The sequence below is a fragment of the Pannus brasiliensis CCIBt3594 genome, from assembly GCF_036688125.1.
GTDB classification, from domain to species: Bacteria; Cyanobacteriota; Cyanobacteriia; order Cyanobacteriales; family Microcystaceae; genus Pannus; species Pannus brasiliensis.
In genome coordinates this window covers 57,152-110,658 of sequence record NZ_JBAFSM010000014.1, presented here as the reverse complement: position 1 = coordinate 110,658, position 53,507 = coordinate 57,152, and the positions used below count along the sequence as shown (strand labels likewise).

50 protein-coding genes, 1 tRNA gene and 1 pseudogene (1 of these 52 cut by a window edge) are annotated in these 53,507 nt (G+C 52.6%); 30 read left to right on the top strand and 22 right to left on the bottom strand.

The window, feature by feature from the left end; translation table 11 throughout:
• The 4 genes from V0288_RS09425 to ispF all read right to left on the bottom strand — a co-directional run.
• Positions 1-1,317: NACHT domain-containing protein (locus V0288_RS09425; protein WP_332864830.1), on the bottom strand; the 1,317-nt coding region annotated here is incomplete at its 3' end.
• A gap of 7 nt (positions 1,318-1,324) precedes the next feature.
• A complete protein-coding gene (locus V0288_RS09420; RefSeq protein WP_332864829.1) occupies positions 1,325-1,768 on the bottom strand; it encodes a hypothetical protein in 444 nt (147 codons plus the stop codon).
• 82 nt (positions 1,769-1,850) lie between these two features.
• On the bottom strand, positions 1,851-2,189 hold the full coding sequence (locus V0288_RS09415; protein ID WP_332864828.1) for a hypothetical protein: 339 nt from the start codon (positions 2,187-2,189) through the stop codon (positions 1,851-1,853).
• Between the two features lie 29 nt (positions 2,190-2,218).
• Positions 2,219-2,698, bottom strand: a complete 480-nt coding sequence (gene ispF, locus V0288_RS09410) for a 2-C-methyl-D-erythritol 2,4-cyclodiphosphate synthase (RefSeq protein WP_332864827.1) — start codon at positions 2,696-2,698, stop codon at positions 2,219-2,221.
• A gap of 43 nt (positions 2,699-2,741) precedes the next feature.
• On the opposite strand from ispF, the gene V0288_RS09405 reads away from it, so the two are divergent.
• Genes V0288_RS09405 through V0288_RS09395 form a run of 3 tightly spaced genes read left to right on the top strand, consistent with a single transcriptional unit; the run spans position 2,742 to position 8,544 of the window.
• The gene (locus V0288_RS09405) at positions 2,742-3,176 is read left to right on the top strand and encodes a cytidine deaminase (RefSeq protein WP_332864826.1); all 435 of its coding nucleotides are present in this window, start codon (positions 2,742-2,744) and stop codon (positions 3,174-3,176) included.
• Between the two features lie 55 nt (positions 3,177-3,231).
• On the top strand, positions 3,232-3,651 hold the full coding sequence (locus tag V0288_RS09400; protein ID WP_332864825.1) for a hypothetical protein: 420 nt from the start codon (positions 3,232-3,234) through the stop codon (positions 3,649-3,651).
• 30 nt (positions 3,652-3,681) lie between these two features.
• On the top strand, positions 3,682-8,544 hold the full coding sequence (locus V0288_RS09395; protein WP_332864824.1) for a DUF5724 domain-containing protein: 4,863 nt from the start codon (positions 3,682-3,684) through the stop codon (positions 8,542-8,544).
• Positions 8,545-8,590: 46 nt separating this feature from the next.
• Here the strand turns inward: V0288_RS09395 and V0288_RS09390 are convergent, their stop codons facing one another.
• Together V0288_RS09390 and V0288_RS09385 are read right to left on the bottom strand one after the other, a co-directional pair.
• Positions 8,591-8,815, bottom strand: coding sequence for a hypothetical protein (locus V0288_RS09390; protein WP_332864823.1), 225 nt, complete (start codon positions 8,813-8,815; stop codon positions 8,591-8,593).
• A complete protein-coding gene (locus tag V0288_RS09385) occupies positions 8,764-9,942 on the bottom strand; it encodes a ribonuclease HI family protein (RefSeq protein ID WP_332864822.1) in 1,179 nt (392 codons plus the stop codon). Before V0288_RS09385 ends, V0288_RS09390 begins: the two co-directional genes overlap by 52 nt.
• A gap of 29 nt (positions 9,943-9,971) precedes the next feature.
• Between V0288_RS09385 and V0288_RS09380 the strand changes: the two genes are divergently transcribed.
• From V0288_RS09380 to V0288_RS09360, 5 genes are all read left to right on the top strand, one after another.
• The gene (locus tag V0288_RS09380; protein WP_332864821.1) at positions 9,972-10,631 is read left to right on the top strand and encodes a class I SAM-dependent methyltransferase; all 660 of its coding nucleotides are present in this window, start codon (positions 9,972-9,974) and stop codon (positions 10,629-10,631) included.
• Positions 10,632-10,644: 13 nt separating this feature from the next.
• Positions 10,645-10,779, top strand: coding sequence for a hypothetical protein (locus V0288_RS09375; RefSeq protein WP_332864820.1), 135 nt, complete (start codon positions 10,645-10,647; stop codon positions 10,777-10,779).
• A 175-nt stretch (positions 10,780-10,954) separates the two neighbouring features.
• Positions 10,955-11,929, top strand: a complete 975-nt coding sequence (gene arsM, locus V0288_RS09370; protein ID WP_422661943.1) for an arsenosugar biosynthesis arsenite methyltransferase ArsM — start codon at positions 10,955-10,957, stop codon at positions 11,927-11,929.
• A gap of 52 nt (positions 11,930-11,981) precedes the next feature.
• Entirely contained in the window at positions 11,982-12,797 is an 816-nt protein-coding gene (locus tag V0288_RS09365; protein WP_332864818.1) for a TVP38/TMEM64 family protein, read from the top strand.
• A 69-nt stretch (positions 12,798-12,866) separates the two neighbouring features.
• Entirely contained in the window at positions 12,867-14,405 is a 1,539-nt protein-coding gene (locus V0288_RS09360; RefSeq protein WP_332864817.1) for a mercuric reductase, read from the top strand.
• Between the two features lie 75 nt (positions 14,406-14,480).
• On the opposite strand, the pseudogene V0288_RS25105 reads toward V0288_RS09360, so the two are convergent.
• From V0288_RS25105 to V0288_RS09350, 3 genes and pseudogenes are all read right to left on the bottom strand, one after another.
• A pseudogene (locus V0288_RS25105) lies at positions 14,481-14,663 on the bottom strand (Uma2 family endonuclease); the annotation flags it as partial.
• A 233-nt stretch (positions 14,664-14,896) separates the two neighbouring features.
• Complete coding sequence (locus V0288_RS09355) at positions 14,897-15,580, bottom strand: choice-of-anchor E domain-containing protein (RefSeq protein ID WP_332864816.1); 684 nt, start codon at positions 15,578-15,580, stop codon at positions 14,897-14,899.
• A 692-nt stretch (positions 15,581-16,272) separates the two neighbouring features.
• Entirely contained in the window at positions 16,273-16,941 is a 669-nt protein-coding gene (locus V0288_RS09350) for a choice-of-anchor E domain-containing protein (RefSeq protein ID WP_332864815.1), read from the bottom strand.
• Positions 16,942-17,464: 523 nt separating this feature from the next.
• On the opposite strand from V0288_RS09350, the gene V0288_RS09345 reads away from it, so the two are divergent.
• The 5 genes from V0288_RS09345 (at position 17,465) to V0288_RS09325 (ending at position 27,050) form a co-directional block, all read left to right on the top strand.
• On the top strand, positions 17,465-18,331 hold the full coding sequence (locus V0288_RS09345; protein ID WP_332864814.1) for a reverse transcriptase-like protein: 867 nt from the start codon (positions 17,465-17,467) through the stop codon (positions 18,329-18,331).
• A 350-nt stretch (positions 18,332-18,681) separates the two neighbouring features.
• Positions 18,682-19,983 (top strand): glutamate-1-semialdehyde 2,1-aminomutase, encoded by a 1,302-nt coding sequence (gene hemL, locus V0288_RS09340; protein ID WP_332864813.1) that lies wholly within the window; start codon positions 18,682-18,684, stop codon positions 19,981-19,983.
• 568 nt (positions 19,984-20,551) lie between these two features.
• On the top strand, positions 20,552-21,757 hold the full coding sequence (locus V0288_RS09335; protein ID WP_332864812.1) for a CemA protein: 1,206 nt from the start codon (positions 20,552-20,554) through the stop codon (positions 21,755-21,757).
• 4 nt (positions 21,758-21,761) lie between these two features.
• Positions 21,762-25,073 (top strand): efflux RND transporter permease subunit, encoded by a 3,312-nt coding sequence (locus tag V0288_RS09330; RefSeq protein ID WP_332864811.1) that lies wholly within the window; start codon positions 21,762-21,764, stop codon positions 25,071-25,073.
• Positions 25,074-25,484: 411 nt separating this feature from the next.
• Complete coding sequence (locus tag V0288_RS09325) at positions 25,485-27,050, top strand: cation:proton antiporter (protein ID WP_332864810.1); 1,566 nt, start codon at positions 25,485-25,487, stop codon at positions 27,048-27,050.
• Here the strand turns inward: V0288_RS09325 and V0288_RS09320 are convergent, their stop codons facing one another.
• The gene (locus V0288_RS09320) at positions 27,051-27,332 is read right to left on the bottom strand and encodes a DUF2188 domain-containing protein (RefSeq protein ID WP_332864809.1); all 282 of its coding nucleotides are present in this window, start codon (positions 27,330-27,332) and stop codon (positions 27,051-27,053) included.
• Between the two features lie 30 nt (positions 27,333-27,362).
• Entirely contained in the window at positions 27,363-27,629 is a 267-nt protein-coding gene (locus tag V0288_RS09315) for a beta/gamma crystallin-related protein (protein WP_332864808.1), read from the bottom strand.
• A gap of 201 nt (positions 27,630-27,830) precedes the next feature.
• Between V0288_RS09315 and V0288_RS09310 the strand changes: the two genes are divergently transcribed.
• The 3 genes from V0288_RS09310 (at position 27,831) to V0288_RS09300 (ending at position 30,442) form a co-directional block, all read left to right on the top strand.
• Positions 27,831-28,205, top strand: a complete 375-nt coding sequence (locus V0288_RS09310) for a transposase (RefSeq protein WP_332864807.1) — start codon at positions 27,831-27,833, stop codon at positions 28,203-28,205.
• A gap of 1,181 nt (positions 28,206-29,386) precedes the next feature.
• On the top strand, positions 29,387-29,851 hold the full coding sequence (locus V0288_RS09305; RefSeq protein WP_332864806.1) for a hypothetical protein: 465 nt from the start codon (positions 29,387-29,389) through the stop codon (positions 29,849-29,851).
• A gap of 117 nt (positions 29,852-29,968) precedes the next feature.
• A complete protein-coding gene (locus V0288_RS09300; protein ID WP_332864805.1) occupies positions 29,969-30,442 on the top strand; it encodes a cupin domain-containing protein in 474 nt (157 codons plus the stop codon).
• Here the strand turns inward: V0288_RS09300 and V0288_RS09295 are convergent.
• Positions 30,428-30,895, bottom strand: coding sequence for a protein tyrosine phosphatase family protein (locus V0288_RS09295; RefSeq protein ID WP_332864804.1), 468 nt, complete (start codon positions 30,893-30,895; stop codon positions 30,428-30,430). The genes V0288_RS09300 and V0288_RS09295 overlap by 15 nt on opposite strands.
• Positions 30,896-30,965: 70 nt before the next feature.
• Between V0288_RS09295 and V0288_RS09290 the strand changes: the two genes are divergently transcribed.
• A complete protein-coding gene (locus V0288_RS09290; RefSeq protein ID WP_332864803.1) occupies positions 30,966-31,682 on the top strand; it encodes a hypothetical protein in 717 nt (238 codons plus the stop codon).
• A 104-nt stretch (positions 31,683-31,786) separates the two neighbouring features.
• On the opposite strand, the gene V0288_RS09285 is transcribed toward V0288_RS09290, so the two are convergent.
• Complete coding sequence (locus tag V0288_RS09285; RefSeq protein WP_422661942.1) at positions 31,787-32,407, bottom strand: 4Fe-4S single cluster domain-containing protein; 621 nt, start codon at positions 32,405-32,407, stop codon at positions 31,787-31,789.
• A gap of 422 nt (positions 32,408-32,829) precedes the next feature.
• Between V0288_RS09285 and V0288_RS09280 the strand changes: the two genes are divergently transcribed.
• The 4 genes from V0288_RS09280 (at position 32,830) to ctpA (ending at position 38,215) form a co-directional block, all read left to right on the top strand.
• Positions 32,830-33,000: a hypothetical protein gene (locus tag V0288_RS09280; protein WP_332864801.1), complete on the top strand. Its 171-nt coding sequence runs from the start codon at positions 32,830-32,832 to the stop codon at positions 32,998-33,000.
• Positions 33,001-33,216: 216 nt separating this feature from the next.
• Complete coding sequence (locus tag V0288_RS09275; protein ID WP_332864800.1) at positions 33,217-33,780, top strand: Uma2 family endonuclease; 564 nt, start codon at positions 33,217-33,219, stop codon at positions 33,778-33,780.
• 274 nt (positions 33,781-34,054) lie between these two features.
• Positions 34,055-36,727, top strand: coding sequence for a type I DNA topoisomerase (gene topA, locus V0288_RS09270; protein WP_332864799.1), 2,673 nt, complete (start codon positions 34,055-34,057; stop codon positions 36,725-36,727).
• 252 nt (positions 36,728-36,979) lie between these two features.
• Positions 36,980-38,215: a carboxyl-terminal processing protease CtpA gene (gene ctpA / locus V0288_RS09265; protein WP_332864798.1), complete on the top strand. Its 1,236-nt coding sequence runs from the start codon at positions 36,980-36,982 to the stop codon at positions 38,213-38,215.
• On the opposite strand, the gene tyrS is transcribed toward ctpA, so the two are convergent.
• The 3 genes from tyrS to V0288_RS09250 all read right to left on the bottom strand — a co-directional run bounded on the left by tyrS (position 38,212) and on the right by V0288_RS09250 (position 42,833).
• A complete protein-coding gene (tyrS, locus tag V0288_RS09260) occupies positions 38,212-39,426 on the bottom strand; it encodes a tyrosine--tRNA ligase (RefSeq protein ID WP_332864797.1) in 1,215 nt (404 codons plus the stop codon). The two genes, ctpA and tyrS, sit on opposite strands and share 4 nt — an antisense overlap.
• Before the next feature lie 399 nt (positions 39,427-39,825).
• Entirely contained in the window at positions 39,826-42,471 is a 2,646-nt protein-coding gene (locus tag V0288_RS09255; protein ID WP_332864796.1) for an efflux RND transporter permease subunit, read from the bottom strand.
• A 29-nt stretch (positions 42,472-42,500) separates the two neighbouring features.
• On the bottom strand, positions 42,501-42,833 hold the full coding sequence (locus V0288_RS09250; protein ID WP_332864795.1) for a hypothetical protein: 333 nt from the start codon (positions 42,831-42,833) through the stop codon (positions 42,501-42,503).
• Positions 42,834-42,981: 148 nt separating this feature from the next.
• On the opposite strand from V0288_RS09250, the gene V0288_RS09245 reads away from it, so the two are divergent.
• The 3 genes from V0288_RS09245 (at position 42,982) to V0288_RS09235 (ending at position 44,577) form a co-directional block, all read left to right on the top strand.
• Positions 42,982-43,052: transfer RNA gene (locus V0288_RS09245), tRNA-Cys, on the top strand.
• A gap of 144 nt (positions 43,053-43,196) precedes the next feature.
• Entirely contained in the window at positions 43,197-43,496 is a 300-nt protein-coding gene (locus V0288_RS09240) for a hypothetical protein (RefSeq protein ID WP_332864794.1), read from the top strand.
• Positions 43,474-44,577, top strand: a complete 1,104-nt coding sequence (locus V0288_RS09235) for a site-specific integrase (protein ID WP_332864793.1) — start codon at positions 43,474-43,476, stop codon at positions 44,575-44,577. Before V0288_RS09240 ends, V0288_RS09235 begins: the two co-directional genes overlap by 23 nt.
• Here the strand turns inward: V0288_RS09235 and V0288_RS09230 are convergent.
• The 3 genes from V0288_RS09230 to V0288_RS09220 form a co-directional block, all read right to left on the bottom strand.
• Complete coding sequence (locus tag V0288_RS09230) at positions 44,546-45,469, bottom strand: deazapurine DNA modification protein DpdA family protein (protein ID WP_332864792.1); 924 nt, start codon at positions 45,467-45,469, stop codon at positions 44,546-44,548. The genes V0288_RS09235 and V0288_RS09230 overlap by 32 nt on opposite strands.
• A 299-nt stretch (positions 45,470-45,768) precedes the next feature.
• Positions 45,769-46,557 carry a hypothetical protein gene (locus V0288_RS09225; RefSeq protein WP_332864791.1) on the bottom strand — a complete coding sequence of 263 codons (789 nt, stop codon included), beginning with the start codon at positions 46,555-46,557 and terminating at the stop codon, positions 45,769-45,771.
• Between the two features lie 45 nt (positions 46,558-46,602).
• A complete protein-coding gene (locus V0288_RS09220; protein ID WP_332864790.1) occupies positions 46,603-47,052 on the bottom strand; it encodes a hypothetical protein in 450 nt (149 codons plus the stop codon).
• Between the two features lie 181 nt (positions 47,053-47,233).
• Here V0288_RS09220 and V0288_RS09215 point away from each other — a divergent pair, with 181 nt between their 5' ends.
• Together V0288_RS09215 and V0288_RS09210 are read left to right on the top strand one after the other, a co-directional pair.
• Positions 47,234-47,677 carry a hypothetical protein gene (locus V0288_RS09215; protein WP_332864789.1) on the top strand — a complete coding sequence of 148 codons (444 nt, stop codon included), beginning with the start codon at positions 47,234-47,236 and terminating at the stop codon, positions 47,675-47,677.
• 754 nt (positions 47,678-48,431) lie between these two features.
• Positions 48,432-48,713 (top strand): hypothetical protein, encoded by a 282-nt coding sequence (locus V0288_RS09210; RefSeq protein ID WP_332864788.1) that lies wholly within the window; start codon positions 48,432-48,434, stop codon positions 48,711-48,713.
• Positions 48,714-48,763: 50 nt separating this feature from the next.
• Here V0288_RS09210 and V0288_RS09205 read toward each other — a convergent pair whose 3' ends face one another.
• Positions 48,764-49,276, bottom strand: coding sequence for a hypothetical protein (locus tag V0288_RS09205; RefSeq protein ID WP_332864787.1), 513 nt, complete (start codon positions 49,274-49,276; stop codon positions 48,764-48,766).
• Positions 49,277-49,332: 56 nt separating this feature from the next.
• Positions 49,333-49,572, bottom strand: coding sequence for a helix-turn-helix domain-containing protein (locus tag V0288_RS09200; RefSeq protein WP_332864786.1), 240 nt, complete (start codon positions 49,570-49,572; stop codon positions 49,333-49,335).
• 401 nt (positions 49,573-49,973) lie between these two features.
• On the opposite strand from V0288_RS09200, the gene V0288_RS09195 reads away from it, so the two are divergent.
• The 4 genes from V0288_RS09195 (at position 49,974) to V0288_RS09180 (ending at position 53,369) form a co-directional block, all read left to right on the top strand.
• Positions 49,974-50,213 (top strand): hypothetical protein, encoded by a 240-nt coding sequence (locus tag V0288_RS09195; RefSeq protein WP_332864785.1) that lies wholly within the window; start codon positions 49,974-49,976, stop codon positions 50,211-50,213.
• On the top strand, positions 50,210-50,422 hold the full coding sequence (locus V0288_RS09190) for a hypothetical protein (RefSeq protein ID WP_332864784.1): 213 nt from the start codon (positions 50,210-50,212) through the stop codon (positions 50,420-50,422). The genes V0288_RS09195 and V0288_RS09190 overlap by 4 nt, the downstream gene beginning before the upstream one ends.
• A gap of 258 nt (positions 50,423-50,680) precedes the next feature.
• Positions 50,681-53,170: a VapE domain-containing protein gene (locus V0288_RS09185; RefSeq protein ID WP_332864783.1), complete on the top strand. Its 2,490-nt coding sequence runs from the start codon at positions 50,681-50,683 to the stop codon at positions 53,168-53,170.
• The gene (locus V0288_RS09180) at positions 53,157-53,369 is read left to right on the top strand and encodes a hypothetical protein (RefSeq protein ID WP_332864782.1); all 213 of its coding nucleotides are present in this window, start codon (positions 53,157-53,159) and stop codon (positions 53,367-53,369) included. The genes V0288_RS09185 and V0288_RS09180 overlap by 14 nt, the downstream gene beginning before the upstream one ends.
• On the opposite strand, the gene V0288_RS09175 is transcribed toward V0288_RS09180, so the two are convergent.
• On the bottom strand, positions 53,352-53,507 hold the final stretch of the coding sequence (locus tag V0288_RS09175) for a hypothetical protein (RefSeq protein WP_332864781.1). It continues 213 nt past the right edge of the window; only the last 156 of its 369 coding nucleotides appear in the window; its start codon lies beyond the right edge, outside the window; its stop codon occupies positions 53,352-53,354. The two genes, V0288_RS09180 and V0288_RS09175, sit on opposite strands and share 18 nt — an antisense overlap.

Below are 53,507 nucleotides of genomic sequence, written 5' to 3'. Positions count from 1 at the left end.
AATCAGCCCCAAAATCAGCCCCAAAATCAGCCCCCCAATCAGCCCCAAAATCAGCTGAAAGCGTGGTGAATCTAGCCAACTCGGTTGTATTTTTTCGATTAATAATTCTACTGTATTATTGGCTTGTAATTTCCGAGCTATCCAACTCAAGGTTTTATAGGTTTCTTGTAACTTGGGTTCCACTTCTACGGTTTTATACGCCCACTTTCGCTTTTCTGTTCCCTTACGTCGATCGCTCGATCTTTTATCAAAATTTAATTGACGCTCTATATACCTTTCTAATAGATCGGATTTTCCGCGAATGGGATCGTCGGGATCGTGGACAAAAGCGGCTAGATTAATAAATAAAGGCACTCGCAATAAGCCGGGATCGCCCTCTGGAGTGGGTTCGAGAAGGGCTTTTAGAGCGGGATTCGTTTGGATTTCTGTCCATAAATCCGCTCGATCGATACTCCGTAGATAGTTCTCGATTTGCGAATCGGATAAAGATTGCAGACAGACTGCGCCCCGTAGATTACTCAGTTTAATATTGACCGTTTCAAATTCCTTAACCCGACAACAAATCACCAGTTGGGGATAGTGGCGCGCGAACTCGTTGAGTTTTTCGGTACATTTTTTCTGTCGCTCTAATCCTAATTCGTCTAACCCATCCATGAGGGGTAATAAAACCTGTCGCTCTAACCATGTTTCGTAGATTTTGCGTTTTCGAGATCCCCCGTGTAAATCGTACAACTGCTCGATCAGCCACTTCTCGATACTTTGTTCATCGTCGCGCCAGGTGGAAAGCTCGAAGATAACGGGAATCACGGTTTTCGATCGTGCCAGCGCGCCACGAACCAACTGTTCCGCTAAACTCAATAACGCGGTCGTTTTCCCCGACCCCGGCGCGCCTAAAATTAACAGTTTTCCGTTAATATCTTCCCGTCCGAAAGTCTCGATTAGTAGTTTATCGGGATCGAGAAGGCCGCGATCTTCGCCGTTTACTCGCAACCTTCGATCGACTTCCAGGGGCGATCGATTTACCCGATCGGGCTGTTCGGCGATCGAGATATCCATGAAACGGCGATCGTATCCCACTGTATCATTTAATCGCTGACAGATTTCCGGTAACTGCTTTACTTTTAGTAACCGTTCACCCCACTCCCAATCGACTCCGGATGCCTCGGGGCGATCGAACAAGCGGAGTAAAATATTATTGATAGTAACTCGGCTCTCGGGGCTATTCTGAAAGCTGACGGCATTCTCTCCCGCCTGAGTCTGTTGAATGTTACTACCGTCAATCTTGCTACCGTCAATATTCTGATTCTGATCGCCCATTTTTTCCCTATAGCCCGATAAGTTTCGCCGCCGCGCCTAGCCAGGGAGCGATCGCTGTAAACACTTCCTGTCCGGTTTGCCAGAGACTTTTTCCGACCTCCGTGGTTTCTTTCACGGTTTTAAGCGTCTCGTTGACCTGTTTTAGATTCTGTCCGACTAAATCCTTATTCGCTCCATCCTTGGCCGCCTCTCGCCTAGCGGGACGTAGGTAATCTAAAATCTCTTCTTTCTTTTCTAGCGCGAGGGTGGAAGTATTAACCGCCTTTTCTAACTTCTCTAACTGTCGCAACACTTCTACAGCGGTGATCTGCTGTCGCGCTTGGAGATTGCCGGAGGTAGATTGCTGGAGATCGCGCCCCGCTTGTCCCTGTTGAACCACGCCACCGGAGACGTTAACACCGCTCATACTCTGGGATTGGTTCGGTTCTTTCGGGTTCTTTTTGCCAAACATCGCTTTTTCCTGCCGAGAAACTGTTCTTTTACTTCAATTATAGTTTCTCGATCTCGGGCGAGGCGATCGATTGACGATAGGATTACGGATTGGGAATAATACGGATGAGAAGGGTTAGGATGCTGGTGACGACAGCGACGATGATGGGAACGACGAGGGATTTCGCTCCTTTGAGATCGGCGATATCTTTAACAATCGTGTCTTGCTCCGATTCTACTTTCGCGAGCCTTTTATCGATGCTCTCGACTTTAGTTTTAATTTCGGTCTGCGCAACTTTGAGATCGGTAATATCTTTCTGCCGGATCTCGGCGACTTCTTTTTGTAAATTATCGATTTTCCCCTCTAGATTATCTATCTTGCCCTTGATACGGGTTAGAACTTCCTCTAGAGAATCGGGAACGGTAATCGGCGATTGACTCATGGGAGTAACTCCAAAAATTGACTTCAAGATCACTCTTTTATCAATAAAACGACCGCGTGAGCGGCGATACCTTCTTCGCGTCCCACCGGGCCTAATTGTTCGTTGGTGGTGGCTTTAATGCCGATTTGTTCGGTGTCGAGATGGAGAGTCGTTGCGAGTTTTTCTTTCATCTTATCGAGGTGGGGTTTTAGTTTCGGACGTTCCGCGACGATGACGGAATCGATATTATTGATCTTCCACCCTCTTTCGATTAGTAATCCGTTCACCTGTTCCAGTAACGATAAACTATTCGCGCCTTTCCATTGGGGATCGGTGGGGGGAAAATAATGACCGATATCGCCTAAACTGAGCGCGCCGAGCATCGCGTCCATGATAGCGTGGGTTAATACGTCCGCGTCGCTATGGCCGAGCAGTCCGACGCTATGGGAAATCTCGACCCCGCCTAAAATTAAGGGTCGTCCCGTGACCAATCGATGGATATCGTACCCGTTGCCGACGCGAATATTCATAGCTGTTTCACCCGATAAACGTTTCTTTTATTATCTCAAGCTTATGACTTTATCCGCCGAAGAAAGACAACAACTCTGTCAAACCGCTCGCGAGGTGGCGACCCGCGCGCGCGCTCCCTATTCCCGTTTTCGGGTCGGCGCGGCGGTATTGACAAAAACGGCGATTTATGCAGGGGTGAACGTGGAGAACGCGAGTTACGGGTTGACGTTGTGCGCGGAGCGATCGGCCCTGGCGCGGACGGTGGCGGAGGGAGACGGGGAAATTCGGGCGATCGCTGTGGCCTGTATCGACGCGGCGAAACCGGACGAGATCGAGGCGTTAACTCCCTGTGGCGCTTGCCGTCAGTGGATCGCGGAGTTGGCGCCGGACGCGGAGATTATTATCTGCGGGATCGATCGAACCTTTACCCTCTCGGATCTCCTTCCGTTTTCCTTCCGTCTCGACTCTAGAGGGATAGACCGGCCTCCGCTCTCTTGACGAACTCGATATAGGTAGTACGATCGCATTTAGTACACCGATCCGCTCGATCATTATGACCGCTACCCTCACCATTTCCGGAAAAGTCCTCGGACGGAGTAAACCCCTATTTACCGATTGGTCGCTGTCCGTCGGTGACGACTCCCTCACCCTGAAAGACCTCCTCACCCGCATCGTCCGCGAGGAAATCGACGCTTTCCGAACGCGACAGGAACAGCGGCGCTTGGTAAAAGTATTGAGTCGCGAGGAAATTGAAGCGGGTATCGCGCGGGGAAAGATCGACTCTGGCGGACGGGACATTATTCAAGAGGTAAACGAGGCGGAAGCGGTACACAACGCCCTGCAATCCTTTGAAGATGGACTATATTTCGTTTTTATCGACGATAAGCAGATAGAAAACATCGATAGTCCCGTCCAACTTCACGAAGATAGTCAGATCCTTTTTTTGCGTCTCGTGCCTTTAGTCGGTGGCTAATCCGAAATCCGTCCCCTACCCCCAATTCCTATGCTGACCCACGAACAGGCTCAGGCGCGGCTCCAACCCCTTCGCGATCCCGACCGGCAAACGGACAGACTGGCGAAAGTTGCCGATTTACCGGGATCTCTCCAACCCATCGCGCGGGGATTACTCGGACGCGACGAGACGGGAAACCCCCTAGATTTTTCGCGTGCCTATCAAACTCTTCTAGAGATGGCGGGAAAACTGAATCACCTAGGAGAGTCCGATCGATTACAAATTTTCCGTTTATTATTTCCTACATTCGCCGATACCGTCGAGAGAGCCTGGCAATTATTCCCGCGACTTCCCTATCAAGAATATTCCGATCGGAGAGGGTTCCGCGCGCCCCATCATTCCGAAAAGGTTCACGACAAGCGATCGAATTGGTTACAGAGACTGATAGCGGAATATCAGTACGAACAGGATTTAACTTGGTACGCCGCTTGGTGTCCCTATTTAAGCTACTACGCGGGGGAAACGTTAGGAATTCTCTTCGCGGCCGCGATCGACGAAAAAGACGCGTTAGGAGAGGAAATTTTCGCGATTCTGGTAGCTTCCGCGAGGGGGGAACACGAAATCGGGGCGATGGGTCGTCACGTCACGCGGGGTTTATTGGTAGCGAATCGTCCAGAAGGTTGGGAATGTATCGAGAATTTACTGTTAGCGGCACAGCGGCAGGAAGGGCTCCGGCAAGTGATTCTCGAAACGATCGACGAAGCCCACTCGGAGGCATTTCACCGAATTTTACGATTGATTGTCGAAAAAGATCTGACCCGTTTTAGCGCGACCGTTCGCGCCGTGGATGTGTGGTTCGGATTGAGATGGGAATCGGTTAACAATCGTGTCGTGAAAAAGGCTTTAGAGACGGTTCTAGGGCTGTTCGATCGAGCGGGAGACTTAAAAGAGGTTTTGGCGGACGATGACCCGGAAACGGTGTATTTCGCGCTGTGGGTGATGGGGTTCCGGGACGTGATGGAGGCGATCGAACCGGCGCGAGAGCTATTACACTCGGATCGATCGACCCATCGTTTCGTGGCGGTTTATTTTCTCTCCCAAGTCGGGCTAGTTGAATCGCGACGGGCATTAATTCCCGCTATCGAGGACGGGGATTCGCGGGTGGCGACCCGCGCCTTAATCTCCCTACAACAGACAGACCCCGCGATTCATCAAACCGATTTATTTGAACGTTTAGAAAGAGTTTTACCCCGTTTCCCCGAACAACCGAAATCCCTCACCCCTATCGTTTGGAACTGGCTTTCGATCGAATCTTCCCGACAACTGGTAACGACCGCGTTAGTGAATAATTTAGGCGAACGTTCCCCGAAACGGTTAATCCCCTATATTCCCTTGTTAACCGTCTACGAACGGCGGGACGTGGCGAAAAAATTGGCGGCGGTTTACCCGTGGGACGAGGAAATTAGAAACGCGCTATTTTCCCTCGTCGGGGACGCGAGTTCTTGGGTACGGGAGGAGGCGATCCGCTGTTTCGAGAAGCGCGAGTTAACCGATGCGGAGGCGATAGCTCTCGAAAAATTACTCACGCGCAAATCTGCGGATTTACGGCGCGGTATTTTACAATTACTGTTAAACCGTAGCGATACCGAAACGTTAGCCTCGGCGAAACGGTTACTCGACTCGAAGCAAGCCTTGCAACGTCAGGCGGGACTAGAATTACTGAAAGAATTAAAGAGCGGGAATCGTTCCGTTCAGACCTGTACGGATTACGCGAGGGAGTATCAAGAGAAAAAGACGAAGCTAACGGAAACGGAAAATAAATTATTAGAAACGCTATTAGAGATCGATCGAAAAGAGGCGACTTTAGAGGACGCGTTAGGATTGGCCGATTTGACGAGATTAGGAATCGCTATCGAACCGACCGTGCGAGCCGAATATCTCTATGTAACTCCCGCGGTCAGCGGGTGTTTACAATCCCTCGACGACCTAATTCACGAACACCGTCATACCCCGATTATTTCCGAAAGATACGGAAAAAGCCACGAGGAATTATTAGGCAACTGCAACGGTTTTTTCTATCCGAACTCCTCTCTTTCACGGGAAGAGAATATCGCGAGTATTCCCCTCCGGGAACTCTGGGAGAAATGGGAACGCGAACGGGGGGAAGAATACCGGGACGAAGACGGGTTAGAATTAATTCGATCGCTCGCCTCGATCTATACTAACCGTCCCCGAATTTGGCAGAATCCCTATCTAGAAACCTATCAGAATACCGATTGGTGGAAAAAACTCCGATCGACCCTTTTCGTAGACACGTCCGAACTTCGTTACCCCTATTTAATTCGTTCTATTCTTACCGCGTTACTCTATCTTCATTCTCCCGACAATACCGTTCCTTTCCTCCTGGAAGCGAGCGCGATCACTTTAACCGGAATTCCCTTTCTAGAACTGGCGGATTCTGGAAACGGAATCTATATGGCTTCGGAACTGAAAATCCATCTCTGTGGCTGGATAGAAGTCGCCAATTTTCACCGTTCCCAACACGATTGGACGGGCGAACAGAAACTACGATACTGGCAATTCACCCGCTACACGGAAACCTTTAATTATTTTGACCCCTTCTACGACCCGAATAAGCTAGAAACCCTCGGGATGATTTACCGTCTCGGCGGCGTGGCCGAAGACGATATTATCTATTATCTATTAGGCTCCCGTTCTAATTCCAATACCAAGCGGAGTTTTCACGAGTTGGGTACGCTGACCGCGAGAAAAGTTCCCGCCAATCTCGATCCGATTCTAAAAGAAATCGGCGATCGATGTCGTCAACGCGTCCTCGAAGTGGAACTACAACGGGGCGACCTTCCCACGGCCGCGTCCGAAGCCGCCCTCGGCCTACGTTCGATAGAGGGAATTTCCACCCTCGTCCGTCTCCTACAAATGCTCGGCAAAGATAAATTTATCCGCGGTTACACCTACCACAATCTGAGTAAACCCGCCGTTTTCAGCCATCTTATCCGCGTCAGTTACCCCGCGCCGTCGGAAACCCCGCAAGATTTCGCCAAAGCCGTAGAAACCGCCGAAATTCCCCGACAAACCCTCATCGAACTCGCTTTCTACGCCCCCCAATGGTCGCGCTACGTCGAACACGTCCTGAACTGGGAAAACTCCACCGAAGCCATCTGGTGGATACACGCCCACACCAAAGATAATCAATGGCACGTCGATTCGGAAATCCGGCAGGACTGGGCGGTACAGGTGAGCGAGAGAACCCCCCTATCCGAACAAGACCTTATCGATGGCGCGGTCGATGTGGACTGGTTTTTCCGCATTTATCCCTCCCTCGCGGGCGAACCCTGGCGACAACTCCACGAGGCGGCTAAATACGCCTCCAGCGGCGGGGGACACAATCGGGCGCGACTTTTCGCCGAGGCCATGCTCGGAGAAATCGAGAAGGAAACCCTCGTCAAACGGATTACCGAGAAACGTAATCAAGACGCGGTGAGAGCGTTAGGATTATTACCTTTGAGAGATGATCTTTTAGAAAGATATCAAGTTATTCAAGAATTTATCCGAACTAGCCGTCAATTCGGTTCTCAGCGTCAGGCGAGCGAAAAACTCGCGGCCCGCGTGGGGATGGAAAACCTCTCCCGTACCGCCGGCTACCCCGACCCGCAACGGTTAGAATGGGCGATGGAAGGGGCCGCGATCGCGGATCTGGTCGAGAAACCGTTTATCGTGACCATAGGGGAAGTGAGCGTTTCCCTATCGATTACCCCGCTCGGAAAACCCGAAATTACCGTTACCAAGAACGGAAAATCCCTAAAATCTATTCCCGCGAACCTGAAAAAAGACCCCGACATCGTTCACCTCCAATCCCGGAAACAGGATATCGCCCGGCAAGAAACGAGAACCCGTCTGTCTCTAGAACAAGCCATGTGCAGGGGGGATAAATTTACCGTCGCGGAACTGCGACAACTCCTCGGTCATCCGGTTCTCGCGCCGATGTTGCGGGAGTTGATTTTCATCGGCGAGAGCGATATCGGCTATCCCGTCGGGTCCGGGCAAGCGTTACGACATCATGACGGAACGGTGCGGGAAATTACTTCGGAAACGCTGAAAATCGCCCACGCCAGCGATTTATTACAAACGGGAGAATGGCAATTCTGGCAGGGGGACTGTTTCGCGCGGGAAGTGACCCAACCGTTTAAACAGGTTTTTCGAGAATTGTATCTTCTGACACAGACAGAAATTAAAAATGATGTATATTCCCGTCGCTACGAGGGACATCAACTCAACCCCAAACAGGCGATCGCCCTCTGGGGACAACGGGGATGGGTCGCCTGTTCGGAAGAGGGGGTGAGACGCACCTTTCACGACGCGAATCTGTCGGTCTGGGTGACATTTCTCGACGGTTTCTACACCCCGCTAGAAATGGAAGGATTAACGCTAGAAGGGGTTTATTTCACGCGACGGGGAGAGGGGAAACCGTTACCGCTGACGGAGATTCCCCCGGCGATCTTCAGCGAGGTGATGCGCGATATCGATCTCGTCGTCAGTGTCGTCCATCTCGGGGGAGTGGACCCGGAGGCCAGCGCCTCGACGGTGGAACTGCGCGGCGCGTTAATCCGCGAGTCCTGCCGATTGTTGAAGCTTGAAAACGTCCGGGTACAGGATTCGCGGGCGTTAATCGAGGGGAAATTGGGCAGTTACTCGATCCATCTCGGGAGCGGGGTGGTTCACCGTCAGCCGGGGGGGGCGCTGTGTATTATTCCCGTTCATTCCCAGCACCGCGGCCGTCTTTTCCTGCCCTTCGCCGACGACGATCCGAAGACGGCGGAAGTGTTATCGAAAGTAGTTCTTTTGGCGAAAGATAAGGACATTAAAGATCCGTCGATCCTGGAGCAGATCTTGTGAAAAGGGAGATGGGGAAATAGGGAGATGGGAAAAAAGCGGCTGGCGGTCAGCTAGATCTCTCTTTAGATAGTAGCCGAGGCGGAAAAACTCGCTCTTTGAAAGCCTCCTGACTCCTGACTCCTGACTCCTGCCTCCTGCCTCCCGCCTCCTGACTCCTGACTCCTGACTCCTGACTCCTGACTCCTGCCTCCTGCCTTCTGCCTCCTGCCTCCGATATAACTATCGATCGGCCACCCGTTCCGCGAGTGCCTGGAAAAATAGATTCACCCACTCTGGCGATTGAACGATGTGCTGGATCAAGAATTCTCGTTCCTCCCGCGATAGCGTACCCATTATCTCCTGAACGTGGCGCGCTTTGGCCATCGAGGGGAGCGTGTCCTTGCTGGGATCGGTGATACTGTCCGGGAGCATCGGTTTCTCGTCCTCTTTGGCCGCGACATGGCGATCGGGGAAAGAGAGTAGGGTGTCCCGCTCGCTAATCGGTAGGAAGGCGGCGGGGGTCGCTTCGGACGAGGGCGGCAGGGAGGGCGGGGAACTCAAAGCGGACGGGTCGGCGATCGGTTCCAGGAGAGGGGAGGAAACAAAGGGATCGGAGGTCTCGATCGACATTTCGGGGGCGGTAGAACCGAATAATTCCCCCTCCCAGGGCAATTTTTCCTCGGTTTCTTCCACTCGCGGCGTTTCGAGCATCACTTTTTTCAGGGCTAGGGGCGCGGGCAATCCCCGACAGTACCAACGATAGATCTCCGCCAGATGGTCGTCGTCCCCGTCCCACTGTAGGGCGATCGCGTCCCGTTCCGTTTCCGGGACGAGCGCCTGTAATTGGGCGAGGGTTTTCCCGGCCAACTCGTCGAGACGCACTTCTAGGGTCTGAAAATCTCGCTCGGTAGCCTTTTTGCCGAGTTGAATCAATCGGGCGATATCGGGAGCGAGCGCTTGTGAAGGAGATAAATTCGGCGAGACCTTGCGTTCTTTACCCAAGGCTTCACCGATACAACGATTAACCGCCGCCACGGCCGATCGATTCTGCTCGCGGGGAATACACTCCAAACGGACTCGATCGAAGGAGATCAACAGGGTCCGGGTTTCTTGGCAGAGGGTCTGGAGATCGGGATCGCCAATCGCTTCCGAGCCGTTAATCTGCCGGAAAACTAGCTCGCAATCCCCCTTGACCTCTAACTCCTTAATCCCCAGTTGTCGGGCTTTTTTCAGGCCGATCAGTAGACCGGTGTACTCGGCCTCGATCTCGGTGCCGCGACCGAGAAACTGACTGACCGTGTAGCGTCTTCCGTTTGGTAGGAGAAGAACGGCCGCCGCCGCCGCCGCCCCCGGATCGCTAACGGAGGCGCCGTCGAAGAGCATAATAGGGTTATCGAGAGCTTGGATCGGTTGATTCATCTTCGTGTCGCCCGAAGGGAGGGTATCGGATGCAGAGGATTCTAGAGCCGGAAGTCATGGATACGCCCGAAGAGGCGATCGAGTACGATGCTATGGATTTTACCGAGGTCAATACCGCTTTCGCCCGGTCGGCGATCGATCTCGCTCCCCCGATCGCGACCGTCTTGGACGCGGGAACGGGAACCGCTCGAATTCCCATTCTAATTAGTGAGTTTCGACCGAATTGGCGAATTATCGCTATCGATCTGGCGGTATCCATGCTCGAACTCGGACGGAAAAATATCGCCCTGGCGAATTGTCAAGATAGGATTCAATTAGAGCGGGTAGATGTGAAACGGATGCCTTACGCGAACCGTCAATTCGATCTCGTGATTTCCAATAGTTTAATCCATCACTTGAGCGATCCACTCCCATTTTTACAAGAAATCCGGCGCGTTGTGACACCCGAGGGCGGGATTTTCCTCCGCGATCTCCTGCGTCCCGATTCCGAGGAAGCGATCGAGCGGATGGTGGCCTCGATCGGCCCCGAATATTCCCCGCATCAGGCGAAATTATTCGGGGATTCCCTACGCGCCGCCTTTACTCTCCCGGAAATCGAGGATTTACTCCAGCGCGCGGGACTGGAAGGAGTACGGGTATACCGGTCGTCCGATCGACACTGGACGGCGCTCCGGGAGGGAAAAAAGTAGATCCCGCGAGTGAGTGGGAGTCGGGAGACAGGAGACAGGAGACAGGAGACAGGAGGCAGGAGTCAGGAGTCGGGAGACAGGAGACAGGAGACAGGAGACAGGAGACAGGAGACAGGAGACAGGAGACAGGAGGCAGGAGCGGGAATAAAAATAGGGCTTAAATTTAAAAAAAAAGCGTTTTATCTTTATAAAAGCTCAAATTAACGCGCTATCGGTAACAATATTTGTCCCCTCTTTCTTGGCGTTAGCCTTATATGATGAAATTGTCGGGGAAACCGTCGCTCGATCGCCCCGGAGAGTTCCCATCACCGTAAATCCGAAGAATCTCGATGACTTATCTAGAAACCACCGCCCAATTTTATAGCGAGGTCGCGCTAACCCCCTCCGTCGGTTTGTGTTGCGTCCAGAGCGCTTCCCTAGAACTGCCCGGACTGAAAATTCCCCCGATCATGCGGGAGATGAACTACGGTTGCGGTTCCACGGTACGCCCCACCGAACTGGCCGATTCTCCCACCGTTCTGTACGTGGGAGTGGGTGGGGGACTCGAAGCCCTACAATTCGCCTATTTCTCCCGTCGTCCGGGGGCCGTGATCGCCGTCGATCCGGTGGTGGCGATGCGCGAGGCCGCCGCCCGGAATTTAGAACTAGCCAAAGCGGAAAATCCTTGGTTTAACACCAATTTTGTAGAAATTCTAGAGGGAGACGCGTTTTCTCTCCCCGTGGAGGATGGTTCCGTCGATGTCGTGGCGCAGAACTGCCTTTTCAATATTTTCACGCCGGAAGATCTGGGTCGCGCGCTGAAAGAAACGTTTCGGGTTTTAAAACCGGGGGGACGCTTGTTGATGAGCGATCCCGTCGCCACTCGATCGATTCCCGAACCTCTCCGGCAGGACGAGCGCTTACGGGCGATGTGCCTGTCGGGAGCGCTCACCTACGAGGAGTATATCGATCGTTTAGTCGAGGCCGGGTTCGGTCAGGTAGAGATCCGGGCGCGTCGTCCCTACCGTCTGCTCGATCGCCACACCTACGGACTAGAAGAACCTTTACTCTTAGAAAGCCTGGATACGGTTTCCTATAAAGTCGCGATCCCGGAAGATGGCCCCTGCATTTTTACCGGGAAAACGGCGATCTACGCGGGAACCGAACCGTTTTTCGATGATGGGGCCGGCCACGTTTTACAACCCGGCCTCCCCTCGGCCGTCTGCGATAAAACCGCGGCGAAACTAGCCCTCGCGTCCGGCGAAACTATTCTCGTCACCCCCTCCACCTGGCATTACGAGGGGGGGGGTTGCTGTTGAGGCTCGCGGGGATCGATCGACGGGAAATTCGGAAGCAAGAAACAACCCAACCATGTCATCACGAGAAAACATCGAACCCGGAAAAAATCTTCGCGCCCGGACTTTACAGAGGATCGGCCGACTCTCGATCTTCGCGCTGATTCTCCCGGTAACGCTCCTTATTTGGCGGGTGTCCCCCGCTTTCGGGCAGGAAACTTCCCCGACGTTCGGTTTGAATCCGCGAGCTTGGTTACAGTCCGCTCTAGAGTCGATCGACAGGCTCGGCGCGGTCGGGGCGATCGCTTTTATCGCTCTCTATATTGTGGCGACGATCGCCTTCGTACCCGGTTCGCCCCTCACCCTGGGGGCCGGGGCTATCTTCGGCATTTTGATGGGTTCGTTGTACGTGTTGATCGGCGCGACACTGGGAGCGATCGCCGCTTTTCTCGTCGGTCGCTATCTCGCGAGGGAATGGGTGGCCAGGAAAATCGCGGGTAATCAAAAATTCGCGGCGATCGATCGGGCGGTCGGTCGGGAAGGACTGAAAATCGTTCTCCTAACCCGACTATCTCCCGTCTTCCCCTTCATTTTCTTGAATTATGCCTACGGTGTCACCGCGGTTTCTCTCCGGGATTACGCGCTCGGTTCGGTGGGTATGATCCCCGGAACGATCCTATACGTTTATATCGGTTCTCTAGCCGGAAATCTCGCCTCGATCGGCACCGGAACTCCATCCGCGAACCCGGCCCTACAGTGGAGCGTCCGGATCGTCGGCTTGATCGCCACGATCGCCGTGACGCTGTACACCACGAAAATCGCCCGTACCGCCCTAGAAAAAGAAGTATCGGCATCTCCCGACCCGGAAAGCGATCGGGCCGGCTCGAATTAAGCGGCGACATCGCCTTTCGGGAACGGTGTCCCGAATCTAGCCTTGGCATTGACAGTAAGGAGGTATACCGTGTCCGACGAGAAAATTATCCTCCCGCCGATGGATGAATATAATCGGGAATTGTTATCGCGCGTCCATCCGCTCGATCGAGTCGATCCCCGACCGGCCGGAAGTTACGATCTGGTGGTCGTCGGGGCCGGTACCGCCGGTTTAGTGGTCGCGGCCGGCGCGGCCGGGCTAGATATCGGTTTAAAAGTCGCTCTCGTGGAAAAAAGTCTGATGGGGGGCGATTGCCTGAATTTCGGGTGCGTTCCCTCCAAGTGCGTCATTCGCTCTTCCCGTATCCTCGGGGAACTTCAAAAAGCGAAAGCCCTCGGGATCGAGATCCCCGAATCGATTCCCGTAGATTTTCCGAAGGTGATGGCTAGAATGCGGAAGGTAAGAGCCGACATTAGCTATCACGATTCGGTAGAACGTTTTCAAAAACTGGGAATCGATGTTTTCCTCGGTTCGGCGCGTTTTTTAGGCGATAACGAGGTCGAAGTGAACGGGCAAACCCTCCGCTACCGAAAAGCGGTCATCGCCACGGGAGCGAGGGCGGCGCGGCCGGCGATCCCCGGACTCGAAACAGCCGGTTTTCACACGAATGAAACGATTTTTTCCCTCACCGAACTTCCGGGGCGGTTGGCGGTCATCGGGGGCGGCCCGATCGGGTGCGAACTCGCTCAGGCTTTAGGGCGCTTGGGATCGCGGGTGATCCTCTTTCACAAACACGCCCATCTTCTCGATAAAGAAGATCCCGCGGCCGCCGAAATCATCCAAAACGCCTTTATTCGCGAGGGAATTCAAGTAATTCTCGCTTCCGGAGTTCAACGCGTCGAAAAAACCGCCGGGGGCAAGGTAATTCACTACACCCGCGACGGACGAGCGGAATCGATCGTCGTCGATGAGATTCTCGTCGGCGCGGGACGGGTTCCCAATGTAGAAGGGTTGAATCTAGAGGCGGTCGGCGTGAAATACGATGCTCGCGCGGGGGTGATCGTGAACGATTATCTCCAGACGACGAACCCGAAAATCTACGCCGCGGGCGACATCTGTACGCGCTGGAAATTCACCCACGCCGCGGACGCGGCCGCCCGCATCGTCCTGAAAAATCTCTTCTTTTCTCCCTTCGGTCTGGGGCGCTCCAAACTCGGCGATCTCGTCATGCCGCGCGTCACCTATACCGACCCGGAAATCGCCAGCGTCGGACTGGATGAGGGAGAGGCGAGGGCGCGGGGCATCGAGGTCAGTACCCTAGAAATTCCGCTGTCTAGCGTCGATCGAGCGATGACGGACGGTGAGACCGAGGGTTTCGTCAAAATCCTCCACCGGAAAGGCTCCGATCGCCTTCTCGGCGCGACGATCGTATCTTCCCACGCGGGGGAAACGATCTCGGAAATCACCGAGGCGATCGTCCATAAAATCGGTCTGAACGGTTTATCGAGCGTGATTCACCCCTATCCCACACAAGCCGAGGGCATCAAAAAAGCGGCGGACGCTTACCGTCGTAGCCTTTTAACCGACAACACCAAACGCTTGTTAAAATTCCTGAGCCGATTGCCGTGATCGGTGGGATGGGGAGATGGGGAGATTTTTCGGGGGAAAGGGGAAAAGAGCTTTCTTAATCTTTTCCCCTTTTCCCTGTACATCTGGAAAAGAAGGGGAGAGAAGGATTTCTTCCCCCCGGAATTCCGCGACCTCGTAAAAGCCAGCGACGAGGGTTAAAATCGATACTTTGAGTTCGATCGGCTCGACGATCCAGTATTCGGGTATACTTCTGACCGCCTATTCGGAACGTTTGTAGCGATCATCTTCGTCCGCACTGTTCTTATCTTTCTCGAAACAAGCGTAAATTAGCCATTTTTTTAGATGCTATCGAGAATTTCCGGTATTTATCGGTTGATAGTAAATTCTGTATTTCTAGAAATCAACCACTTCAAGCTGATAGCTAAAAGCCTCCTAACGACCATCGCGTCCGTCCCGCGGACGAAAAAAGCGCGCCAAGTCAAAGCTTAACGCGTTCTCGGGATGATTCCTTTTTCTAAAACGAAACGAGATTAGCCTTCGCGACGGGCGAAAGTGCCGACACCGGCAACCGCGAGAAGGCCGAGAACCGTACCGGGTTCGGGAGTACCGACCGGTGGCGTGGGAGCGGGGGTATAGGTGTACTCGATCGAGGCACCGCAAGCCGCCGTGGTATTTTGGGTCGTGTTGATGTTGCCACCACCCCCGCTAATCGTCGTGCTACTCAGGGAGATACAGTTAACGTCAAAAGTTCCGAGACCGGTAAAGAAAGCTAGGGTAGCGGGGGAAGTAAAGGTCGTGAGGAAAGACTTACTATCCGTGAAAGGTCCGAAGGATCTCGTTTGACCCGCGGTGTAGGTCTGGCGACCGGTATCGACCGCAAACGATAGCGAGTTGGGAGATAGAGCGGGACCGCCGACAAGGGAAGCGAAAATATCGGTACTGGTGATGACTCGAACGTTGTTTTGGGTTGTTGACGCTCTGTTGGTGACGGTAAATTGTTGCCGGTACTGGCCGGTAAAGCTAAAGGCAACCGAGGTTAGAGTCCCTAAATTGGGGTCAAATTTGCCGAGACTTCCCGTTTGGTTGATTTCGGTGGTTTGTGGGGATTTGGTAAAACTGCCACCGGAGAGCGTGGCGGCCTGGGCGACACCGCCGAAATAGATAGTGGCGACCGCTACGGCGGAAGAGGCGAGAACGTTAGAAAGAGTTTTCATCGTTAATCCATTTTCAAGAACAGTTAGGTTTATTGTAAGGGAGAGTTCAGTAGAATCACGGAAGCGGCTATTTTTTCCATGAAGAATCGTTAAAGATAAAGGTTCCTCTATGATTTGATCGAAGGGCCGTGTTCCAGAATTTAAACAGTAGTTAATAAGCGTGAATTATGAAAACGGATTCGATCGATATGCGAAAACGCACGTGAATTTAGGCAGAACCCTATTAGACCTCTCGCTCGATTTATTTTTAACGGTCTAAAAACTCGGTAACGGCGTTTCCCGGAAAGGCAAAGTACGGATAAACTCTTACCGCTCAAGGATTCTAGCTGCGATAACGTACCTCTTCTATCCGAGAAACGTGTAATTGATTAAGATTCTAGACAGTCCATCGAACTTCTCTCGAAATTTACAAACATGGGACTTAGAATCCTGACTCTTGTATTCTTATCATACACGAGAAATTTTTTGTCCCGAAAAGTCTATTAACGGGCAAATCGATCGATAATTTTGGAGCTAGTTTATCCCACTACCGAAAAGCGTTAATTGAAGAGGAAATCGGTCTGGATCGGGGATACATCGATCGATTTACGGGATAGTATCGACGCGGACTAACCAAAAGACGCGCTAAGCATATTCTTAGTATATTCTTAACGCGTTCTTTTGAAAATTCGTTTTTCTAAAACAAAACGAGATTAGCCTTTGCGACGGGCGAACGCGCCGGCGCCACCAACCGCGAGAAGACCGAGAACCATCGTGGGTTCCGGAGTCCCGACGGGGGCCGCGGTGTAGGTGTACTCGACAGAAGCCCCGCAAGCGGCGGTGGTATCTTGGGTCGTGTTGATGTTGCCACCGCCCCCGGTAATCGTCGTGCCGCTCGCGGAGAAACAGTTCACATCAAAAGTTCCCAGACCGCTAAAGAAAGCTAGATCGGCGGGGGCAGTGAAGGTCACGTTAATAAAATCGTTAGCCGCGAAAGGCCCGAAGGATTTTGTTTCACCCGGGGCGTAGCTCAAGAAACCGGTATTCGCCGAGAACGTGAGCGTGTCGCTGGAAAGAGCGGGACCGCCGACGATGGAATAGATAAGGTCGATAGCGGAGATAACCCGGGCGTTTTGGGTTTGAGCGGAGGAGTTGTTCGCGGTAAAGGACTGAAGGTATTCACCGGTGACGGTAAGGGAAACCTGGGTCAGAGTCCCCAACCCGGTGTCAAACTTGTTCAGGCTTCCCGTCTGGTCGATATCGGTGACCTGTCGGGGGAAGGAAAAGCTACCGCCGGAGATCGTGGCGGCTTGAGCGATACCGGTGAAGGAGAGGGCGGCGGCGACAGCACCGGTGGCTAAAACGTTAGAAAGAGTTTTCATCGTTATCCAGTTTTGGAGAAAAGTAGGTTTGAAGTAGAGTAACGAATTTGTCAATGAAGACAACTTGAGCATATTTATAACCGCGAAGAACTGTTAAAGTCAAGCAATAAACCGTAAAGTTTAGATAAAACCCGCATAAAAACTTCATACCTAGTCGGGGGTCGCCTTCGATCGATCTCCCGCCAGTATTGACCCGATAAGGGTTTCAGCCCGATCACCCCTCGCGACAGTCCTCTACCTATAGGCGGATATGTCAAGAAACAATGACCGAAATCTGTCTGGAGCATTACGGAAAAGCCGGGCGTTCCCCTACACCGCGCGCCGATCGATCTCTATACTGGTTGGGGAACCTTTCCACCCCCGAGCGTGTTTACCGGCTCGCATTCGAGAAACCGAGAAATGATTACCCCGAAAAGGTGAGACAAAAAATTTGCGGGTAATTCCGCTATCTAACTTTGATTTTCCGTAAAAAAGTCTTCTTTTGCTGGTTATCGCGCTCTCTATCTAACCTATCAGGAGTTTCATGAACAAGCCCGATCGCTTTACCGACCCCTCGATCGCCCCGGGAAAATACGGAGTGGCGACCCTTTATTTCGACGGAGGCTCTCGGGGAAATCCCGGCATAGCGGCGGGAGCGGCTGTATTGGTACTGACGGATCGGCAAAATGTAACGGTCAGTCAATATTTACCGAGAGCGACCAATAACGAGGCGGAGTACACGGGATTACTGATCGGACTGGAGAAAGCGCGGGAATTGGGCGTAAAAAAGCTAAAAATTCACGGGGATAGTCAATTAGTTATCAATCAGGTCAAGGGAACCTGGAAACTCAAGAGCGAGAATCTGCGCTCTCTATTAACTCGGGTTAAAAAATTACTGACCGAGTTCGAGAAGGTCGAACTGGAGTGGATCGAGCGAGCGCGCAATCATCTGGCCGACGCGGCCGCCAATGCCTGTATGGACGCGGGAGGCAAAACGGAAAAGCCGGCCGTTTCTAAAGGGGAGAGTAAACTGGCGAAACTGTTGAAAACCCTACAACCGGTTTTAGTGCCGGGAGAGTTCGTTTTCTGTTCCGGTTCGGGGGAAATCTTCGAGAGAGCGCGATCGCTCTCGATCGGTCAGTTCCGAGAAAAAGAAGGGATCGCGGTCATTCTGCCCCGAGCGGAAGCGGATCGATCGAGCTTACCATACACGGCGATCTTCCGACAGATCACTCTATCGGTGCATTCGGATTTAGAGGCGGTGGGATTTCTGGCGATTATCGCGTCGAGACTGGCGAAAAAAGGCATCGCGGTGAATGTAATTTCCGCTTACTACCACGATCATCTCTTCGTTCCCGCGGGCAAAGCGATCGAGGCGATGGAGATATTGCGCGAACTCGCCGAGGGATAGGGTCGATCGCCTCCTGCAAAAAACAAAGCTCTCTAGTTAGGACAGGAGTCAGGAGTCAGGAGCCAGGAGTCAGGAGTTGGGAGGAACGTGGAGCAGTAAATAGATTATAAAAAGCTTAAATGCTTTATTTTTTTCATAAAAAACCTTAAATTTGTAACTTAGGGCTGGAAATACCTTTATTCTACGGGATCGATCGTCGGCAAAGGGACGACGAGCCTTACCGTCTTGGGGTTCGGTTGTCGATCGCCGAAGCCCTCTCCTAACTGCTGTATGATCGAGGGATGGGATAAACCGTCAGAATTATCGCGATCGTCAGTTTCGGACCGACGAGAAATAGAAAGGAGAACGGCTTGGTTAGCACATCATCGTATCAAACCAATAAATCGAAAGAAATCTTTACCGCCGCCCAGAAACTAATGCCCGGTGGCGTGAGTTCGCCGGTGCGCGCTTTTAAATCCGTGGGCGGACAACCGATCGTCTTCGATCGGGTCAAGGGCGCGTACATTCAGGACGTGGACGGCAACGAGTATATCGACTACGTGGGAACGTGGGGGCCGGCTATCTGCGGCCACGCGCACCCGGAAGTGATCGCCGCCCTCCACGAGGCCCTAGAAAAAGGAACCAGTTTCGGCGCGCCCTGCGTGCAGGAAAATATCCTCGCCGAAATGGTCATCGACGCGGTTCCCAGTATCGAGATGGTTCGTTTCGTCAACTCGGGGACGGAAGCCTGTATGTCCGTCCTGCGACTGATGCGGGCTTTCACCGGACGGGAAAAAATTATTAAATTCGAGGGTTGTTATCACGGACACGCCGATATGTTCCTCGTGAAAGCGGGTTCCGGTGTGGCGACGCTGGGCTTACCCGACTCGCCGGGGGTTCCCAAAACCACCACCAATAACACCCTGACCGCTCCCTACAACGATTTAGAGGCGGTGAAAAAACTCTTTATCGAGAATCCCGACTCGATCGCCGGGGTGATTCTCGAACCGGTAGTCGGAAACGCGGGCTTTATCGTTCCCGACGCGGGTTTCCTGGAAGGATTACGGGAATTAACCCGCGAGTACGGCGCTTTACTGGTATTCGACGAGGTAATGACCGGATTCCGCGTCGCCTACGGGGGAGCGCAGGAAAAATTCGGCATCACCCCGGATCTGACGACTCTCGGTAAAGTGATCGGCGGCGGTCTGCCGGTGGGCGCTTACGGCGGTCGGGCCGATATTATGGCGATGGTCGCTCCCGCCGGGCCGATGTATCAGGCGGGAACCCTGTCGGGCAACCCGTTAGCGATGACCGCGGGGATTAAAACCCTGGAATTGCTCCAGCGTCCCGGTAGTTACGAGTATCTCGATAAAATTACCAAACGACTGAGCGAGGGACTTTTGCAGATCGCGAGAGAGGCCGGTCACGCGGTGTACGGCGGTTCGATTAGCGGGATGTTCGGGATGTTTTTCACCGGCGACCCCGTGCATAACTACGAGGACGCGAAGAAGTCGGATCTGGCTAAATTTAGCCGTTTCCATCGAGGTATGTTGGAAAAAGGCATCTATCTCGCTCCCTCGCAGTTCGAGGCGGGATTTACCTCTCTAGCTCACACGGACGCGGAGATCGATCGAACCCTAGCGGCCGCGCGAGAGGTACTATCGGGCTTATAATACTTTTCGAGGATAGAAAAGGAATGATGGGGCGAGCCTTCATCATTCTTTTTTTTTTTCGGTCTCGCGAGAATAGACCTCTGGCAAAAATCCAAAATCTCTCGTCGGGACAGGAGCCAGGAGTCAGGAGCCAGGAGCCAGGAGTCAGGAGGAGAAAGGAGAAATAAAGAGCTTATCGGGATACAAAAAGTTTATTTCTCGCAAAATTTCCTTGAAAACCTAAGTTTCGAGTCGATTTTGACTTGCGATTCTCACTTTTGCCGGAGGTCTACATAGACCTCTCGCGCGATTCGTTTTTGAGGCGATCGAAACCTCAAAAAATGGAATTTTACGACATAAATAGGTTTTTAGTGAAATTTTTAGGATAATATCCCGGATTCTTCCTTCTGACTCCTGACTCCTGACTCCCTACCTACACGAGAAATTTTGAATTCCGCGAGAGTTCTCATAACGCGGGGTTTTCGGCTTGTCGGAGGGGAAGATTGCCGGCACTTGATAGCTTTTCCAGATTTGTCTAGTAAAATGAGGGGTAACTTTTTCGCGATTACCATAACCGAGGAAAGTGGCCGTGGATTGGGGGCGTGTGAACGGATGGATCGAGCGGCGCGCTTTGAACGCCTTATCGGACGCGTACCGGAGAGCGATGACGATCCGGGCGATCGAGGAAAAACACTTCGGAGGACAGAAGATCTCGCCCGATCACGCCGGGGGAAAGAGTGTTTACGAGTATTTCCGCGGTACGCTCGATCGGGAATTATTACAGATCCGTCTCGATTTAAGTCAGGCGCGTCTGGCGAATTTTTTCCGGCCCGGCGATCCGGTCGAGGGAAATATTCTAGAAACGTTACACTCGATCGAGGAGGTGATCGGTAAATATCGATCGGACCCCGAGGAATTCTTATTACCCCTGCCGAATTCGATCGTCGAAACCGCTCCCCCGAAAGAATCGGACAATCCCCCACCCCCGCCGTCAGCCCCGAACCCGAGTCCCGTCCCCGCGCGCTCCCCGAATTTCTTTCAATTCCGTCAAGAATTAACCCCCGAGTACGAACAGACCGTGATCCAACAACTGCGCGCCCTGCGACAGCAACAACGGATCGCCATTCGTTTTCTCGTGATAGTTATTCTGGTTCCCCTACTCGTGCAAATCCTCGCGAAAAACGTGATCTTTAGTCCCCTCTTAAATTATCTCGGGGTCGATACGAAAGTGAAACCCACGGAAGTGCGGGTAACGGAAGAAGTGGGCGAGAAATTCCTAACCCAATTCGCTCGCTTGCGGGAAATTCAGGAAGTCAAGCACGTCTTGGGAGTCGAGACCGAACCGCCGGAAAAAGCGGAGGAACATTTTCGAGAACAGGTTCGTGATTTATTTAAAGAGGCGGGTTACGAAAGTCAGGAAGGATGGAAAAATTTTCTCTCGGATCTTTCCGGTCTCGCCGCTTTCACGTTGATTTTAGTCGTGGGTCGCCGTCAGTTCGCCATCGCGAGAACCTATATCAGTCGGGTTTTTCTCAGTTTGAACGATATTACCAAGGCATTCATTTTTATTCTCTTTACCGATATCTTTGTCGGTTTTCACTCCGCGGAAGGCTGGACGGTTCTCATCGAGAGTCTATCGCGTCACTTCGGCTGGCGGGAGAGCGCGACGTTTATCGGCTTGTTTGTCGCTACCGTTCCCGTTATCCTAGATACTATCTTTAAATTATTAATTTTTAACTACCTCACGCGCAAATCTCCCACCGCCGCCACTATTTTAGAAAAGATGAACCAGTAATCCTATGATCCTCAGTATCGCCGATACCTTTATCAAAAGACCCGTTCTAACCACCGTCTGCTCGATTTTAATCGTGTTGATCGGACTCATTTCCGTTCCCTTTCTGCCCCTAGAAAAACTGCCGCAGTTGGCGTTCATTCAGGTGGCGGTCAACGCCAGCTATCTGGGGACGGACGCGAAAACGGTGACGGATAACGTGACCAACGTACTGGAGCGACAGATCAACGGTACGGAACAGGTGGTGTATATCGAGTCCCAGAGTACCAACACCGGGGCGAGCACGATCACCGTTTCTTTCCCGGTGGAAATGGATCGCAACATCGCCCAGGTACTCGTGCAGAACCAGGTCAGTACCGCCGCGTCCAGTTTGCCGGAAGAGGTAAACCGTCAGGGGGTCACGACCACGAAACAATCGCCGACGGTAACGCTGGCTTACGGGGTGTACGCGGAGAAGGACGCGAGCGGGAATTATCCCTACGATCCGATTTTCCTGAGTAACTACGTCGATCGAATTATCGATCCGGAGATCAAACGGATCGAGGGGGTCGGGAGTACCCGGATTATCGGTCAGCGTCAGTACGCCATGCGTTTCTGGCTCGATCCCAACGCGTTGACCGCGCGGGGGGTTACGGCCGATGAAGTCGTGCGGGCGATCAACGAGCAGAACGTGCAGACCGGGGCCGGGACGATCGGCGGCGAACCCAGTCCGGAGGATCAAAAGTTCCAGATCGCGTTACGGGCGATCGGTCGTTTTACCACGGCGGCGGAGGCGGAAAATATCGTCGTGAAAGTGGGCGAGAACGGTAGTTTAATTCGGGTGCGGGACGTGGGACGGGCGGAAATCGGCGCGGAGGATTATAGTTCGACCGCCTATTTCGATGGCGCTCCCGCGGTGGTTTACGCGACCTATCAGTTACCGGGGACGAACGCGTGGAACACGGCGAAGCTGATCAAGGATAAGATGGCGGAGTTAGAAAGGGATTTCCCGCCGGGGTTGAAAGCCACGATCACCCTCGATAATACGGCGTTTGTCGCCGCCTCCCTGGAAGAAGCCTTCGGAACGCTGATCGAGGCGATTCTCCTGGTGGTGCTGGTGATTTTTATTTTCCTGCAAGACTGGCGTACCACGATCATCCCGGCGATCGCTATTCCCGTTTCACTGATCGGGACGATGGCGGTAGCGTTGGCGTTAGGCTACTCCCTGAATAACCTCTCGCTGTTCGCGGTGATTCTGGCGACGGGGTTGGTGGTGGATGACGGGATCGTGATCGTGGAGGCGGTATCGGAGAAACTGCGGCAGGGGATGCGACCGATGCAGGCCGCGCTGGACGCGATGAACGAGTTGACTTCCGCGGTGATCGCCAGTTCGCTGGTGTTGATGGCGGTGTTTATTCCCGTTACTTTCTTTCCGGGGACGACGGGGATCGTGTACCGACAGTTCGCGGTGATTATCGCGGCCTCGATTATTATCTCTACCTTTAACGCGTTGAGTTTTTCCCCGAGTATGTCGGCGATTATTATGAAACCGCCGCAACGGACGCGGGGGCCGCTGGGATGGTTTTTCGACAGGTTTAATGACTTTTTCGAGATGGTTAAGGGCGGTTATCGCTGGTCGATCGAATTATTGATCCGCGTCCGCGTTCTCGTTTTACCGATCTTTATCGCCGCTCTCGTGGCCACCGGTTGGCTGTATATGTTCACCCCTCAAGGATTCATTCCCGAGGAGGATCAGGGGTACGGCTTCATTATCGTCCAGACGAAAGCGGGTTCCTCTCTCCGCATTACCGATGAAGTGGTGAAAAAAATCTCCGAGGAAGTGGTGAAACCGATCGAGGAAGTCGAGCATTTCGTCGGCATGGCGGGATTCGGTTTCGCCGGGACGGGCAGTAACCAGGGGCTGTTTTTCGTGAAGTTCAAGGATTGGGGAGAGCGCCCCGGAGAACCGAGTTCCGCGTTCGGGGTCTTACGACGCATTAACCAAGGTTTACGCCAGAGAGTTCCCGACGCGCGGGCGATCGCCGCGAACGCGCCCCCGGTGGACGGTTTGAGCGCGACGGGCGGTTTCGAGGTCTATATCCAGAACCGCGCCGCCCTGCCGATGACCGCGTTGATCGAGAACACCCAAAAAGTGATCGCGGAGGCCAATAAACGCCCCGAACTCACGGGAGTTTTCACCCAGTTTACCTTCGACTCGCCGATCGCCGAGATCACCGTCAACCGCGACCAACTGCAAGCGCAGAACGTGGATATGCGATCGGTATTCAACACCCTACAGACCTATCTCGGTTCTACCTTCGTCAATCAATTCGTTCTCGATGGTCGTCTCTACCGGGTATTCGCGCAGGCGCGGCCGGAATTCCGGGGCAATCCGGGCGATATCAGTCGTTTTTACGTGCGTTCCCGAACCGGGGCGAGTATTCCCCTCGCGGGACTGGTGAACGTTCAGGAAACCACCTACCCGCCGATCGTCACCAACTTTAATCTCTACCCGTCGATTAAAGTGCAGGGTTCCCCCGCGGCCGGCTTCAGTACCGGGCAGGCGATGCGGGCGATCGAGGAAGTCTGTCAGGAAGTCCTACAACCCGGATTCGGCTACGGTTGGGTGGGTTCCGCGTATCAGGAACAAACGAGCGGGGGAGCGGCACCGGTGATCTTCGGCCTGGCGTTTGTCATCGTTTTCCTCGTTCTCGCGGCGCAGTACGAGAGTTATATCGACCCGACGATCATCATGATCACCGTTCCCCTCGCCATCCTCGGCGCGATGGGCGCGTTATTGTTACGGGCGAACACTCTCCAAGTCGGTAGCGTCTTCCCGGCGGTCAATAATAATATGTACGCGCAGGTGGCGCTGGTGATGCTGATCGGTTTGGCGGCGAAAAACGCGATCCTGATCGTGGAATTCGCCAACCAATCCCGCACCCTCGGGATGACGATCCCCCAAGCCGCTATCCGCGCCTCCACGGAACGTCTGCGACCGATTTTGATGACCGCGATTTCCGGGTTAGTCGGTTTCTGGCCGTTGGTGATCGCGTCCGGTGCGGGGGCGATGAGTCGTTGGTCTTTGGGAACCGCCCTACTCGGGGGTTATCTACTCTCCACGGTTTTAAGTTTATTCCTCGTTCCCGTCCTCTACGTGATCATCAAACAGTTCGAGGCGGCGTTCCTCACCTCGAAACCGAAACCCCCCAAAGGAGGAACCCCTCCCGCGTCGGGAACGAAACCGCCTTCGGTAGAGAACGGGAAGGATGGAAAAAGTCCGACCGTCGAGGAATCTATCCCCTCTCTGAAAATATCCCCGCAGTCACCGAACGAGTAACGCGGGAGGCAGAAGGCAGGAGGCAGGAGGCAGGAGAATAGGGTCAATGTTCCGCCTCCGAGGAGCAAACTTCCGCCTCCGAGGGTCAACGGTTCGCGATCGAGGTAAATAAACGTCAGTTCGGGATAAGAATTTGACGATTTTTCGGTGAGAAGCCGAGTCTTATTCGGGGGACTAGCCCCCCGAACCCCCCACCGGTGGAGGGGTGCCTCCCCCGGACCCCCTGCACAAGGCCACGCGCGACATCACTGCGAGTTGACAAGATTTCGGGATGACTCGAATGAGAAGATCTCGATTCTGGCTTATCCCGAACTGACGTTAAATAGATTCAAAAAATAGATTCAAAGTGGTCTTTTCCCTTTTGCCCTTCCTTCTTCCCCTTTTCCCGAAAAACTTCCCCATCTCCCGACTATGAGTTTAGAATCTACCGCTAACGAGGCGATCGCTCGGAACCTAGAGCAGTTTCTCCTCGTGTTAAGCATTTCCTTGAGTGTCGCTACCCTATCGAGAACGATCGCCCTCTTCCGGAAGATCCCCTATACCCTGTTGTTGGTGATTGTCGGTTTGGGGTTAGCGTTCGTGGATGTCCGTCTGATCGATCTTTCCCCGGAATTAATCCTGGAAATTTTCCTACCTCCCCTGCTGTTCGAGGCGGCGTGGAATATTCCGTGGCGCGAATTAAAACAGAACTGGCTACCGATCGCCCTATTCGCGATTATCGGCGTGATTATCTCCGTTCTCGGCGTTGCCTATCCCCTGCATCTCTTCGCTGGCGCGCCTTTCTCGATCGCCCTCCTGTTAGGCGCCGCGCTGGCCGCGACCGATCCGGTATCGGTGATCGCCCTGTTTAAAGAACTCGGCGCGAGTCGCAAACTGACGATCCTCATGGAGGGGGAAAGTCTCTTTAACGATGGCGTGGCGGTGGTAGCGTTCGTGATTTTAGTTGGCATCCCCCTAGGGACGGATACTTTCTCGGTTCCGGTGACGGTGGCGCGTTTCTGTTCGTTCGTCGGGATCGGGGTGGGGATCGGTTGCGTGATCGGTTTCGGGATTTCCTATCTCACCCAGCGCTTCGATCTACCTTTCGTCGAACAGTCCCTTACCCTAGTTTCCGCCTACGGAACCTATCTCGTCACCGAACAGTTAGGGGGATCGGGGGTGATCGGTGTGGTGATCGTCGGTATTATCCTCGGCAATCTCGGTTCGCGTATCGGCATGAATCCCCGCACCCGTTTGATCGTGACGGAATTCTGGGAGTTTATCGCGTTTTTTGTCAACTCGATCATCTTTTTACTGATCGGCGATCAGACGCGTTTCGATAGTCTGGGAGCGCATTCCTTCGCCATCGCGATCGCGATCTCCGCGGTCGTGATTTCCCGTCTGGTGTCGATTTTCGGACTGGGAGCGATCGGCAACGCGCTCACGGGCAAAATCATCACCGCTTCGGAAAGAACGGTTCTCTGGTGGGGAGGATTACGGGGTTCGGTCTCGATCGCCCTAGCCCTCAGCGTTCCGAACGCTATCCCCTACCGACAGGAAATTATCGACGTGGTTTTCGGGGTGGTGTTGTTCACGCTATTAGTACAGGGATTATCGATACAGTGGCTTTTGAAAGTTCTGAACCTGATCGGCGATCAACCCGTTCGCGCCGAGTATTCCGCGTTGATCGCCCGTCAGATCGCGTTGACACGGGTGGCGAACTATCTCCAACAACCCGATCGCTTTCCCGATATCGATCCCGAATTCCACCGCTATAAGAGAACGCTCGTCGAGGGACAATTACAATCGATCGGGGAACAGATCCGAACGATCCTCCAGGAATACCCGCGGTTGAAAGAAATGGTCACGGAGCAATTTCAGGAAACTTTAATCGATATCGAGGCCGATACCTACGCGGAGTTAATTCGATCGGGCCGCCTGAGTGAAAATCTCGCCCCCGTTTTAATCGAGGCGATCGAGGTACCCGAAGAAATATAGTTACGCGTTTTTAATCGGTTTGTCGCGATTTTCCGCCCATTTTTCCGCCTGTGCCGTGGCGATGGCGATCGCCCTTCCCTCCTCGTACCCTTCCTCTAGTAACGCGTTGGCGATCTCGATCGCTTTCTCGCGCGCTTCGGGGGTCTTACTTTTCCCGTTAAGTCGGGAAATGACGACGGTATCAGGGTTTCCCCCTCTCTTCGATTTCCAATAAGTCAAGCTTAATGACAAAGGCTGACGGGAGAATATGACTTCGAGAGCGGGGAAAATTGATCGAACCATCAACTCGAAAGATAACGGGAAAAGTAAAGATTACACGGGTTGCAAAGAGGATATATCATCATTCTGAATATCCACATCTTCCACGAATGGGTAAGTTCCCGGGCCAAGAATTCGGGCATACTGTCCATCAAAACCAGCATGTCTATAGAAAGCCCAATTTCCACTAATGACAACGATAGAAGAAACCCGATCGTTGAAGAAATTGTCGTCTTCAGCGTTGAGATTGGGTTCGCGCCCGAAGACGTGTTTATGCGCCCCATGAAAGTTCGCGTGTTCAAAAAGAATAACTTCGTTCATGTTTCTCACCTTAGCAATTTATCGCTAAGACAGATTTTCCCAATAGTGGACTTAAGATTGTTGCCATTGTGCCAACTTTCGCAATTCGGGCGGTCATAGCGATAATGCTTAAGAGAGCGTTCGTAAATTAATGTAAAAAAAGTAGACAGGAGCGAAAAAAAGATTGTAAGCAAGAAACGGAGACAAGGAGAGTACAAGCCAATGGAAAGAAAGCCTTATCCATCCGATCTGACCGATGATGAGTGGAAAATCCTTAAACCCTTTATTCCCGACCATCAAGGAGCCGGTCGTCCGCATACCGTAAATATCCAGGAAATTCTCAACACGATTTTCTATCGGGTCGATAACGGAATCAAGTGGCGAGCCATACCCCACGATCTACCATCGTGGTCAACGATATACGATTACTACCGTCGATGGGTCAGAACAGGTCTCTGGAAAAAAATCAACGCTCATTTGGTCAAACTGGTCAGACGTAGTGAGGGCAGAGACGAAGAACCTAGCCTAGCTAACGTGGTGTTGCCGAATCAAGAGATAAATGGACAGGGAATCGGGACATCGCGAAACTTAAAATAGTGAATCGGTGATCTAATCGAAGACTAACCAGCATCCAAGCCTTATGCGATCGTAGTAATTCTCGATAAGCATCCTACTTTTTCGAGCCTTTCGATTATTTGAATCGCTTAAAAGCTTGGGTCTATATTTTCTTGACCCCTCGACCAATTCAGTAATTTTCTTTTCTATATACCCAACTTAATCGATTGATAAATTGGCTATTAGAATCCGTTTTCCCCTGCCATTTCTGTCTGTCCGTTCCCTAGAGTCACGCGAGAGTGGCAAGATTAGTATTCACATACATACTCGACCATAGCGGCACCGATCGAATCGCTGGAAGGAATCGTCCAAGAATACTCATCGCGAGACACTCGAAAAAATTTTCCATCTCCATTAACATCGATAACATCAAACGTGTAAGCCATGTTGTTACAATTTACCGCTGTCAAACTACCTCTAGGTTGTGTTGACAATGGAGTTTTCGAGTAGAATATCCGAGCATTCGGCGAATTCCTAAGATACCAGAAATTACGGCTAACCCAGAAAGGCTGTCCTTCAATACTCCTACCGACGCTTACCCACTGAGCTTTTGCTTCTGGAGCGAACGTTAGTAAAGGAAGAATAATTGCGAAAACTAAGCCGGATAGTTTTAAATTATCGACAGGTACTTTATTCATGCTCGCTCACAAATTCAATAGCTGTTATAAAACCGAGGTCGCCACCTGATAGCAGGTAAACGACAGGTTCGGTCGGTTAAGCGCTCGCGCGACTAAAGCAAACTTACGGCTTGCTTTAGCCATTTCCTAAATGATCTCCATATCTCGGGAGAAGAATGGAACCTATCTCTAGCTTGCCGGAAGCGATCGGGGAAATCACCCGACTCTCCCTAAAACGAAACAAAACCGATCGCCACGTTACAAAAAACCTTACAAAAGTTAACGCGGATCTTGCCAGATACTTTTAAGACCCGCGCGTTGACAGAGAGGGAAAATAGCGCGTCGAAGAATCGAAACGCTTCCCCCGGTAAGTATAGGACAATTTGTACAAGCGATTTTGTTTCTCTATAAACTTTTGTGAATCAACGGTCATACCGCCTTTCTCGAAAAAATGAAGTACATTCCCGCCCGTTTCCCGCCTCAAATCCGGATATCCGGACCTCACCTAATTGAAAAAGGCTGTAAGCTTTAGATCGTATTATGGAGATGTCTATTTATCTCTTGATTCAGCAACGCCGAATTTATTTCGGACATTTCCCCATGAAAATCGCTAACCGGATCGTCCTTTTTAGTCTCGCTCTCGGTTTGGGTCTCGGCACGATGACGAAACCGTCCCGAGCCGATCACTCGCTGGCGACGGCCATGCAACAGAACGCTACAATAGCCGAAGAGGTCGCGCGACTGACCGAAGCGCATGACGTGCTTTGCGACGTGGAGAATTCTAACCAGACCTACTATTATCCGGCCGAACGCGGGCGCTCGGGAACGGCGTGGAAACAGATCGCCCTCTGTTTCAAAGACGAGGCCGACATGAAGAAAGCGAGAGAGTATTTCCAACAGGGGGGAGATCTCGGTTTTTACGGCGCGCCCGGAGTGGTGGGAGTATTGGTCGTCGCTTATACTTGGGAGGGTTACGGCGCGGGCCGGATTCTCTCGCTCGAGTATTTATAAATCTAGCTTTCAGCGGTCGGCTAGATCTCTCTTTCCATTCTTTCCATAGTAGCTAAGGCTGAAAAACTCGCGCTTTGAAAGCCGATCGCCGATCGCTAAAAGCTTCCTCTGATCTATATGAAACGAATCCTTTTTTTTCTCCCCCTAGTCGGTTTATCTTGGATCGGCACTCTCGCGATCGCGCGGGAAATCCAGAAACCGGACGATTACCGGCGATCGGTCACGCGCGAGGTGTTGGCGAGTGGATTACCGGGTGACGCGACCGGAAAGATTCTGGAATTGGTACGCTATACCATTCCCCCGCGCGCGAAACTGCCGGCACATATTCATCCCGGAATGCAGATCGAGAGAGTGGAGAGCGGTACGCTAACCTATACGGTGGTGAAAGGAAAGGCGTTTGTCAAGCGATCGAACGGTCCGGAAGAAGCGATCGAAGAGGGAAAAACGATTCTGCTAAATCCGGGCGATTCCCTGACGGAACCCGCGGGAATGGTGCATTACGGGGAAAACGCGACCGATTTTCCCGTGATTCTTCTCGGCGCCTCTCTATTCGACACGGACAAGCCGAAAGCGATTTTACTCGCTCCCTAGAAAATGTTCTTCCGCCGATCGGATGAAATCTAACCAAACCCCGTCCGGTTGCCAGATCTCGCGTAGGGGATAACTCGCTTCCTCTTCCGGTAGTTTGCCGATATATTTACGATACAGGTATAAAAAGCAGGAAACCCGCATATTCATCGCGCAGTGTATCCAGACTTTCCGTTCCTTGACCGCGTTCATCAAGGCGAAGAAAAACTTCAGATCGTCCAGGGTGGGATTGTCCCAAGAGACGGGTAGGTTAAAGTAGATCATCCCCTCTCTCGCGACAATTTCTCCCTCGTCGGTTAGAGCGTTGGAAGAGGTCGGTGGTGCGAGATCGATCACCACCTCGTAACCGGATTCGGCGATAAACTGGAATTGTTCCCGCGTCGGTTGTCCGGAAGTCGCCAGTCGATCGCCGACCGGATAGTAATTCCGGATCTCCTGTAAACTAGATTCGCCCATGCCGATTCCCCTACCCTTTTTTCACCTTTCCCCGGTATAACAGGATTTTCTGTTTCTGTGGTGAAAGGTGATGAAAGCGATCGAGAGCTATCCCCGCGTGAAAAATCGACCTAGAATATACCCGCCGGCGAAAAACTGGCTCACGGTGAACTCGATCGCTTTATTTCTGACGATCGGGGCTATATATCTCGTCTATCGTTCCCGATTACCCGCTAGTTTATTATTTTTTCCCCCCGCGACCCCTTTTTACCCGATCGTCGGTTTATTCACGCACACCTTTCAACTGCTCTGTTGTGTTCCCCCGATCGTCTGTCTGTTCACGCTCTATCTATCGTTTCGCTTAAAAAAACGGCTCAAAAACGAAGGATTCCTGCTCGCTTCGGCGATAGTAACGGGAATTTTTGCCATTAACGAGCTTTATCGCGGTCATATTATCCTTCTTTCCCTAGGAATTCCGAAAACTACCACGATCGGGTTTTTCGCGATTGTCCCGATCGTCTACGGGATCTGTTTCTTACCGCGGATTCGACGGACTTCCTACCCGATTTTACTGCTGGCGCTCGCCCTGTTGGTCGTGGCGATCGCCGTCGATTCGGCCCGATTGGGAAATGGCGAGATCGCCAGTCTGAGCGAGGGAATTCCCAAATTAATGAGCGGTTTGAATTTCGCGCTGTATTTTTCGGATGTCTGTGGCGCGGAGATGGCGCGGGCGATCGAGAGAGCGAGTAGGGGCGATTTTGGGAACTCGCCCGTACAGGAGCCGGTATTCAGAAGTCAGAAGCGATAAAAGGCAAGAATCCGTTTTTATAGGCATTAAATTCCCGATTGATAGGTAGATTGTCTCGATCGGCATTATCCAGATTCGTCAAATCCTTCGCTCCTGCCTCCCGCCTACTCTGAAATCATCTGCCCCCAGAATCCGGTGAAAACGCGCGTCCCGTCCTTGAGAATGTGGATTTCCGCTCGATCGCTCGCCCAATTCAGTCGATCGGCGAATTCGGGGTTAAAAACGTGAACCCGTTGATTGCTGGAGGAAACGAGAGAATCGGGGCTATGGATGGCGAGAGAGTCCACGTAAGCGCCATCGACGAGAATATCCAACTGTTCTAGCAATTCTCGGGCGCCGGGGGGCGAATTTCGGGAACGCAACTGTTCCAGGGTGAACCCGGTAAACGACATGACGCTCAACTCGCGTTCTTTAACATATTTCGCTAATTCTGTCAAGGCGATCGCTTGCCAGAAAGGTTCGCCCCCGGAGAAGGTAACGCCGGTATTTCGGGGATTGGCGAGGATTTTTTCGGCGATTTCCTCGATTTTGGCGAGTTGGTTAATCTCGAAGGACCAGGAAGCCTCGTTAAAACAGCCGCGGCACTCGCGGGAACACCCCTGCACCCAAACCACCGCGCGACAACCGGGCCCGTTGACTTCGGATTCGTCCAGATAGCCCATCAGATTGAGATGTCCGGGGGGAATGAGGGCTAGTTCCGGGGGGATGGTGAGGGTTTTACTCATCGCGCTACACTCCTGAAACGGTTCGATCGCTGTACCTTCCATGCTAGAGAGGGATCGCGACGATCGATCGACCTCGAAACGAATCGTTAACCTTCCCGTCCGCGTCGGGTAAAATTCAATTCTCGATCGATAGGAAATTCCACGATACCGACAAGATTACTAGAAAATAGGGTTCGATCGAGGAAGTTCACCCGGATTTTATTCTTCTCCCGATGCGGATGGGATAATCGGTCACACTGTCGCTAAACCACTCGATGCTACTCCGGATCGAACGGTCGTTATTTAACGGGATAATTCGATCGAGGGTTTGTCCGATCGTTCTTTTCGTCCGCTACCCGAATTCTAGCGCTCGTGACCGATCGAAACCCGATCGCCCCTCGATCGAGCGATATAATAAGGCTAAACTGAAAAGATATCGAATCATGAAAGGCATTCAATTTATTGTCGATGATACAGGCGAAAAAAACGCCGTGGTCATCGATTTAAAACAATGGGGTAAACTGTGGGAAGAAGTTTATGAACGTTTGCTCGATCGATCACCCGAGAACGAACGCGGGATACCTGAATCACCGGAAGAGAAGATCGATCGCTAAATCCTCCCGAACCATCGTCCGCTCTCGGACAACAAAATCATCAAAAAGTGGCGGGAGCTAAAGGCATTCTCAAAGATAAAAAATTTGCTTTACTGACTCATCTAAAATCTGTCCGCCGGGAGTGTTAGAAAGGAAATACATTTACGATACCGACATTTTTATCGATTCTTTATCCGATGACAAAACAATAGTTTTCACTAGAATCCCCCGTACTCTATGGTTCAAGCTATTCCGAAACCGCTCACCCTCGAAGAATTCCTACAACTCCCGGAAACCGAACCCGCGAGCGAATTCATCGACGGTCAAATCATCCAGAAACCCATGCCGCAAGGAAAACATAGCACCATTCAAGGCGATCTCGTCCCGGCTATCAATACAGTTCTCAAACCCCAACGCGTCGCCCGCGCCTATCCCGAGCTAAGATGTACTTTCGGAAATCGATCGATCGTCCCCGATGTCTCCGTTTTCCGGTGGGAACGGATTCCCCGCGATGAAAACGGTAAGGTTTTAAATGTATTCTCCATCGCTCCCGATTGGATCGTCGAAATAATCTCCCCGGATCAGAATCAAACCAAAGTCGTGCGGAATATTCTCTACAGTCTCGAACACGGTACGAAAATGGGCTGGCTTATCGACCTGGAAGAAGAACTCGTATTCGTGTATTCTGGAAATCGAACGATCGGCCTGTTAGAAGAGAAAAGCGATCGTCTTCCCGTTCCCGACTTCGCCGAAGCCTTCTCTCTCACCGTCGGGCAACTGTTCGGCTGGCTAAAAGATTAAAACGCACCCATCATTAAAACCCTACCGATACCGACCGTAATCGCCCTCTCGCGAAAATTCCCCCGGATAGCGATCGCTTTCCCTGTCCAAATTTGTTAAGTTTTGTAAAGCGGGTAGTGACAGAACGCGGTCACTCCTCTCTATTATCGTTATAAGTGCCTTTTTAGAAAGTGAAGGTTTCCCGGTCACTCGATAATTTTTGCTTATAATAAATCAACCGTTTTTCAGCCTAGTCCTTCCTTCGCTGTAGCGATCGCCCTATCGATTAAGTTCTATGTCAACGCTGGTCATTGTCGAATCTCCCACCAAAGCCCGGACGATTAGTAACTACCTGCCCGCTGGCTATCGGGTACAGGCCTCGATGGGCCACGTCCGCGATCTGCCCGCCTCGGCCGAGGAAGTACCGCCGAGTTATAAAGATAAAAATTGGGCCAGTCTGGGAGTCGATGTGGAAAACGATTTCGAGCCTCTCTACGTGGTGCCGAAATCGAAAGGCAAGGTCGTCAAGGAATTGAAAGAAGCCCTCAAAGACGCGAGCGAATTAATCCTCGCGACGGATGAAGATCGCGAGGGAGAAAGTATCAGTTGGCATTTACTCCAGGTACTCAAGCCGAAAGTGCCGACGAAACGGATGGTCTTTCACGAGATCACCCGCGAGGCGATTCAATCGGCACTGAAAAATTGCCGGGAAATCGACGAAAATCTGGTTCACGCCCAAGAAACCAGGCGGATTCTCGATCGATTGGTCGGCTATACCCTCTCCCCCCTCCTCTGGAAAAAAATCGCCAAAGGACTATCCGCGGGACGGGTGCAATCGGTCGCGGTTCGCCTGCTGGTGCAACGAGAGCGGGAAAGACGCGCGTTTAAATCGGCGAATTACTGGGATCTGAAGGCGAATCTAGAAAAGGACAAAAATAACTTCGACGCGCGTTTAGTGACCGTGAACGGGCAAAAAGTCGCCAACGGGAGCGATTTCGCCGCCGATACCGGCCAATTAATTCCGGGGCGAAACGTGGTCTTATTAAACGAGACCGAGGCAATCGCCTTAAAGGATCGGATCGCCGATAAAATCTGGCGCGTCACCCATACCGAAGAGAAACCCAGCACCCGCAAACCGTCGCCCCCGTTCACCACCTCCACGCTCCAGCAGGAAGCGAACCGCAAGTTAGGCATCTCCGCGCGGGACACGATGCGGATCGCCCAGAGTTTATACGAGCAGGGCTATATCACCTATATGCGGACGGACTCGGTACATCTATCCGAACAGGCGATCGCCGCCGCCCGTTCCTGCGTGGAACAGATGTACGGGAAAGCCTATCTCAGCCCGAAACCGCGGCAGTACACGACGAAAAGTAAGGGCGCCCAAGAAGCGCACGAGGCCATCCGTCCCGCGGGCAGTTCCTTCCGTCTCCCTCGCGAAACGGGACTGGGGGGATTGGAATTCGCGCTGTACGATCTGATCTGGAAACGGACGGTCGCCTGTCAGATGGCCGACGCGAGAATTACCTCGATCGTCGTCAATATTCAGGTAGAAGAGGCGGGATTCCGCGCTTCCGGCAAACGCATCGATTTTCCCGGTTATTTCCGCGCCTACGTCGAGGGTTCGGACGATCCCGACGCGGCGATCGACGATCAAGAAGTGATCTTACCCGATTTAAAAGTCGGCGATGAACCGGGGTGTAAGAAGGTAGAGGCGATCGGCCACGATACCCAACCCCCGGCGCGCTATACCGAAGCCTCGCTCGTGAAAATGCTCGAAAGCGAGGGAATCGGCCGCCCCAGCACCTACGCGACCATTATCGGCACGATCATCGATCGGGGCTACGCGCGGATGCGGAATAAAACCCTTCTGCCCACCTTTACCGCGTTCGCGGTGGTGAGTTTGCTCGAAAATCACTTCCCCGATCTGGTAGACACGAAATTTACCTCGAAAATGGAGGAAACCCTCGACGATATCGCCACCGGGGAGGCGCGCTGGTTGCCCTACCTCGATCGCTTCTACCGCGGCGAGACGGGTTTAGAAACGCAAGTCAAAGAGCGGGAGAGCCAGATCGATCCCGGAGCCGCAAAATCGGTCATTCTCGAAGATCTCGACGCGACGATCAAGATCGGTCGCTACGGCCCCTATATCGAAGTTCCCAAGGGAGAAGAAACGATCACCGCGTCCCTGCCGATGGACCTCACCCCCGCGGATCTCGATCCCGATCAGATCGAAACCATCCTACGGCAGAAAACCGAGGGGCCGGAGAAATTGGGTTTGCACCCGGAGACGGGAGAGGCGATTTACGTTCTCATCGGTAGTTACGGACCCTACATTCAACTGGGAGAAGTGACGGACGAGAATCCGAAACCGAAACGCGCTTCGTTACCCAAAGGGGTGAAACCGGAGGATGTGACGCTGGACATGGCGTTAGGGTTACTCTCCCTACCGCGATTGTTGGGAACCCACCCGGGGACGGGGGGCAAAGTCAAAGCGAGTTTAGGTCGCTTCGGCCCTTACGTGGTGCATGAAAACGGGAAGGAGAAGGACTATCGATCGCTCAAAGCCGGTGACGATGTACTGACGGTGACGCTCGATCGGGCTTTGTCCTTACTAAACGAACCCAAGAAAGGCCGCGGTTCCCGCACTTCCACGAAACCCCCGTTAAAAGAGTTGGGCAAACATCCGGACGACGGGGAATTAGTCGCGCTCTACGAGGGGCCCTACGGGGTGTATATCAAACACGGGACAACCAACGCCAAAATTCCCGAAGGGGAAACCGCGGAAACGGTGACGCTCGATCAGGCTCTAGCGGCACTGTCGGCGAAAGCGGGTACGGCCAAGAAATCCGCCGGCAAGAAGACGACCACGAAGGCGACCACGACCAAGAAAACCACGACCAAGAAAACCACGACCAAGAAAACCTCTAAGACCGCGGGCAAAACCTCGAAAACCAAGGCGAATTAAGGATCGCGGAGATCTGGCGGAAAGAGAGTTCCCCCCAGATCTCCCCCCGGTTCGGCCGGACGACGTGTTACCGGTTCTCCCCGCGAGCGATCGTTTTTACGGCATATTCGAGGAAAATTTATCGATTATTTTCATGATGTCCCTTCTGCCGTCTCTAGCTCTCGAATCCGCTGGCGACGAGAGATCCTATTTTCCGAGAGCGGTCTATGATAGTAATCATCGAAACACCCTCAGACAAAATATCGAGACGGTATGAAACAAAAATCGTTGTGGGTCGGGCTATTGGTCGGTTTTTGGTTTTGCCTCACCTGGTTGGGATGGACACCGACGGCCGCGGCCTTTAGCGAGGAACAGAAACTACTATTACAATCCTGGCGACTGGTCAATCAGTCCTATCTCGACGACACCTTTAACCATCAAAATTGGTGGCAGATCCGCGAACAATTCCTCCGCAAAAACCTAAACGATCGAGCGGCGGCCTATACAGCGATCGAACAGATGTTAGCCACCCTCGACGAACCTTTCACCCGTCTCCTGCGACCGGATCAGTACCATAACCTACAAATTAGCACCACCGGCGAACTCTCCGGGGTCGGTCTCCAGATCAACATCAACCCCGACACCGGTTTTCTCGAAATCGTCGCCCCTCTACCCGGTTCCCCGGCCGAAGCCGCACGCTTGAAAACCCGAGATCGCATTCTCTCGATCGACGGCATCGATACTACCCGACTCACCCTCGATGAAGCGGCCGCCAGAATGCGCGGGCCCGCGGGAACGAAAGTTTCTTTAACCGTACTCTCCAACGGCGCGGAAACGAGTCAAACCGTGGAGTTAACCCGTCAGCGCATCGCCTTGAGTCCGGTAATCGCCACCCTCGATCGCTCCACCGATCCCCCCGTCGGCTACGTTCGTTTAAATCAATTCAGCGCGAACGCGGCGAAGGAAGTGGCCGACGCGGTGACGGATTTAAAACAACAGGGCGCGAAAGCCTATATTCTCGACCTACGCAACAACCCCGGCGGTTTATTACAAGCCGGAATCGAGATCGCCCGGATGTGGATCGACGAGGGAACGATCGTCTACACGGTTAACCGTCAGGGCATTTCCGATAGTTTCTCCGCGCTGGGTAACGCGCTCACCGACGCGCCCTTAGCGGTCTTGGTCAATCAGGGAACCGCCAGCGCCAGCGAGATTCTAGCCGGCGCGCTACAGGACAATCACCGGGCGATCCTCATCGGCGAGAAAACCTTCGGAAAAGGCTTAATTCAGTCGCTTTTCGAGTTACCGGACGGCGCGGGATTGGCGGTCACGGTAGCCAAATACGAAACCCCGGCCCACCACGATATTCATAAGGTCGGTATCGTTCCCGATCGCCCGATCGCCCAGGAACCCATCGCCTACGCCGAGATCGGAACCGAGGTCGATCACCAGTACAAAGCGGCGATCGAATTCCTCACCCGCGACACGATCCTCGCGAAAGCCTCCTAGACCAGACGGACGAATTTATTCTTCCCTACCTGGAGGATTTTGCCCGATAACGCGTCCGCGCTCTCGAAAGCGAGATCTACCTCGGTCACTTTCTCGCTATCGAGACGAACCGCGCCCCCCTGAATCTGGCGCCGTCCCTCCCCGCTACTCTTACACAAACCGCTCGCGCCGAGGAGATAGAATAACTTCACCGGAAATGTCACCCCCGCTAACGAGAACTCGGGAACCGACTCGGCGGAAGCGGTATTTCCCTTTAAAACGATTTCCTCGGCGGTTTTTCTCGCTTTTCCGGCTTCTTCCTGCCCGTGGAATTGGGAAACGACCTCTAGGGCTAGTTGCTTCTGACACTCCCGCGGGTTTTCGGGTAATTCATTTAACGGCAAATTTGTCAATAGCTCGAAATAATCTTTTAACAGCGAATCGGGCGTTTTTTCTAATTTCGAGTACATGGCGAGCGCGGATTCTCGCAATCCCACGTAATTATTCAGAGATTTCGACATCTTCTGGGTTCCGTCCGTACCGATGAGAATCGGTAGGAGTAATCCGAACTGGGGCTTTTTCCCGAAATAACGTTGTAAATCCCGACCGACCGCGATATTAAACTTCTGGTCGGTTCCGCCGAGTTCCACGTCGGCATCGATCGCTACCGAATCGTAACCCTGCATCAAGGGATAGAGAAACTCGTGGAGAAAAATCGGCGTTTCCTTCTCGTAGCGTTCGGAAAAGCCCTCTTTCGCCAACATTTGCCCGACCGTCATCGTGGAGAGTAGTTCGAGAATCTTGGCGAGGTCGAGTTCGCCTAACCATTCCGAATTGTAGCGGATTTCCAGACGACCGGGAGTATCGAAATCGAGAATCGGCCGTAATTGGTCGAGATAATTCCCGGCATTCGCGCGCACCTCCTCCACGGTCAACTGTTTGCGAACTTCCGATTTTCCCGTAGGATCGCCGATTCTAGCGGTAAAATCGCCGATAATCACCACGGCCGTATGTCCGGCATCCTGAAAAGCGCGCAATTTGCGGAAAGGAATGCTGTGACCGAGATGGATATCGCTCCCGGTGGGATCGATGCCGAGTTTCACCCGCAGGGGGCGATCGATCGTTTTCAGGAGTAACGGTAAATTTTCCGAGGGGTCTTTCGATTCCGGTTGGTGGGGAAACAGGTCACTCGTCCCGCGCGCGAGCCAATCCGGGGAAGGAGATACGGTCATGGTCGATAATTGTCCACAGCCTTCCTATTATAGTTTCCGGGGTTCCGGTTTCCGCCGTCGCTCAATTCTCTCGGGGACTTTAAAATGTCTCGTGTAGAGAAGGAGTCAGGAGTCAGGAGCCAGGAGTCAGGAGTTAGGAAGAAGAATCAAAAAATGGTCTAAAAACTTCAAAAACTAGGGTTATACACGATAAATAACCCCAGTTCGGGAGAAGCCAGAATCGAGATCCCACCTTCGGGTCATCCCGAAATCTTGTTAAATCGCACTGATTTTTATACTAGCCTTGTGCAGGGGGTCCGGGGGAGGCACCCCTCCACCGGTGGGGGGGTCGGGGGGCTAGTCCCCCGAAAAAAACTAGGCTTCCCATCAGAAAATCCTCAACCTCTTAACTCTATCGAGTTAAACAGACTTTTTCCGGCGAATTTTCCGCCACAGATCCTCTAGGGTGACGTAGAGAACGGGAACCACTAGCAAACTCAACACCGAGGAAGTCACCAATCCGCCGACGATCACCATCGCCATCGGTTGCCGGAGTTCCGCGCCGGTTCCCAATCCTAGCGCGATCGGGAGCATCCCTAAAATCGTCGAGGCGGTCGTCATCAAAATCGGGCGTAATCGCACCATTCCCGTCTCTAAAATCGCCTCTTCCCGACCCCATCCTGATCGCCGCAGTTGATTGGTATAGTCCATTAATAAAACCGCGTTCTTGTTGAGTAATCCCAACAGAAAAATAAAGCCGATCAGGGAAATAATACTAAAACCGCTTCCCGTCAGCCATAATCCCGACATCGCGCCGATAATCGATAGGGGAATACATAGAGCGATGACGATCGGTTCTAACAAGCTTCCGAACAGTAACAACAGGACCGCGAGCATGAGAATCGTCGCCAGTATTAAAGTACGCCCGAAACTGTTGATAACATCGTCACTCTGGGAGGCGCTCCCCCAGCGCTGGAGAACGAGATCCGGGGGGAGGGAACGACGGGCGATCGATTCCACGGTAGCGGCCGCGTCTTCTAATCCCAGATTATCCCCGAGGTTCGCGCTCAGATAGATCGCGTTCCGGCCGTCGAGACGCTCGATCGCCAGTAGATCGCCGCTTTCCGTCACTTTCGCCGACAGTTCCACGTCTTTGATGCCCGGAACCTTCGCCACCTCCGATCGCAACGTCTCCGCGCCCCGGAGTAATCGATCGGGATCGTCCCCCCGAATCGCGATCTGGAGGGGTTTCTCGGCTTCCGTCTGCACGAAGGGAATATCCTCGACACTCACCGTCACCCCGCGGATCGCCGGTAAAATCCGCCGAATTCGCTCCTGCACTTCGCCGGTCGTCGATTTCCGTTCCTTTTTAAGTTCGACGTGAATTCTACCCCGATTCGGTTCGCCCCGTAACCCCGCGATGGTGAAAGTCGAGGCCACGTCGGGATCTTCGAGGATCGGCGCTTCGAGTTTCCGTCCGTCCCGGATCGTCCGCCGTAGCAGTAAACGTTCGGGAGAGCGGGCGAGATCGGCTATCCAATCGAATCCGTCCGCCGAACTTTTCGGGGTGGGTTTATTCGCGGGAATCTTCTCGATTTTCGGGAGGGGAGACGTGTAAACGACGTTAAATTCCCCCCGATCGAGTTTCGGGATAAATCCTTTCGATATCAGGGGAATTAGGGCGATTCCCGCCACGAAAGCGAGTAAAGCGATACCGAGGACGATCTTTTTATGGTGTAGCGACCATTGTAGGAGACGGTGGTAGGTTCGGGCGATCGCCGGCGGCTGTCGGTCTTCCTCCCGGTTCGCGCGCGGTTTGAGCCAGTATACCGCCAGGACGGGGGAGAGAGTCCGCGCCACCAGTAGGGAGAAAATCACCGCGGCGGAAACCGTTAACCCGAAAGGCTTGAAAAACTGTCCCACCGCGCCCCCCATAAACGCCACGGGAATAAATACCGCCACGATCGTCAGGGTAGAGGCCGTTACCGCCAGGCCGATCTCGCCCGTTCCCTCGATCGCCGCCTCCCGAGGACGATAACCCCGATCGATCAGCCGGGAAATATTCTCCACGTCCACGATCGCGTCATCGACGACGATGCCGATCACCAACGCGAGCGCGAGTAAGGTGAGGGTTTCTAGATTAAAACCGTAGATCGCCATCACTATCGCCGTTCCCAACAGCGAAAGCGGAATAGAAAGGGCGGAAATCAACGTCGCCTTGAAATTCCGCAGGAAAGGGTACATCACCAACACCGAGAGAACGATCGCCAGGATCAGATCCTCGATCGTGGCCATTGTCGCCGCGCGAATATATTTCGCCTGGGATTCGGCGATCGATAGCCGGATATCCGGCAGATCCCGCGAGATTTCGCCGACGGCACTTTCGACGCGGGATACGACTTCTAAGGTATTGGCCGCTCCCTTTTTCACGACCTGGAGGGCGATCGCCTCCCGTCCATCGAAGCGGACGAGAGTGGGAGAGGGAGCGTTCGCGGTGTTTTCCGTTCCCGATGTCGCGCCGAGAAGATTGACTTTCAAGACTCCGGGGACGGATTGTAAGGCGGGGATCAGGCGATTTCGAGCGATTTCCGTTAATTCATCTAAACTTTTGCTCTCGCCGGTGAGCGCGTAACTGATGGTGGGCGATTCGTTGAGATCGACGGGAATTACCTCGTAGGTAGCCTTCGGGGGTAGGGATACCCCGGCGATCGCCTGTTTCACCCCCGCGGTCGCCGTTTCCAGGTTCGTACCGATCACGAAAAACAGGCTGATGACCGATCGCCCCGCGTAGGTAGTGGAAGAGACATCCCGCGCGTTGGGAAGGTCTTTCAGGGGATTTTCGAGCGGTTTCGTGAGTCGGGTTTCCGTGTCCGCGGGAGAGTCGGAGGGAACGGCGGCGTTAATGACGACGACCGGGAAACTAATATCGGGAAAAAGGGCGTATTTGAGGGAACTGAACGCCAGTAAACCGGCGACGGCGATCGCTATCCAAAAAGCGACGGTCAACCTCGGATAGCGTAGGGAGAATCGAGAGATATTCAGACGCTCTCGCCACGATTGTTGCATGATGAGCCTCCCGGCCTCCCTCTAATTTTCTAGTTTTCGTAGAGAACTTCGTCGAAACAGGCTTCCCCGACCGAGGCAAGACTGTTCGCGGCGGTTTTATCGGTTTTCGACTTCTGCACTAGGGCGCGGAATTGCGCTAGGGTGTAACGGGCTTGAAATTTTTTCAGCGTGCAGTTGCAGAGATCGTTCGCCACATCCGGCGCTAACCCCTGGCCGCGCGATCGCCGGATACATTCCTGACGGTAACTTTCAAAAGTCGTTGCCGACGCGGGACTCTGAGCGATCGGCCCCGGATTGGCATGAACGGACATCGATAAGCCCAAAATACCGATAAATATTCCTAGAGATAGCGTTTTTCTCATTACTTTCGTTCGTTTCCGCTAAAAATCCACGACAATATTCGGATACCTGATTATTCATTATAGATCGATCGCCTTCGAGGAAGGTTCCGTTACCGGGGGGGATCTAGCGGAGGATTTCCGGTTATGCTATGATTAGAAATGGTCATACGGCGCCATCGCCAAGTGGTAAGGCAGAGGTCTGCAAAACCTTTACCCCCAGTTCGAATCTGGGTGGCGCCTTGAATTTCCCTGACCGGAAAAGCCCCGAAACGGCTTTTCCGTAACGGTTTCAAGAAACCGAGGATTTTTGTATTATCCCTAATTAGCCCTAAATATCCCTATCTGTCCCTAAAAATTTAGGCAAATTTTAGGCGGGCTAAAAATATGAGCGAAGTATCGCGAGAAGAATTCGAGAAGCTGGCGACGGGGTTCCGCAAGCTACGGGACAAAGTAGAACAAATGAACAATGACACGTCGAGCGTTGACATCGAATATTTAGACAAACAGATCAACGGCATCGATCGTGAATGGATGTCCCGGCTGGCGGCGATCCAGAGATCTCTAAATATCGACGAGGAACACGACGGGAAAAACCCCGAGTTTAACGCGCGAGAGTTCGATCGCCGGCTTCGGGCGGTCGAGGAAAAGTTAGGGTTGACCGATGAACCTAGAACAGATCAATAAAGCCCTAAAAACAGCTAAGGCGGGAATTACCATCGAGGTACACGGCGATCGCCTGTATCTCCGCGGGACGTTCCCGCCGAAACCCGGTAGCGGACGAGAGAAACCCTATCAACAGAGGCTCGCCCTCAGAGTCGAGGGGATACCCGTCCGCGATAATCACGACGGGCTGAAATACGCCAAAGCGACCGCGCTGGAGATGGCCGGGCAATTATTGAAGGGACAATTCGATTGGGCGGAATGGGTGGGAGAGTCCCCGCGCCCGGCCCGATCGCTCGGGGATTGGGTCTCGGAATTCGAGCGCTCGTACTTCGATCGCCGGGGAAACTCTCCCGAAACCCTCACGACTTGGAAAACCAATTACCTCACCGTGTTTAGCCGGCTACCGGCTGACTCTCTGCCCGATCGAGAACTTCTTTACAACTTCATCAACCAAGGCTCGACAGCCAACTCCCGATCGAGGAAAAAATTCTGTCTCGCGATTAACGCCCTGGCGCGATTCGCGGGATGGGATTGGGACTTTAGGGAATTACAGGGGAACTATTCCCCCGCGGCGGTTAAGCCCCGCGAACTCCCCGACGACGCGACGATCGATCGATGGTTCGAGAAAATCCCTAATCCCTCGTGGCGATGGGCGTTCGGAATGCTCGCCACTTTCGGGCTGAGGAGCCACGAAATATTTTTCTTAAATACCGATGAACTGATCGACAGGAATATCGCCGACGTACTGGAAGGGAAGACCGGCCCTCGACGAGTCAGGGCTTTCTACCCCGAATGGATCGAGCGGTTCGATCTGAAGGATATCCGGGTTCCGAACTGCACGGGAAAAACCCATAGCGATTACACGCTACGGGTCTGTAAGGCTTTCAGTCGATACGAGATTCCTTTCGAGGCTTTATACCTCCGGCACTCTTACGCCGTTCGGATGTTTCGGTTCGCGGTTCCGATCGAGACGGCGGCGGACGAGATGGGACACTCGATCGATGTTCACAAGGCGACCTATTTACACTGGATGAGCGAGCGGACGAGAGATGAGACTTATCAACGGCTGATTACCCATCCCGATCGACCGTTACCGCCGTAGTGTCCCATTCGCGGGCGATTTCCAACAACTTAGGAGCGAATTTTGCGGGAACCCTAATCGCTGTGGTAGGACTATTCCATTTCGGTTTTCTCCCCTGTCCGTTCCCCGCACCAGCGGTGAGCGGGGTACGTTTTTGTACGTTATCGGTTACAGCGTTATAAACGCCCTCTTGGTATTGATGGGCGTATTCTATTTCCGTCTTCTCCGCCTGTCCGAACATCCGCGGGTAACTCCAAGCTCTCGAATCGCACGAGTGCAGTAGACCCCGAACTTCGGATCTCTCCAGACAGAGACGCTTTAATCCGAATCCGTGAAGTCGCAAGTCGGGACGGATAAGCTTAATAGTCCGAAGTAAGTCGGCAATCTCGTCCGGCTTGCCGTTGCGACGACAGACGCTCCCAACCCCAACCCACATCCCCTCGGATAGCCGGTCTCCGTAGTCTTGAAGATGTTTGAGGTAGTCGCTCGCTCTATAACCCTGTAAGACGGGCATTACTGGAATCGGAGGAGCGAGGCTTAGAAGGGAGTCGTAGCGCTCGATCGTGAGTCTCTGGTGATCGGAGATCGATAACCCCGTTCGTTCCAAAATAAAATCCTCACACATATAGTCTTGCGCTACCGCGATCAAAAGTTTCCCGCACCTCGCCCATCGGCAAACTTGATGAAAATAGGTTTCCACGCTCACCCGATACTTTCCGTATCGGGCGATTTCAGAAAATGCCCCGCTATCGAGAATCCATTCCCCCACAGAAAAATCCGATTTTCTGTGCTGTAGGGTAGCGATCGAGATCATTACCCCAGAAGCTGGGTAGGCGGGACTGATGATTTTTCCCGCCTGTGATGGACTACAGCCAATAAAGAACGCTGGAAGCGTTTTTGTACAAAATCGCATGACGCTCATCCTCCCAAAAGCGATCGAGGTTTCCCCCGATCGCTCTAAATCTCTAAACTATCAGAGATAGCCAGACCCAACACTCTGGCAATAAGTTTTGAACATTTTCCGAATCTCCTTTAAATCGAATTCTCGATAGTCTTCAGTAAAATTTGGAGCGGGTTCACTAGAAAAGGTTATTTTTTCTAGCCAAATCTTCCCATTGTCATCCTCGTCAATTCCATCAACTCGAAACCATTCATCTCCGATTTGAATCAAAATATCGTCAAATCCGCAGTTTCTCGACATTTCCTTTGCCTCTAAGTACCAATCATTTTTTCTACTTTTTCGATCCACAGTCTTTCGAGGGACTGCGTTCCGACATGACCATCCCCATTGATATGGAAAAAGGTAAATAGATTAGGATAGTCCATTACCTTAAGAAGTTGCCAAACCTCTATAAAGTGTACTTTTTCATTGTTTTCGGCGTATGACTCGATTTTTTCCATGATGTTTTTAGCAGGACGCTTCGCGTAGATTCTTAGCTTTTTCGGGTCATAGTTCCACTTGCTACCATCCCAAAAACGCCAAGGTTTTTTATCTTCGCGATCTTGGGGAAACCGCGGAAGGATAACCGTGACGAAACAATGCCAATTTTGCAATCGAACGCTAGGCATCGTGATTTCAGGATCGGGTAATATTCCCTCTCTCTCACGAAAAGCGATAATCCCCGCCTCGATTCCCGTGGGTTCGGGGTGAGTCGGTAACTCACTTTCGAGTTGGTGAGTCGGTAACTCACTTTCGGGTTGGTGAGTCGGTAACTCACTTTCGGATTGGTGAGTCGGTAACTCACTTTCGGGTTGGTGAGTCGGTAACTCACTTTCGGATTGGTGAGTCGGTGAGTCACCGACCATCGACGAGAGGAGATCGATCGCTCTCCGAATCTTCTCCCTCTCCAGCCCTTCCGGCTTGACCCCATCGAAGAACGATCGCAGGATTCGTTCTACCGACTGGCTGAGAGAGAGCTTTTGAGTTTGGGCGTAAGAGTCGAGAGACCGTAGCAGGTCGTCATCGAGATAGGTTTGAATCCGGTGTTTGGTGGTAGGCATAGGAAAAACGATCGAGGTTTTCCCCGATCGCCCTGAATCAAAAGGTTAGAGCATATAGTTAAGGTTGTACGGGATGGGTATCCCCGTCGCTTTCTCGAAATCTTCCGCCGTGCCGCGATAGATAACTAACATCCCGTGTCCTTTGGGGGATGTCCGCAAGAAGGTTTCAACCCCGCCATTGGGGTTATTTCTTAACCCTTCGCGGAAAATGTCAGCGGCGTAATAGTGAACGAAAGAGGCTATAACCAACAACTGGCCCTCTTCTTCGTGGGGTTCAATCTTTGGAACGGTAGGGATAAGATAGAATTCTTTCCCCGATTCCAGCGATACGCCGTGTAAGTATTGAGATAGAGAGAGAGACTCGCTTTGATAGGGCTTTCTGTCCTTGAGGGTTATGGTGAAGCAGGTCTTATAAGAGTCGGTGTCAAGCCCTTCAAACACTGACCCCTCGTGATTACCGGGGAAGGAATAGACCTCGAATATTTTGGTGTTCATACTGCTACAATCCTTGTGTTCTTTAATTGGCAAGGGTTAGGGCGATCGCTCTAGCCCTTTTCTTCTCAAGGTATTACAACCTATACCTATATTTATACAGGTACTACCTTGAGTTGTCAAGGTATTAATTTAGGTATTCTTATAGGTATACTGAGGTTACAGGTATTACCGTAGGTGCTATATGCCAGTGTCACCGAATAATCTACAGTTCAGCCTCTCCAGCGAATATCTGGAACGGCTAAAGGAAAAGGCTAACCCCGGAGAATCATTAGGACTCACTGCGAAAAGGCTTCTTATCGAGTTTCTAAAGGGCGATCGCTCTCCCAACTCCCAACCCCCATCTCCTGACCTGACCGAATTAGTCGATCGCATTTCCGACGTAGAGGGAAAGGTCACAGCGATCGAGGTCGCCATCGACTGTGAACACTTCCCCGTCCCGACCGTTACCGAACGACTCACCGTCCTGGGAGAAAAACTCGATCAGACCATCCGAGCCATCGCCGAACGGCACGAACAGCTCGAAGGACGGATTAACTCTTTAGCGAGTCAGGTGGAAGGTCAGGCCACATCACCGGTGAAGCGGCCCGCGTCGCCTCCCCCACCACCACCGCGGCGGAAGCGGTAAACCAGAATCAGCGAATAGAATGAGGAAAAATTATGCCAATGGACAGAAGCCGATATCCGAAAAACTGGAAAGAGATCGCGGATGGGGTAAAGAGTGAATCGGATTGGAAGTGCGAGGAATGTGGATTAGATTGCTTTCCGTACTTCCACATCAGACAAAATCGATCGGAACTGGCTAAACGTACTTTGACCGTTCACCATCAGGATTACAACCCGGCGAACAATGATAGAGAAAATCTGATCGCTTTATGCTCGGCCTGCCACTTGCGTAAGCATTCGGGGAAACGGGGAAATGTGTCAGAGGGACAACTAAGCATCTTTGAGGTAGAACCGGGAAATTGATGTGACGGAAGGGGTGGGATGCGATCGATGAACGCCCGATAGGTTCGTGTGTACCTGTCGGGCGCTTTTTTTTGACCGGAATGCCGATTCTCAAAAAAAAGTTTGAAAAGACCGTTGTAAGCGTTGTAACCGTTGTAAGATTTTTGGAATCCTTGCGGTGATTGGGTTTCAGCTTACAACGGTCTTTTATCCCCATTCTTATAAATAAGGAAGAACGGAGTTATAGAGAGCTTGCCCCGATTGGGTTTCGGCGGTTACAACGGTCTTACAACGGTTCCGCGACGTACAAATGTACACCGTTGTAAAAGGGATAGGGATGATGAGGGTATAGAGCTTTTGTTAAGTTTGGTGATGTGTCCGGAATGACGCGATAATTCTTGAAGAGATTGGTAATTCTTATTCGAGGAACTGTCATGCTTGAAAGTCTTTTAGCCTCGCTGGTAATCGCCCAGACCGATTACGTTTATCTCACGACCGCGAATAAGTCCGCCGTAGAACGAAGGATTTCCGATATACGGGTGATGGCCGATCCTCAGATAGAGCCGGGGGAAATCTCCAGTATTTTGGGAATCCAGCCAACGTGTGGGAAGAAAAACTCTCAGATTCAATGTACGTGGTCTGAGGGGAATCGGAAGATCCAGGCTTTCTGGTCGGCTCCGTGGAAGTTCCAGCGATGGGACTCTACCGGCTTCTAGAACCTAAAAAACCCCGCCCTATGGAGAGGCGGGGTTTTCGATCGTGGTGGTTAGGGTTTCTGCGTAGGGCGAAATCGTTTCGGGTCAAAGCGTTTGGCGATCAGGTATTTGAGGTGGTAGAGGTAGGCGGATAGGATGATAAAGCAGATGGCGAGCTTGTCCCCGTTCGCGTGGGTAAGCTGATCCCACCTATAATCCGTGTACCCTCCCGTACCCTCTAAATAAATGTAGGTATACAGTGCCATCACGAGCAGGATCAGAAGCGAGATGACCGCGGCGAATATCGATTCTCCCCAACTTTTCAGGCTCGGTATCCATGTCGGGAATTTCGGGTTAGGCTCTCCCCATAGGTATTGGTGAATATGGGCGAATATCCACAAGGGAAAGGTAAAAACAAGGGATATCCACAGGAGGATCAAGGCGATATGTTCGGTGAATAATACCGCGGGGGAAGCGACGAAGCCCATCGCTATGGCGGCGATCACGAGCGGCATTAGGCAAATAGTCAGGACGATCGCCTGTAGCCAGGATTTCGGACGGGGAAGCCAATCGGGGTAACGCATATTTCCAGCCACTACTGTATAGCCCTAGGGTTCCCATCGTTGCCGAAAAAGTAGCGCTAGAGATCGTCGGGTAGATCTTGCAACGTTAACCCGACTTTCTCCATCTCGCTTACAAGGGCTTTCATTTGAGGGATAGAGAACTGTGGCTTAGTCTGCCCATTCTCCCACCGAACAATAGATCGATGCGTCGCCTTGATTGCCGACGCAAACTCCATTTGAGTCATGCCTAAAGCTTCTCTAATCTGTTTCAACGCGTTTTCACCAGCGATTAGCTTGACTTTAACAACTGGTTTCATTGTACAATTTTTGTGACAGACTGTCACAAGGCTCTGTTAAACAGAGATCGCGCGTCCAGCTTGTAACCACGGCGCGCGACCTCTACGGAGATATAGATCAGCTTCTCTTGCCGGATATTCTGATCTACTCCAATTATCTAGCGCCCCGCAAGCACCGCGGGAAGTATCTAGGAGGTGAGGCTGATGAGGTAAGTACCGTTGTGATTGTTCCTGCTTTACCACCAATCTAAGAATCGGTATACGGGCGGAATCCCCGCCCTTCCTTTAAAAAGCGAGGTGCGCCTATGCCAAGGTGAGTCGGTAACTCACCGATCCATCCAGTCATCATCACTAATCTCTTGAATTCCATTGAATTGAGTTTTCTTGTAATTTCGCGGGCGGGGTCTCCCGCCCTTCCCTAAATGAACATCACGTACATCGTCACAGCCGAAAAAGATTCCCCCTTCCATAAGCAACTGCAATGGTTACTCGACGAATACGGTCAGGAGTGGAGCGGCGAGAACGATTCCCAGGGGTTGAACTGGTGGGCATCTCGATCGGGACATCCCGCGGAAGAAGCCGAGGAGATGACCAAAAAGTTACGGCTCGCGTGTGTCGAGCGCTCGATCGGGGAAACGGTAGTTAAGGAGATCCCCCAATGAGCTACCGAGTTTACACGTTCGTTATGACCGAGAATTCCGCTTTCTCCAAAGCCCTCGACTATTTTCTCGAACAGTTCTCCGAGGAAGGCGTGACATTCCAACAAGCCAAGATCGGCAACTATCCCGACGCTCTCGCCTACGATATCGCCGATAACCTTCACGACCAAATGAAATATGAAAATATATTCGGAAAGGATGACGGGAAATGAATGAAAAAGCTATCTCTCAAGCTGGGTATTACCTAAATCAGATTTTACGGGATCTTAATCAAGCCAAAAAGGTTGTAGACAATTTTAAGAAAGCCGATCCGTCACATCCAGCGGTGAAAGCGATCGAGGAGAGAATAGAGGATTCTATAAATACTGCCTCTAGGCTTTACTGTGACGAACTCACAAAGTAGCATCTCAATAAAAACGCGCGTCTTTCGGACGCGCTTAATGTCTTAAATATACTCTCTCTATAATGCCATGAAACCACAAATTATGCAAGAGGATACTCCCAATCTCCACCTAAGAGATTCGCATCAAAAAGAGTGGGAATCCTCGAAAGTACACCCCGAGATAATTTTCAACAATGTCCGCTCGTGTAGTGGTGATGCCGCTTACGAGCGGCTATTGTACGCGCTGGACACCGACGCGCGCCGGAACGATGGACGGCTGAGAGACCGATTCTTAAAAGATTTCGCCCACCTCGATTATGGTGGATGGTGGTGTAACGGTTTAGACCTCTCCACCTTCACCGGACAAGCGCTCGTCAATCAAAATTACGCGAGCGAGTCCGAGTGGGGATGTTTCAAGCCCGATCGCCCCCGGATTCGCGAGGGAAAGCCCGTCAAGTACGAGCATCCCCCGAAAGCCCCCGCGGGGATTTTCGCCCTCGAAATCGGCGATGAACTGTTCGGGGAATTTCAGGCGAAATACTCCCATCTCCCCACCGATGAACCACCTATCCCCGTCCCCTCGGGGGTGGAGTTCTGGCGGTGGGTTCTCGCCAATCCGGAGATCCCCGTCTGTATCACCGAAGGCGCGAAGAAAACCGGCTGTCTCCTCTCGCACGGCCACGCGGCGATCGGTCTGGCCGGAGTCTGGAACTTCACCGACGATGACGGCGCGCTCAAGCCGGAGATAAAAGAACTCTGTGACCCCGGCCGCGAGTTCACGATCGTGTTCGATCAGGATTCTCGCTGGCACGTTCGTGATAACGTCGCGCGGGCCGCCCGTCGCCTCACCGAACTACTGGAGTCCGAAGGATGCCAAGTCACTATCCTCCGATGGAGATACGAAGAGGGGAAAGGGATAGATGACTTCGTAGCCAAGCAAAAACAGGGAGAACTAGAGAAGTTATTCGAGGAACGGCTTTACTTCTCCGAATATTGGGAGAATCACATCAAGCCCCGCGAGATGAAGCGGCCACAATTCCTGAAGTTCCTTCAAACCGAACTGAAAGGAAAAATCGCGTTCAACCAGTTAAGCGGCCGGGTAGAGTGGGACGGCCAGCCGATCGAACTCTCCGGGGAACTCTCCTATCGGTTCCTAGAGGAGTACAACATCGACGCGCAGGAGACGGTGATCACCCACGGACTGCTACACGTCGCGCGCCAGAACGCCTATCATCCCGTTCGGCGTTATCTCGATAGCATAGCCAACCTCCCGGCCGCGAACATCGATCGCATCGCGGAAGAACACTTCGGAGTCGATGACCCGTTCTATAACGTTCTCGTAAAAAAATGGCTCGTGGGTGCGGTGGCCCGGATTTACGAGCCGGGGTGTCAGTTCGATAACGCGCTTATCCTTCAGGGCGACGCTTACGCGGGAAAATCCACATGGTTCGAGACGATGGGAGGGAACTGGTTCTCGGGTAGTTTCGGTTCCGACTTGACCGCGCCGAAAGAGTTGATGAAGTTACATTGTGCTTGGATTCACGAATGGTCGGAATTCGACAACATCGCCAGTAAACAAAAGTTTCAAGCGTTAAAAAGCTTTTTAAGCTCGAAATCCGACGATTTCGTCCGTCCCTACGGTCGGGAAGTTACCCCCAATCCCCGGATGAGCGTGATGGGCGGGAGTATTAACCCGCAAGCCTTCCTACAGGACGAAACCGGGGATAGAAAATTTTGGGTCATCCCCGTCCGTCCGGGCTTCAAAATCCCGATCGATCGAGTCCGGGCCGATCGAGATCGGATATGGGCCGCGGCGGTGCAACTCTACCGCCAAAACCCGAACATTCGCTACACCACCCCGGAAGAACACGCCTACCATCAGAAGATTAACGAGCGTTTCCGCGATTACGACCCGTGGCACGACCAGATCCTTAACTTCCTCGTCGAGAAACGGGCGAAACGGATCAGTATCGATCGCATCCTCATCGAATGCCTGTTCTTTAGCCCCGATCGCATTGATGCCAAGGTTCGGAACCGCGTCCGGAAAACCATCGTATCGATCGGTGGACTTTCGATCGGCAGTCGCCTAGAAACGGAGTATGATGGAAGAGCGCGCCGCCTGTGGGAAATTCCCGATACCATTTTCCCCACCGAAGAAGAAACAAGCGTACCAAGTTTACCCCCATCAGAAGAAGAATCGCGACGGTCTACAACGGTAGATCGCGACGGTTACAACGGTTCTACAACGGTGAACAAATGTACGCCGTTGTACGCTGAAACCGAGACAGGGCAATCGATACAACACCCCTACAACGGTTACAACGCTCCAAAAGCAGAAAAACTTTTTCAGGATACCGGGGAGGGAGAGACCGCCCCGAGTACGGAGATCGATCCGCGTCCGCGGTGCATCGTCCAACGGAACGAAGGAGAGTGTCGGGTGGTGCGAAAGATTAAATTTGCGGATGGCGCGCAGGGATACGAGATCGAGACCCCGCGAGGGGAACGGAAAAGGGTATCGGCGTGGATCGTGACACTTTTGGATGGTGATAGCGAGGGTAACGGCAATGGCAAGAACTAAAAAGCCCTCACCCGATTGGGTCAAGGGTGGAATCGTCGCGGACGCGCTGGGATGTTCGGCGAAACATTTAACCAAGTTGCGAGAGTCGGGCCGGCTGATTAAGGGCGTTCATTGGCGAGACCTTTCCCCCGCGGACGCTCATCGCCCGACCTACCGCTACCACCTCACCGCGATTCAGGAGCTATTTAAGAAGGGGTAGGATTCTCGCCACGTCTCCCTCGACCTCTACCCGGCTAAGAGGGTGAATCATGACCGCGTTCGGCGGGTAGATGAGGTTCGTCTCGTTCACTCGGATAGATCGGTAGGGTGTGATCGCCTCGATCGTGTCCACCGAAAA

Coding starts and splice junctions, on each gene's coding strand:
- V0288_RS09420 (WP_332864829.1), bottom strand. CDS start 1,768: ATGTTTGGCAAAAAGAACCCGAAAGAACCGAACCAATCCCAGAGTATG.
- V0288_RS09415 (WP_332864828.1), bottom strand. CDS start 2,189: ATGAGTCAATCGCCGATTACCGTTCCCGATTCTCTAGAGGAAGTTCTA.
- ispF (WP_332864827.1), bottom strand. CDS start 2,698: ATGAATATTCGCGTCGGCAACGGGTACGATATCCATCGATTGGTCACG.
- V0288_RS09405 (WP_332864826.1), top strand. CDS start 2,742: ATGACTTTATCCGCCGAAGAAAGACAACAACTCTGTCAAACCGCTCGC.
- V0288_RS09400 (WP_332864825.1), top strand. CDS start 3,232: ATGACCGCTACCCTCACCATTTCCGGAAAAGTCCTCGGACGGAGTAAA.
- V0288_RS09395 (WP_332864824.1), top strand. CDS start 3,682: ATGCTGACCCACGAACAGGCTCAGGCGCGGCTCCAACCCCTTCGCGAT.
- V0288_RS09385 (WP_332864822.1), bottom strand. CDS start 9,942: ATGAATCAACCGATCCAAGCTCTCGATAACCCTATTATGCTCTTCGAC.
- V0288_RS09380 (WP_332864821.1), top strand. CDS start 9,972: ATGCAGAGGATTCTAGAGCCGGAAGTCATGGATACGCCCGAAGAGGCG.
- V0288_RS09365 (WP_332864818.1), top strand. CDS start 11,982: ATGTCATCACGAGAAAACATCGAACCCGGAAAAAATCTTCGCGCCCGG.
- V0288_RS09355 (WP_332864816.1), bottom strand. CDS start 15,580: ATGAAAACTCTTTCTAACGTTCTCGCCTCTTCCGCCGTAGCGGTCGCC.
- V0288_RS09350 (WP_332864815.1), bottom strand. CDS start 16,941: ATGAAAACTCTTTCTAACGTTTTAGCCACCGGTGCTGTCGCCGCCGCC.
- V0288_RS09345 (WP_332864814.1), top strand. CDS start 17,465: ATGAACAAGCCCGATCGCTTTACCGACCCCTCGATCGCCCCGGGAAAA.
- V0288_RS09330 (WP_332864811.1), top strand. CDS start 21,762: ATGATCCTCAGTATCGCCGATACCTTTATCAAAAGACCCGTTCTAACC.
- V0288_RS09325 (WP_332864810.1), top strand. CDS start 25,485: ATGAGTTTAGAATCTACCGCTAACGAGGCGATCGCTCGGAACCTAGAG.
- V0288_RS09320 (WP_332864809.1), bottom strand. CDS start 27,332: ATGGTTCGATCAATTTTCCCCGCTCTCGAAGTCATATTCTCCCGTCAG.
- V0288_RS09315 (WP_332864808.1), bottom strand. CDS start 27,629: ATGAACGAAGTTATTCTTTTTGAACACGCGAACTTTCATGGGGCGCAT.
- V0288_RS09310 (WP_332864807.1), top strand. CDS start 27,831: ATGGAAAGAAAGCCTTATCCATCCGATCTGACCGATGATGAGTGGAAA.
- V0288_RS09305 (WP_332864806.1), top strand. CDS start 29,387: ATGTCTATTTATCTCTTGATTCAGCAACGCCGAATTTATTTCGGACAT.
- V0288_RS09300 (WP_332864805.1), top strand. CDS start 29,969: ATGAAACGAATCCTTTTTTTTCTCCCCCTAGTCGGTTTATCTTGGATC.
- V0288_RS09295 (WP_332864804.1), bottom strand. CDS start 30,895: ATGGGCGAATCTAGTTTACAGGAGATCCGGAATTACTATCCGGTCGGC.
- V0288_RS09290 (WP_332864803.1), top strand. CDS start 30,966: ATGAAAGCGATCGAGAGCTATCCCCGCGTGAAAAATCGACCTAGAATA.
- V0288_RS09285 (WP_422661942.1), bottom strand. CDS start 32,407: ATGAGTAAAACCCTCACCATCCCCCCGGAACTAGCCCTCATTCCCCCC.
- V0288_RS09280 (WP_332864801.1), top strand. CDS start 32,830: ATGAAAGGCATTCAATTTATTGTCGATGATACAGGCGAAAAAAACGCC.
- V0288_RS09275 (WP_332864800.1), top strand. CDS start 33,217: ATGGTTCAAGCTATTCCGAAACCGCTCACCCTCGAAGAATTCCTACAA.
- topA (WP_332864799.1), top strand. CDS start 34,055: ATGTCAACGCTGGTCATTGTCGAATCTCCCACCAAAGCCCGGACGATT.
- ctpA (WP_332864798.1), top strand. CDS start 36,980: ATGAAACAAAAATCGTTGTGGGTCGGGCTATTGGTCGGTTTTTGGTTT.
- tyrS (WP_332864797.1), bottom strand. CDS start 39,426: ATGACCGTATCTCCTTCCCCGGATTGGCTCGCGCGCGGGACGAGTGAC.
- V0288_RS09255 (WP_332864796.1), bottom strand. CDS start 42,471: ATGCAACAATCGTGGCGAGAGCGTCTGAATATCTCTCGATTCTCCCTA.
- V0288_RS09250 (WP_332864795.1), bottom strand. CDS start 42,833: ATGAGAAAAACGCTATCTCTAGGAATATTTATCGGTATTTTGGGCTTA.
- V0288_RS09240 (WP_332864794.1), top strand. CDS start 43,197: ATGAGCGAAGTATCGCGAGAAGAATTCGAGAAGCTGGCGACGGGGTTC.
- V0288_RS09235 (WP_332864793.1), top strand. CDS start 43,474: ATGAACCTAGAACAGATCAATAAAGCCCTAAAAACAGCTAAGGCGGGA.
- V0288_RS09230 (WP_332864792.1), bottom strand. CDS start 45,469: ATGCGATTTTGTACAAAAACGCTTCCAGCGTTCTTTATTGGCTGTAGT.
- V0288_RS09225 (WP_332864791.1), bottom strand. CDS start 46,557: ATGCCTACCACCAAACACCGGATTCAAACCTATCTCGATGACGACCTG.
- V0288_RS09220 (WP_332864790.1), bottom strand. CDS start 47,052: ATGAACACCAAAATATTCGAGGTCTATTCCTTCCCCGGTAATCACGAG.
- V0288_RS09215 (WP_332864789.1), top strand. CDS start 47,234: ATGCCAGTGTCACCGAATAATCTACAGTTCAGCCTCTCCAGCGAATAT.
- V0288_RS09210 (WP_332864788.1), top strand. CDS start 48,432: ATGCTTGAAAGTCTTTTAGCCTCGCTGGTAATCGCCCAGACCGATTAC.
- V0288_RS09205 (WP_332864787.1), bottom strand. CDS start 49,276: ATGCGTTACCCCGATTGGCTTCCCCGTCCGAAATCCTGGCTACAGGCG.
- V0288_RS09200 (WP_332864786.1), bottom strand. CDS start 49,572: ATGAAACCAGTTGTTAAAGTCAAGCTAATCGCTGGTGAAAACGCGTTG.
- V0288_RS09195 (WP_332864785.1), top strand. CDS start 49,974: ATGAACATCACGTACATCGTCACAGCCGAAAAAGATTCCCCCTTCCAT.
- V0288_RS09190 (WP_332864784.1), top strand. CDS start 50,210: ATGAGCTACCGAGTTTACACGTTCGTTATGACCGAGAATTCCGCTTTC.
- V0288_RS09185 (WP_332864783.1), top strand. CDS start 50,681: ATGAAACCACAAATTATGCAAGAGGATACTCCCAATCTCCACCTAAGA.
- V0288_RS09180 (WP_332864782.1), top strand. CDS start 53,157: ATGGCAAGAACTAAAAAGCCCTCACCCGATTGGGTCAAGGGTGGAATC.